The sequence below is a fragment of the Marinobacterium sp. MBR-111 genome (genome assembly GCF_040547585.1).
Lineage (GTDB): Bacteria > Pseudomonadota > Gammaproteobacteria > Pseudomonadales > Balneatricaceae > Marinobacterium > Marinobacterium iners.
Genome location: NZ_JBEPQA010000004.1, coordinates 173,015 through 214,423 on the forward strand (window position 1 = coordinate 173,015; position 41,409 = coordinate 214,423).

At 54.9% G+C, this 41,409-nt stretch carries 37 protein-coding genes (1 of these 37 running past the window's edge); 23 read left to right on the forward strand and 14 right to left on the reverse strand.

Going from position 1 to position 41,409, the window contains the following annotated elements:
- Both ABIE61_RS04525 and ABIE61_RS04530 read left to right on the forward strand, forming a co-directional pair.
- Positions 1-1,103: the 3' portion of a DUF3422 family protein gene (locus ABIE61_RS04525; protein WP_354407133.1), read on the forward strand. It extends 202 nt beyond the left edge of the window; 1,103 of the gene's 1,305 nt are visible here — the last part of the coding sequence; the start codon falls outside the window, past its left edge; it ends in the stop codon at positions 1,101-1,103.
- 15 nt (positions 1,104-1,118) lie between these two features.
- Complete coding sequence (locus ABIE61_RS04530) at positions 1,119-1,439, forward strand: BolA family protein (RefSeq protein WP_091825041.1); 321 nt, start codon at positions 1,119-1,121, stop codon at positions 1,437-1,439.
- Between the two features lie 40 nt (positions 1,440-1,479).
- On the opposite strand, the gene aroA is transcribed toward ABIE61_RS04530, so the two are convergent.
- Positions 1,480-2,760: a 3-phosphoshikimate 1-carboxyvinyltransferase gene (aroA, locus tag ABIE61_RS04535; RefSeq protein WP_354407136.1), complete on the reverse strand. Its 1,281-nt coding sequence runs from the start codon at positions 2,758-2,760 to the stop codon at positions 1,480-1,482.
- Positions 2,761-2,845: 85 nt separating this feature from the next.
- On the reverse strand, positions 2,846-3,355 hold the full coding sequence (locus ABIE61_RS04540) for a methylated-DNA--[protein]-cysteine S-methyltransferase (protein WP_354407139.1): 510 nt from the start codon (positions 3,353-3,355) through the stop codon (positions 2,846-2,848).
- Positions 3,356-3,456: 101 nt separating this feature from the next.
- Between ABIE61_RS04540 and ABIE61_RS04545 the strand changes: the two genes are divergently transcribed.
- From ABIE61_RS04545 to ABIE61_RS04560, 4 genes are all read left to right on the forward strand, one after another.
- The gene (locus tag ABIE61_RS04545; RefSeq protein WP_091825049.1) at positions 3,457-3,702 is read left to right on the forward strand and encodes an HP1242/YdcH family protein; all 246 of its coding nucleotides are present in this window, start codon (positions 3,457-3,459) and stop codon (positions 3,700-3,702) included.
- Positions 3,703-3,810: 108 nt separating this feature from the next.
- Positions 3,811-5,604, forward strand: a complete 1,794-nt coding sequence (locus ABIE61_RS04550; RefSeq protein WP_354407143.1) for an ABC transporter ATP-binding protein — start codon at positions 3,811-3,813, stop codon at positions 5,602-5,604.
- 14 nt (positions 5,605-5,618) lie between these two features.
- Positions 5,619-6,734, forward strand: a complete 1,116-nt coding sequence (locus tag ABIE61_RS04555; RefSeq protein ID WP_354407146.1) for a phospholipase D-like domain-containing protein — start codon at positions 5,619-5,621, stop codon at positions 6,732-6,734.
- An 11-nt stretch (positions 6,735-6,745) separates the two neighbouring features.
- The gene (locus ABIE61_RS04560; protein ID WP_354407149.1) at positions 6,746-7,210 is read left to right on the forward strand and encodes an outer membrane lipoprotein; all 465 of its coding nucleotides are present in this window, start codon (positions 6,746-6,748) and stop codon (positions 7,208-7,210) included.
- 60 nt (positions 7,211-7,270) lie between these two features.
- Here ABIE61_RS04560 and ABIE61_RS04565 read toward each other — a convergent pair whose 3' ends face one another.
- Positions 7,271-7,852, reverse strand: coding sequence for a YecA/YgfB family protein (locus ABIE61_RS04565; protein WP_206835153.1), 582 nt, complete (start codon positions 7,850-7,852; stop codon positions 7,271-7,273).
- A 109-nt stretch (positions 7,853-7,961) separates the two neighbouring features.
- Here ABIE61_RS04565 and recQ point away from each other — a divergent pair, with 109 nt between their 5' ends.
- From recQ to ABIE61_RS04590, 5 genes are all read left to right on the forward strand, one after another.
- Positions 7,962-10,100, forward strand: a complete 2,139-nt coding sequence (gene recQ, locus ABIE61_RS04570; RefSeq protein WP_354407151.1) for a DNA helicase RecQ — start codon at positions 7,962-7,964, stop codon at positions 10,098-10,100.
- A complete protein-coding gene (locus ABIE61_RS04575; protein WP_354407153.1) occupies positions 10,097-10,522 on the forward strand; it encodes a YqaA family protein in 426 nt (141 codons plus the stop codon). Before recQ ends, ABIE61_RS04575 begins: the two co-directional genes overlap by 4 nt.
- Positions 10,523-10,529: 7 nt before the next feature.
- Entirely contained in the window at positions 10,530-11,330 is an 801-nt protein-coding gene (locus ABIE61_RS04580; protein ID WP_091825061.1) for a hypothetical protein, read from the forward strand.
- A 279-nt stretch (positions 11,331-11,609) separates the two neighbouring features.
- Positions 11,610-12,941, forward strand: a complete 1,332-nt coding sequence (locus ABIE61_RS04585) for a KamA family radical SAM protein (protein WP_354407156.1) — start codon at positions 11,610-11,612, stop codon at positions 12,939-12,941.
- 117 nt (positions 12,942-13,058) lie between these two features.
- On the forward strand, positions 13,059-13,640 hold the full coding sequence (locus ABIE61_RS04590) for a PhnA domain-containing protein (protein WP_354407158.1): 582 nt from the start codon (positions 13,059-13,061) through the stop codon (positions 13,638-13,640).
- A 52-nt stretch (positions 13,641-13,692) separates the two neighbouring features.
- Here ABIE61_RS04590 and ABIE61_RS04595 read toward each other — a convergent pair whose 3' ends face one another.
- Positions 13,693-15,672, reverse strand: a complete 1,980-nt coding sequence (locus ABIE61_RS04595; RefSeq protein WP_354407161.1) for a methyl-accepting chemotaxis protein — start codon at positions 15,670-15,672, stop codon at positions 13,693-13,695.
- Between the two features lie 253 nt (positions 15,673-15,925).
- Between ABIE61_RS04595 and ABIE61_RS04600 the strand changes: the two genes are divergently transcribed.
- Complete coding sequence (locus ABIE61_RS04600) at positions 15,926-17,911, forward strand: methyl-accepting chemotaxis protein (RefSeq protein WP_354407163.1); 1,986 nt, start codon at positions 15,926-15,928, stop codon at positions 17,909-17,911.
- A gap of 70 nt (positions 17,912-17,981) precedes the next feature.
- On the opposite strand, the gene ABIE61_RS04605 is transcribed toward ABIE61_RS04600, so the two are convergent.
- The 3 genes from ABIE61_RS04605 to ABIE61_RS04615 all read right to left on the reverse strand — a co-directional run bounded on the left by ABIE61_RS04605 (position 17,982) and on the right by ABIE61_RS04615 (position 22,675).
- Positions 17,982-19,562: a methyl-accepting chemotaxis protein gene (locus ABIE61_RS04605; RefSeq protein WP_354407165.1), complete on the reverse strand. Its 1,581-nt coding sequence runs from the start codon at positions 19,560-19,562 to the stop codon at positions 17,982-17,984.
- A gap of 151 nt (positions 19,563-19,713) precedes the next feature.
- Entirely contained in the window at positions 19,714-21,969 is a 2,256-nt protein-coding gene (locus ABIE61_RS04610; protein ID WP_354407168.1) for an Orn/Lys/Arg family decarboxylase, read from the reverse strand.
- An 82-nt stretch (positions 21,970-22,051) separates the two neighbouring features.
- The gene (locus tag ABIE61_RS04615; RefSeq protein WP_354407170.1) at positions 22,052-22,675 is read right to left on the reverse strand and encodes a glutathione S-transferase family protein; all 624 of its coding nucleotides are present in this window, start codon (positions 22,673-22,675) and stop codon (positions 22,052-22,054) included.
- Between the two features lie 150 nt (positions 22,676-22,825).
- On the opposite strand from ABIE61_RS04615, the gene ABIE61_RS04620 reads away from it, so the two are divergent.
- Entirely contained in the window at positions 22,826-23,734 is a 909-nt protein-coding gene (locus tag ABIE61_RS04620; protein WP_091825080.1) for a bestrophin family protein, read from the forward strand.
- 107 nt (positions 23,735-23,841) lie between these two features.
- On the opposite strand, the gene ABIE61_RS04625 is transcribed toward ABIE61_RS04620, so the two are convergent.
- Together ABIE61_RS04625 and ABIE61_RS04630 are read right to left on the reverse strand one after the other, a co-directional pair.
- Positions 23,842-24,768, reverse strand: a complete 927-nt coding sequence (locus ABIE61_RS04625) for a porin (RefSeq protein ID WP_354407173.1) — start codon at positions 24,766-24,768, stop codon at positions 23,842-23,844.
- Between the two features lie 38 nt (positions 24,769-24,806).
- Positions 24,807-25,466, reverse strand: a complete 660-nt coding sequence (locus tag ABIE61_RS04630; protein WP_354407176.1) for a DUF2057 domain-containing protein — start codon at positions 25,464-25,466, stop codon at positions 24,807-24,809.
- Between the two features lie 184 nt (positions 25,467-25,650).
- Between ABIE61_RS04630 and ABIE61_RS04635 the strand changes: the two genes are divergently transcribed.
- The 3 genes from ABIE61_RS04635 (at position 25,651) to ABIE61_RS04645 (ending at position 29,056) form a co-directional block, all read left to right on the forward strand.
- Positions 25,651-27,819, forward strand: coding sequence for an esterase-like activity of phytase family protein (locus tag ABIE61_RS04635; protein ID WP_354407178.1), 2,169 nt, complete (start codon positions 25,651-25,653; stop codon positions 27,817-27,819).
- 189 nt (positions 27,820-28,008) lie between these two features.
- Complete coding sequence (locus tag ABIE61_RS04640) at positions 28,009-28,302, forward strand: hypothetical protein (protein ID WP_354407180.1); 294 nt, start codon at positions 28,009-28,011, stop codon at positions 28,300-28,302.
- Between the two features lie 91 nt (positions 28,303-28,393).
- Positions 28,394-29,056 (forward strand): class I SAM-dependent methyltransferase, encoded by a 663-nt coding sequence (locus ABIE61_RS04645; RefSeq protein ID WP_354407183.1) that lies wholly within the window; start codon positions 28,394-28,396, stop codon positions 29,054-29,056.
- Here the strand turns inward: ABIE61_RS04645 and ABIE61_RS04650 are convergent.
- From ABIE61_RS04650 to ABIE61_RS04670, 5 genes are read right to left on the reverse strand one after another with little or no spacing between them, the layout of a single operon-like run.
- The gene (locus ABIE61_RS04650; RefSeq protein ID WP_354407185.1) at positions 29,046-30,257 is read right to left on the reverse strand and encodes a CaiB/BaiF CoA transferase family protein; all 1,212 of its coding nucleotides are present in this window, start codon (positions 30,255-30,257) and stop codon (positions 29,046-29,048) included. The two genes, ABIE61_RS04645 and ABIE61_RS04650, sit on opposite strands and share 11 nt — an antisense overlap.
- Positions 30,258-30,300: 43 nt before the next feature.
- Positions 30,301-31,488: an acyl-CoA dehydrogenase gene (locus ABIE61_RS04655; protein WP_354407188.1), complete on the reverse strand. Its 1,188-nt coding sequence runs from the start codon at positions 31,486-31,488 to the stop codon at positions 30,301-30,303.
- 19 nt (positions 31,489-31,507) lie between these two features.
- A complete protein-coding gene (locus ABIE61_RS04660; RefSeq protein ID WP_354407190.1) occupies positions 31,508-31,921 on the reverse strand; it encodes a DUF1850 domain-containing protein in 414 nt (137 codons plus the stop codon).
- A 1-nt stretch (position 31,922) separates the two neighbouring features.
- Positions 31,923-33,983 carry a TRAP transporter permease gene (locus ABIE61_RS04665; RefSeq protein ID WP_354407192.1) on the reverse strand — a complete coding sequence of 687 codons (2,061 nt, stop codon included), beginning with the start codon at positions 33,981-33,983 and terminating at the stop codon, positions 31,923-31,925.
- A 45-nt stretch (positions 33,984-34,028) separates the two neighbouring features.
- Positions 34,029-34,985 carry a TAXI family TRAP transporter solute-binding subunit gene (locus tag ABIE61_RS04670; protein ID WP_354407194.1) on the reverse strand — a complete coding sequence of 319 codons (957 nt, stop codon included), beginning with the start codon at positions 34,983-34,985 and terminating at the stop codon, positions 34,029-34,031.
- A gap of 169 nt (positions 34,986-35,154) precedes the next feature.
- Between ABIE61_RS04670 and ABIE61_RS04675 the strand changes: the two genes are divergently transcribed.
- From ABIE61_RS04675 to ABIE61_RS04705, 7 genes are all read left to right on the forward strand, one after another.
- Positions 35,155-35,910 carry a FadR/GntR family transcriptional regulator gene (locus tag ABIE61_RS04675; protein ID WP_354407196.1) on the forward strand — a complete coding sequence of 252 codons (756 nt, stop codon included), beginning with the start codon at positions 35,155-35,157 and terminating at the stop codon, positions 35,908-35,910.
- A gap of 135 nt (positions 35,911-36,045) precedes the next feature.
- A complete protein-coding gene (locus tag ABIE61_RS04680; RefSeq protein ID WP_354407199.1) occupies positions 36,046-36,807 on the forward strand; it encodes an SDR family NAD(P)-dependent oxidoreductase in 762 nt (253 codons plus the stop codon).
- Positions 36,808-36,821: 14 nt separating this feature from the next.
- Positions 36,822-37,973, forward strand: coding sequence for an acyl-CoA dehydrogenase family protein (locus ABIE61_RS04685; protein ID WP_354407201.1), 1,152 nt, complete (start codon positions 36,822-36,824; stop codon positions 37,971-37,973).
- A 57-nt stretch (positions 37,974-38,030) separates the two neighbouring features.
- Positions 38,031-39,212 carry a thiolase family protein gene (locus ABIE61_RS04690; RefSeq protein WP_354407203.1) on the forward strand — a complete coding sequence of 394 codons (1,182 nt, stop codon included), beginning with the start codon at positions 38,031-38,033 and terminating at the stop codon, positions 39,210-39,212.
- 454 nt (positions 39,213-39,666) lie between these two features.
- Entirely contained in the window at positions 39,667-40,134 is a 468-nt protein-coding gene (locus ABIE61_RS04695) for a J domain-containing protein (protein WP_354407206.1), read from the forward strand.
- 70 nt (positions 40,135-40,204) lie between these two features.
- Positions 40,205-40,723 carry a hypothetical protein gene (locus ABIE61_RS04700; protein WP_354407207.1) on the forward strand — a complete coding sequence of 173 codons (519 nt, stop codon included), beginning with the start codon at positions 40,205-40,207 and terminating at the stop codon, positions 40,721-40,723.
- 99 nt (positions 40,724-40,822) lie between these two features.
- Complete coding sequence (locus ABIE61_RS04705) at positions 40,823-41,239, forward strand: hypothetical protein (RefSeq protein WP_354407210.1); 417 nt, start codon at positions 40,823-40,825, stop codon at positions 41,237-41,239.
- The last annotated feature ends 170 nt before the right edge of the window (positions 41,240-41,409 follow it).

Sequence of the window (41,409 nt, forward strand, 5' to 3'; positions counted from 1 at the left end):
ATGATTGCGGTACCTTTCGCATGCGCCTGGAGCAACACACCGAGTTTACGACCTTCACCTTCGTTAATCTGGATATTCCCGAGGGCAGTGGTCCCTTTGACGTAACCGGTCTGACTCCCTTGCCCGAGGGCTGGATTGAGGCTCTGCCGGGGCAGGTTGTGGCGGCGTTTCATGTCAGCATTGAAGACGCCCGGCAGGGGCCGGAGCCGAGCCTGCCGCAGGTGAAGCAGGCATTCGAGGAAATGCGTTTGGTCGGCAGCAGTCCGCAGGATGGTGATGCGCGGGTCTGGGCCAGTTTTCAGCTGCATTCGGATGGCTTTGGTCGCCTTATGGTGATTAACAAGCAGATGAGTGACAGTCAGTTGGGGCGTTTGACCCAGCGGCTGATGGAGATCGAAACTTACCGCTTGATGGCATTGCTGGCTCTGCCGCTGGCACGTACGGTATCACCCGAGCTGGTCAAAATGGATGCTCGGCTCGCCGAACTGACTCAGCAACTGGCCGGGGAAGGTGAAGTCAATGAGCGAGAGTTGCTGGCCGACCTGATCGAAATGGCTGCCAGTATCGAGTCATGGCGTGCACGTTCAACCTTTCGCTTCGGCGCCACCAAGGCATACCATGAACTGGTGTTGACGCGCCTGGATGCGTTGCGTGAGGATGAGGTGTCAGGTCATCTCACGATTACCGAGTTTCTTACCCGTCGTCTGACGCCGGCTGTGCGGACGTGTCAGGCGAGCAGTGAACGATTGGAGGATCTGTCGCGGCGGGTGGATCGTGTGTCTGATATGATGCGCACGCGAGTGGAACTGGGTATTCAGCAGCAGAACCAGCAGCTGCTCAGCTCCATGGACCGTCGCTCTCGCATTCAGTTGATGATGCAGCATACGGTAGAGGGGCTGTCCGTGGTGGCGATCAGCTACTACCTGATCGGGCTGCTGAAGTATCTGTTTGAAGCGCTGTACGATGCAGGTGTACCGCTGGACAAGTCACTGGCAATCGGCATTTCGGTGCCGGTGGTTGCCTTCAGTGTCTGGCTGGCCACGCGCCGTATCCACCATCATTTTATCAAGCTGGCACGCAAGGATCGTCTGCGTGATCAGTGAGTCCTGGAGTTGTAGATGAGCGTTGCGGAACGTATTGAAGAGCTGGTCAATGCCGGCATGCAGGTTGAACGGTTTGCGCTGGAAAACGAAAGCCACATGCATTCCGGCCCGGCAACCGAAAGTCATTTCAAGCTGGTACTGGTCAGCCCTGACTTTGCCGGCAAGCGGTTGGTGCAGCGCCATCAGCTGGTATATGGGCTGGTGGCCGAGTTGATGCAGAACCCGATCCATGCACTGGCGTTGCACCTGCATACACCCGAAGAGTGGCAGCAGCGCAATGGTGAGGTACCGGAGTCACCCAACTGCATGGGTGGTTCCAAGGCGGATAAGGGCTAAACCGCTCGGGCACGCTGAAGCCGTGCCCAAGCTGTATGCATCAGGCCGTGATGCGGCGGAACAGCTCGAAGTATTCCGGGAAGGTTTTGCGGGTGCAGCCTGGGTCATTGATGGTGATCGGCGCATCGCCAAAGGCAGCCAGCGAGAAACACATCGCCATGCGGTGGTCATCATAGGTATCGATGGCGGCGCTCTGAATCTGTGCCGGTGGCGTGATTTCGATAAAGTCTTCACCTTCGACCACTTCCGCCCCGACCTTACGCAGCTCAGTTGCCATGGCGCTGAGACGGTCGGTTTCCTTGACGCGCCAGTTGTAGACATTGCGAATGGCTGTTGGGCCCTTGGCAAACAACGCTGTGGTGGCAATGGTCATGGCGGCATCGGGAATGGCGTTCAGGTCCAGATCAACGCCGTTGAGCTCGCCCCGCGTCACTTCAATCCAGGTCGGGCCATAGCTGACCTGCGCCCCCATCTTGCCCAGTACTTCGGCAAAGGCCTTGTCACCCTGAACGCTGTCGGCGCCAACGCCGTAAACTCGCACGGTGCCACCGGCGATTGCGGCAGCGGCCAGAAAGTAGGAGGCTGAAGAGGCATCACCTTCCACCATCACTTCACCCGGTGAGCGATACTGTTGACCGGCGCGTACCACGAAACGCTGGTAGTCGTGGTTTTCCACCTCTACGCCAAACAGCGCCATGGTATGCAGGGTAATGTCGATATAGGGCTTGGAGACAAGCTCGCCCTCTACTCGAATGCTTAGGTCTCCCTCGGCAAGGGGCGCCGCCATCAACAGAGCGGTCAGGAACTGACTGGAGATGTTGCCGCGAATACTGACTTCGCCACCCTTCAGGCCTTTGGCGTTGATCCGCAGGGGGGGGTAACCCGGCTCGCCCAGATATTCGATATCAGCACCCAGCGGTAGCAGGGCATCCACCAGGTCGGCAATTGGCCGCTCATACATGCGTGGCTCACCGCTCAGGGTAAAGCTGCCTTCGCTGGCGCAAAGTGCTGCACAGAGAGGACGCATGGCGGTACCGGCGTTACCCAGAAACAGCTCCAATGCCTGTTCTGCCTTGAATGCCTGCCCCAAGCCGTCCAGCTCACAGCTGCGGCGGTCATCCGCCAATTGATAGCTTACGCCCAGTGCCTTGAGTGCGTTCAACATATGGCGCACGTCATCACTGTCGAGCAGGTTAGTGATACGAGTACTGCCCTCGGCCAGTGCGGCCAGCAGCAGAATGCGGTTGGAGAGGCTCTTCGAGCCCGGAATCTGAACGTCACCGTTGGCTTGGGCCAGCGGCTGCAGGGTCAGGGTATCCATCTGAGGCAGCTTCACTTTAAACACTGGGAGTGGGGTGCATAAACTACCCTGTATCCCGGTCAAGGTCGAGTCCTCGGAGGGCCGATTACGCCGGTTTACGGATGACGCGAGCGCGCTCAAGCAATTCGGCGGGTTGTATTACGAGCTGCTCCAGCTCAAGCAGGCGGATCTTGTGTGTGAGGCCACCGCCATACCCGGTCAACTCGCCGCCGCTGCCAATCACTCGATGGCAGGGAATGATGATGGATAGCGGGTTGCGGTTGTTGGCCAGCCCCACGGCACGTGATGCACCGGGCTTGCCCAGTGCCGCAGCGATCTCGCCATAGCTGCGGGTTTGTCCCCAGGGAATATTGAGCAGTTGGTTCCATACCTGTTCCTGAAAGGCGGTGCCTACGGGGGCCAGCGGCAAATCAAACTGCTTTAGCCGGCCGGCAAAGTAGGCTTCAAGCTGGCTGGCGGCTGCCTGCAGGACAGGGTGCTCAGGGTTTTGAGAGGTGCTGCGCTGACCAAAATCGACTCTGCACAGGCCTTTGGCATCGGCCTGCAGCGTCAGGGGCCCGACCGGGGTGTCAGCAAGGACAAGTGTGTGGATCATGTGGGCCCCCGCGAATAGCTATTGACGCCTGTCATGGAAAACCTATTATGCCTGAAGGATAGTGAAACTGTACCGTGACAACAACCTCAGGAAATATGTTGATGACTATTGAACACCATGATCTCGTCCATGAACTGCCCGAATACCGTGATCAGATTCACACTCTGAAGATGGAAAATGCGCATTTTGCCAAGCTGTTCGACGAATATCATGTGATCACCAAAGAAGTGGAACAGATGGAAGCAGAAACCCTTCCGGCTTCGACTCGCACGGAAGAAGAGTACAAGCTGAAGCGTCTGCAGTTGAAAGATCAGCTGTACGCAATGTTGAAAGACGCCGGCAACTGATAACGCCGGACCAGTCGCTGAAAACACCCGCTGATCGCGGGTGTTTTTCTTTGCGCGGGCGGCGTACATTTGTAGTGCAACTACAGGTCTGTCGATAGGGAGTTTCGGGTGTCTGCCACTTCACCATCCAGTTATGACTGGCGCTACATCTTCAATATTGCATTGCGCCACCGCCGTGAGTTGATGCTGGCCAATCTGATTGCCATCCTGGCGGCCACCTTGAGTGTGCCCTTGCCTCTGTTAATGCCACTTCTGGTTGATGAGGTGCTGCTGGAGCAGCCCGGAGTTGTGGTTGCCACCGTCAACAACCTGCTTTCTGAATCCTGGCAGGGACCACCCCTGTACATTGGGTCGGTTCTGGTCTTGACGGTCCTGCTGCGACTGCTCTCTCTGGGGCTTAACGTGCTGCAGGCACGCCAGTTTACGATCATCTCCAAGGATGTGATCTATCACATACGCGCCGGTTTGCTCGAACGGTTGCAGCGGATCTCCATGGCCGAGTACGAAACGCTGGGCAGCGGCAGCGTGGCATCCCACTTTGTCACGGACCTGGATACGGTTGATCGCTTTGTCGGCAGTTCGGTTAGCCGCTTTCTGGTAGCTGTGCTATCGATTATCGGTACCGCCGTGATTTTACTTTGGATGCATTGGCAGCTGGCACTGTTTATTCTGTTTCTTAACCCCTTTGTCATCTGGCTGACGATGGCTGTAGGCAAACGGGTAAAGCATCTCAAGGCGCGGGAAAATTCAGCCTATGAGCTGTTTCAGGGGGCTCTGACCGAGACTCTGGATGCGATCCAGCAGATCCGTGCAGCCAATCGTGAGCAGCATTATTTGCAGCAGCTGATTGAGCGCGCCAGACAGGTGCGCAATCACTCCTCCAGTTTTGAATGGCGTTCTGATGCTGCTAACCGCTTCAGTTTCATGTTGTTCATGGTCGGGGTGGATCTGTTCCGTGCCGTTTCCATGCTGATGGTAGTGTTTTCTGACCTGTCTGTGGGGCAGATGATGGCCGTGTTCGGTTATCTCTGGTTCATGATGGGGCCGGTGCAGGAAATTCTGGGCATGCAGTACGCCTGGTTTGGTGCGCGGGCAGCGCTGGAGCGGGTCAATCGATTGCTGGCTCTGAATCTGGAGCCGCGATATCCACAGCTAGAGAACCCCTTTGAGTCCCGCAAAACGGTTTCCATCAGTCTGCGTGATGTTCATTTCAGTTATTATCCGGGGCAGGAGGTGCTGCGCGGCATCAGCCTGGATATTCCGGCGGGGCAGAAGGTGGCGCTGGTCGGTGCCAGTGGTGGCGGCAAATCCACGCTGGTACAGGTGTTGCTTGGGTTGTATCCACCACAACAGGGTGATGTCTGTTTTGATGGGGTTTCGGTGCAACGGATCGGGTTGGAGCGGGTGCGTGAGCATGTCTCCACGGTACTGCAGCAGCCGGCTCTGTTTAACGGTTCTGTACGTGATAACCTGACGCTGGGGCGTGACATTTCAGATGATGCTCTATGGCAGGCGCTGGATGTTGCCCAGTTGAAAGACTTTGTCATCGGGCTGGAACAGGGGCTGCATACCATGGTGGGGCGTCAGGGAGTTCGGCTTTCCGGCGGCCAGCGCCAGCGTCTGGCGATTGCGCGTATGGTGCTGACCGATCCGGCGGTGGTCATTCTCGATGAGGCGACCTCGGCTCTGGATACCCAGACCGAGTTTGCCCTGCATCGGGCCATGTCCGAGTTTCTCAGTGGCCGTACCACCGTGATTGTGGCGCATCGCCTCAGTGCGGTACGTCAGGCGGATAAGGTCTATGTCTTTGAAGATGGAAAGGTTATCGAACAGGGCAGTCATGATGAACTGCTTGACCAACAAGGGCTGTATGCGAAGCTTTATGGTCAGCGCCAGCTCTGAAATGAGGAAGGTCGATGCGGCAGCGCTTTGAGTGGCGTGGTGGCAATCGGGTCTCGCTGATGGTGGATGGGGAGTGCTTTTTCCCACAGATGCTGGAGGCTATTGAACAGGCCCACTCCAGCCTGAGGCTGGAGTTCTATATGGTCAGCTCAGGCAAAATTCTGGATCGATTCATTCAGGCGCTCACTGATGCGGTGTTGCGGGGTGTTGATGTTCGCTTGTTGATCGATGGTTTTGGCGGTCGACATCTGGCCCGGGCTGACCGTGAGCGGCTCCGGGCAGGGGGCGTTCAACTGGTCCTGTACAATCCGTTGCAACTGTCTAAATGGACTCGCAACTTTGCTCGTGATCACCGCAAGCTGTTATTGGTGGATGAGCATAAGGCATTCATCGGTGGGGCCGGTCTGGCCGATGAATACTGGCTGTCTCAACGTACGGGCTGCCCCTGGCATGAGATCATGTGCGAGGTTCAGGGGCCAGTGGTCGAGGATCTGGCGTGCCTTTACAACCGTCTTTGGTTGCGCTGCAGTGGCCAGGCGCTGTCACCGCCCTCTGCTCAGCCTGAAGTGGGTGGCGCGCGTATGCGTGTAACCACCGTGCAGGGGCTGTACCAGCAGGATATTAAAGTTGCCTTTCTCAATCAGGTAAACGGTGCTCGACACCGTGTCTGGCTTGAAACCGCCTACTTTCTGCCCTCTCTGTCGATTCGCACGGCACTGCGTCGTGCGGCGCGACGAGGGGTGGATGTACGCATGATCGTGGCGGGGCCTTACACAGATCAATTCTGGGTCTATCATGCCTCAAAACGTTACTATCGGCGCCTGCTCAACGCGGGTGTGCGAATTTACGAATATCAACCGCGCTTCCTGCATGCGAAGGTGGGTTTGGTCGATGACTGGGTATCGTTGGGGTCCTGTAATCTCGACCATTGGAACCTGCGCTGGAATTTAGAGGCTAATATAGAGGTAGAGCACCCTGAGCTGACGGCTCAGGTGGAACAGCTGATCAATGTCGACATGGAGCAATGTCATGAAGTGACAGCTGAAGAGTGGTCACGCCGCCCATGGTATCGCAAGGCGAAAGAACTTGTCTGGGCACTGTTGAGTCAACTGGTATTGAAGATCAGATAACGGAGAGTGTCATGAATAAAACCATTATTCTAACGACCGTGCTCACTGCCAGTCTTTTGAGCGGGTGCGCCCAGCAGGGGCTGTATGGCACAAGCTACAGTCGTGATCAGGTGCGTCAGGCTCAAACAGTTCAATATGGCACTATCGAGTCAGTTACGCCGGTGGTGATCGAAGGACGTGACGATGGCGTTGTGGGTGCCGGTACCGGTGCTGTTGTCGGCGGTATTGCCGGCAATCAGATCGGTGGCGGCAGTGGGCGGACTTTGGCCACGGTGGTCGGGGCTGTTGCCGGTGGTCTGGTGGGGCAAAGAATCGAAAAGTCTGCCACGACCCGGCAAGGACAGGAGTTGACCATCCGCCTGGACTCTGGCCGTGTGGTCTCTGTCGTACAGGAAGTGGATAACGGACAGTTTTTCCGTCCGGGTGATCGTATCAGAGTGCTGGGGCAGGGCAGTTCACTGCGTGTGACCTACTGAAGCACAGGTAAATATGGCCGGGCGCTGCGCCCGGCCTGCCCGCGGATCAGTGAACCGAAATCATTTTTCCGGGGCGTGGAAATGCAGGTAGAGGTCGATCAGAACTTCAGGGATCTGCACGCACATCTCTTCACGCAGCGCACGGTCCTGGCTGATGTCACGGATCTCTTCGTCTTCAAACAGGTCTGAGGCCACCATAATCGGCAACAGCAGGCCTGCTACGGTTTCTTCATCCGCACCGAACCACTGTTCTTCCTTCAGGAATACGCCCTCCATAAAGGATTGGGCCCAGATGGTCAGCTCGGTCATCTCTTCATCTTCTTCAGGCTCAAGACTCAGCTCACAGGGCAGCAGAATCTCCTGATCGTTGTACAGGTCGTTGCCGATGGTCTGGTACAGCTTGCGCAGCAGTGCCAGAATTTCGGTTTTTTCTTCAGCATTGGCCCATTCGGGTTCACCGTCGAACAGCTGTTCCAGCCACTCGGATTCGGCAACGGGTTCGGGGCTGATGTTCAGGGCGCAGAGAAAGCCGTGGGCGCCGATCAGGTCCAGGGCTTCGTCGGACACGGCATCAGAGAACAGAAATTCCTCCAGACGGTCCAGTTCCTCTTCGGTAATCAGGGCAGGCATGTTCGCATTCATGGTTCACAGCATCCGCAAGTTCAGGTCAACGGATGATTCTACCCTGAAGCGTGCTCCGGGGGTATGGCTGTGGATGACTTCATGCCAGTGATCGCGGATAATGCCGGCCATGATAGAGCGCGCCCGACAAATACTGGCCGATGTATTCGGCTTCGAGTCCTTTCGCCACCCGCAGGAAGCTGTGGTTGAAACCCTGATAAATGGCCGCGATGCACTGGTGGTAATGCCCACGGGGGGCGGCAAGTCACTCTGCTATCAACTGCCGGCACTGGTACGCGAAGGCTGTGGGGTCGTGATTTCGCCCCTGATAGCCCTGATGCATGATCAGGTCAGCGCCCTGTCACAACTGGGCATACGTGCCGGCTGTCTCAACTCCGCCATGACCCTTGATGAGCTGCAGCAGACTGAAGCGGCTTTGCGTAACGGTCAACTCGATTTGCTCTATGTTGCCCCCGAGCGCTTGCAGCAGCCGCGCACTCGTCAGCTGCTGAGTCAGTGTCGTGTGGCACTTTTTGCCATCGATGAAGCCCACTGCGTATCTCAGTGGGGACATGACTTCCGTCCCGAGTACATGCAACTGAACGAATTGCGTGAACTGTTTCCAGGGGTGCCGCGCATTGCGCTGACGGCAACCGCTGATGCGCGTACTCGCCAGGAAATCATCGACCGGCTGGCATTGACCGACGCCGCTGCCTTTGTCTGCGGCTTTGACCGCCCTAACATTCGTTACCGTATCGGCCAAAAGGACCGGGCACGTGAGCAGTTACTGCGTTTTATCCGCGATGAGCATCCTCAGGATGTGGGTGTGGTGTACTGCCTGTCGCGCAAGCGGGTAGAGGAAACCGCTGCCTGGCTGTGCGAACGTGGTTTCAATGCGTTGCCTTATCACGCCGGGCTGGACGCAAAACTGCGCCAGCATCACCAGCACCGCTTTCTGACTGAAGAGTCGATCATCATGGTGGCCACCATCGCCTTTGGCATGGGAATCGACAAGCCCAATGTGCGGTTTGTGGCGCATCTGGATCTGCCACGTTCAATTGAAGCCTACTACCAGGAAACCGGACGCGCCGGCCGGGATGGTCTGCCGGCGAATGCCTGGATGGTGTATGGGCTGCAGGATGTGATTTTTCTGCGCCAGATGCTGGAAGGTTCGCAGGCGGAAGCGGCCCAGAAGCAGGTCGAACGGCAGAAGCTGGAAGCGATGCTGGGGCTGTGTGAAATCACTACCTGTCGGCGTCAGGCTCTGTTGAGTTACTTTGGTGAACATGCGCACCAGCCTTGCGGCAACTGCGATACCTGTCTGGAGCCGGTACCGGTCTGGGATGGTACTGAAGCGGCACGTAAGGCCCTGTCGGCTGTGTACCGCAGCAGTCAGCAATATGGGGTCAACTATGTCATCGATATCCTGCGTGGCCAATCCAGTGACAAAACTCGCCAGCGCGGGCATGAGCAGTTGTCAGTATGGGGCATCGGCAAGGACCTGGATCAACAGCAGTGGCGTTCGGTATTTAGGCAGCTGGTGGCACGGGGTTACCTGAATGTGGACCCACAAGGGTTTGGTGTACTGCATCTGAGTGACCGTTGCCGGCCGTTACTGAAAGGTGAGGAAACGCTGGAGCTGCGCCGCGATTTGAAAGTGTCCAGTGCTGCCGGCAAGCGCACGGGTGGCAGCCGTTCCTCGGCCACGCAGCAGAAACTTGATCCGGCCGAGCACCGTCTCTGGGAAGCGTTGCGCGCTCTGCGGCGTCAATTGGCACAGGAGCAGGATGTACCTCCTTATGTCATTTTCCATGATGCAACCCTGATGGAGATGGTGCTGTATCGACCGCTTACCGGCGAGCAGATGCGCCGTCTGAGCGGAGTGGGAGAGCGTAAGCTGGACCTGTATGGTCAGCCCTTTCTGGAGTTGATTGCCGAATTTCAGGATGAGCCCTCCAATAGTCAACAGGCACAGGCGGAAGAGTCACTGCTGCTGTATCGCTCCGGCATGACTGTTGAGCAGGTGGCGCGGCAGCAGAAGCTGTCGGCCAATGTCATCTATGGTCACTTGGCCCATGCGATCCGCGAGCGCAAGATCAGCGTAGACGAGGTGGTTGAGCTGCCAGCCGGTGAGCGCGCTGAAATCGAGAAAACCATGCGTTTTTGTCAGCAACAGTTTGGTGATTCACTCAAGGCGGTACATGAGGCGCTGGCAGGGCAGTATGAGTACGGTCTTTTACGCTGCATTAGGCAAGGGCTGAGTATGTGAGCGATCTGCTGCTGAATCCGCTGGGGCTGTTTCTCAGTGCGCTGGTCTCATCCACTCTACTGCCCGGTGGTTCTGAAGCCCTGTTGGCCTGGCTGGTTGCTTCCGGCGAGCATTCATTGTGGTTACTGCTACTTATGGCAACCGTTGGCAATGTGCTGGGCAGCCTGATTACCTGGGGCATGGGGTACTGGGTAGCGCATCGTTTTCCTCTGCGTGCATTGGACAAGCCCGAGCATCAGCGTGCCAGACACTGGATCGAGCGCTATGGAGCGCTGGTGTTGCTGCTGGCCTGGCTGCCAGTGGTGGGTGACCCGCTTTGCTTCGTGGCCGGCTGGCTTAGGGTCAATCTGTTTGCCAGTCTTGTCGCCATTACACTGGGCAAGCTGCTGCGCTATGCTGTCATCATCGGAATTTTCAGTTGAGATTCGGATGAGCAAAACGTCACTGCTATATGGTATCCAGCTGTTTCTGCTGTTGATTCTCCTGCTGCTGTTGGCCAACGTCTGGTTCAGCCGCAGCAACGAAGTCTGGTGGCATCAACCGGTGCGCCTTGCCATCTATCCGGTCAATGCGGATGGCGAAGCCTTGACCCAGGCCTGGATCGATCAGCTGCGCGTTGAGCAGTTTCAGGATATCGAGCTGTTTTTCAATCGTGAAGCTTCTCGATACCGTTTGCCGCTGGAGCAACCGGTACGGGTGCAACTGGCGCCACAGGTTGAATCCATCCCCCCTCAGGTTCCTGAGCACCCCAGCATTCTGGATGCGATCTGGTGGTCGCTCAAAATGCAGGTTTGGGTCGTATTCAATGACACTCTGTCGGATGATGAGGTCGATGCCCGCGTCTTCATGAACTTTCACCTGCCGCATAACGAGGTTGGTATGCGCCATTCGTTGGGGCTTCAGCGTGGGCTGATAGGACTGGTAAACGGTTATGCGGGGGTTGACTACCAGGGGCGCAACAACCTGATTGCAACGCACGAATTCCTGCATACGCTGGGCGCCAGTGACAAGTACAATGCCGAAACGACCGAACCACTCTGGCCGGATGGCTATGCCGACCCGACCAAGGTGCCGTTGTTTCCACAAACCCGAGCCGAAATCATGGGCGGCAGGGTGCAGGTATCGCCGGGCTGGGCGTTGCTGCCACCCAGTCTGGAGCATGTGGTGGTGGGAGCGGCGACCGCGATTGAGATTAATTGGCTTGCGGCTCCGGCCGAGCCACGTTCTTGACCCCTGCAGTCCCCTGTAGGACAATCCGTCTTCTGCATTCAGGATTTGGAGGATAATTAGCGGGTTTATCGCGGTTTTTGGCGTTTTTTTACGCCCTTTTTGCTGCTTTTCGTGTGTGCAATCTTTCTTGTGCAAATGCCCGTTACAACGGACCTTTGTCCTCTTGGTGGCTGATGTCATGGCCGCTGCTTCTGGATGCTCCCATTCATCTGTTTTACACACAGTTGCTTCAGGCTTTGAAGCTGACTGTTGAATCCTATCAAGCTTGCAAGGGAGCCCATGAATTCACAAACGCCTATCAACCTAATCCAGGCCACCGAGGCCGATATAGCCCCCGCTTTTAAAGTCTACACGGCCCGTCATCTGGCGCAGATTCCGCAGTTGCAACGACTTCCATCCCAACTCAGGCATGAGATGGAAGTGGTTGCATCCGTTCTGCCGTTTCGAGTCAATAACTATGTGATCGATCAACTTATCAACTGGGATGATGCGATCAACGACCCCATGTTTCAGCTAACCTTCCCTCAGCGCGGCATGCTAAAGCCCGAGCATTATGCGGCGGTGGAGGCGGCGCTGGAAGCAGGTGACAAGACCGAGATCAAGCGCGTGGTCGATGAGGTACGTCAGGCGTTGAATCCGCATCCGGCGGGTCAGCTGGAACAGAACATTCCACGAGTGAACGGCGAGCCGGTCAACGGCATCCAGCATAAGTATGGCCAGACCGTATTGTTCTTCCCCAGCTCCGGTCAGGTCTGTCACAGCTACTGCACTTTCTGTTTCCGCTGGGCGCAGTTTGTCGGTGACCAGTCACTGAAAATCGCGGCCAAGGAATCAGGGCAGCTGTGTGATTACCTGCGGGAACACCCTGAAGTGACCGATGTGCTGATCACGGGGGGCGACCCTATGGTGATGAAAACCAAAAACCTGCGCGCCTATCTGGAACCGCTGTTGGAGCCGGAATTTGACCATATCCGCACTGTTCGTATCGGCTCCAAGGCACTGACCTTCTGGCCGTACCGTTTTGTCACGGATGAGGACAGCGATGATTTGATGGCACTGTTCCGTGACATCATTGCCGCAGGAAAGCATCTGGCCTTTATGGCGCATTACAACCACTGGCGCGAGATGGAAACCGATATTCACCGTCAGGCGGTGGCACGCATCCGTGAAACCGGTGCACATATCCGCAGCCAGGGCCCGCTGCTCAACCACATCAACACCGAAGCCGATGACTGGGCAAGAATGTGGCAGACACAGGTAGAGATGGGTATTCAGCCGTACTACATGTTTGTCGAGCGTGACACCGGTGCTCAGCACTACTTCGAAGTACCGTTGGCACAGGCCTGGAACACCTACCGTGATGCCATGAAGCAGGTCAGTGGTATCGCCCGTACCGCACGCGGCCCGTCCATGTCAGCGACACCGGGCAAAGTAGAGATTCAGGGCGTGACCGAAATCAACGGTGAGAAGGTGTTTGTGCTGCGCTTCATTCAGGGTCGCAATCCGGATTGGGTGCAGCGTCCGTTCTTTGCCGCCTACGATGAAAACGCCACTTGGTTGAACCATCTAAAACCGGCGTTCGGTGAAGAGAAATTCTTCTTCGAAGAGTAATCGATCTGCTGTGAACATCAATAAAAGGCTGCCAACAGGCAGCCTTTTACGTTCAAGGCCACAAAAACTGCGCGGTTTCTGGCATAATGCGCCGCTTCATTAACAGGAGGGTCGATCATGTCAATCGAACAGGCGCTGCAGGCTCGCAGCGAATCCAAGTGTGAACTTTGTGGCGCAACCGAAGATCTGGCGGTATTTCCGGTTCCTCCATCGTCGGATAACAGTGTCGATCAGTCTGTCCTCCTGTGCGAAACCTGCCGCAACCAGATCGACAACCCGGAGCAGGTGGATACCAACCACTGGCGCTGCCTCAACGACAGCATGTGGAGTCAGGTGCCGGCGGTACAGGTTCTGGCCTGGCGCATGCTCAACCGTCTGCGTGGCGAGGGTTGGCCGCAGGACCTGCTGGACATGATGTATCTGGATGACGAAACACTGAGCTGGGCTCAGGCGACAGGTGATCACTTGTCAGACGACGAAGTTGTACGTCATCTGGACAGCAATGGGGTTGTACTTGAGGCGGGTGATACCGTTACCCTGATCAAGGATCTGAACGTGAAGGGCTCAAGCCTGACGGCAAAACGTGGAACCGCGGTGCGCAACATCTCACTGGTCCCGGATAACCCCGAACACATCGAGGGGCGGGTTGAAGGTCAGCAAATCGTGATTTTGACCAAGTTTGTCAAGAAACAGAAGTAACCCGCCTGCACTGGACTCATCCGGACCACTCTGTCCGAATGAGTCCAGGGTTTCAGATCGAGAAGCGCTTCAGCAACTCTTGCTGTTCATGGGCGTAACTGAGTAGCTCACGACTGCTGCCGGACGCCTGACGCGCGCCTTCGGTTGTTTCGCTGGCGGTGGTATTCAGCCCGTTCAGCGTACGGCTGACTTCTTCGACTGCATCGGTTTGCTGGCGTGCTGCCTCTGTAATCTGTGTACTCAGGCTGCCAATGTGGGCTATGGCGGCATTGAGAGAATCCAAAGAGGTTTGAGAGGCATGGGCGTGTTCTACACAGCTTTGTGTCTGGTGGTAGCTTGATTGCATCACGCTCACGACCTGCGTAATGTTTTTCTGCATATTTTCCACCATCTCCTGAATCCGCCCTGTGGAATTCTGGGTTCGACTGGCCAGCTCGCGTACTTCATCGGCGACTACCGCAAAGCCGCGACCATGCTCACCGGCTCTGGCAGCCTCGATGGCGGCGTTCAGTGCCAGCAGGTTGGTCTGTTCAGCGATATCCCGAATGGTAGACAGAATACTGTCAATCTCCGAGCCGTAGCTGGCAAGCTGATCACTGACGCTGACTGCCTGTTGTATACCACTGGCCTGCAGTTCGATGCTTTGCAGGGTTTCACGGACATTATCTGTCAAGCTGACACTAAGGGACTCGCATTCATTGACGGCATCCAGTGTGGTATGACTGTGATTGGCCACTTCGGCCACACTGCTGGAAATTTCGGTAGCGGCGGATGCCGTTTGATGCAACTGGTCACTTTGATGAGCCATTGCCTGCGTGGTCTGCTCACTGATGGCTGAGTTCTGGCTGGCAACGGATGCAAGATGCTCAGAACCACGGGTAATAGTGGTGACGATTTCGCGCAGGCCCTTGACCACATCGTTGAGGGCTTCGCCCAGCTCACCGAACTCATCCTTGCGCTGATCATCAAAGCTGATACGAAGATCACCCTGACGCAGCCGTCCCAATTGCTGACGGATCTCGGCCAGGGGTTTACGCAGCGCGTTAATGGTCAACAGCGCTATCACGATCGCCAGTACGATGGCGGCGGAGGCGATTATCAGGATAACCGTATTGCTCAAAATAATCGCCTGTTGTCCTTTCTGACGGGTATCGGCTGCCAGTGTACGCGCTGCCTCGACCATGCTGGCAGACTCTTTGCTGGACGCTTCCATCAAGGCTGACAACTGTTCCAGCGTTTGGGTCAGTTCAATATCAGCGGCGGTAAGCTGGTTATACAGCGACAGTACGCCATCATCACCGTAAAAAGCGGTTTCAAGATTTTGCACCAGCGGCTCGACCTGGTTGGCGCGGGGTTCAGCTTCAGCGAAAAACTCATGTGCCTGGACCAGGCTGGCTCGATTATCTTTGGCATCACTGCGCAAGCGTTCGATATCCTGATTGCGCTGGTAATTGAACAGCATGAATCGGTAGCTGTTGGCTGCGCGGGTGACGGAGCGGATGCGCAATATGCCTTCATCGCTGGTTGCTGTGGAAAGGTAGTTGCGTGCCCAGCTGGCAAGGGCATCATTCTGAGTCATGAACTTGACTGAGATGTCACTGACTGCCGCCTGCAGTCGCCGCTGTTCCTGGTGCAGTGCGAACAGTTTTTCCGACAGGCCTTTAAGCTCTACTGCATTATTGCGAATCCGCTTTACAATGGGGGCCAGTTCGGTGTGGTTATCAAGCCGAAGCTGGAGTTGATCCAGCTGCTTACTGAAACGGTCGAAGCTGGTGTTGAACATCTCTCGATAGCTTTCAAATCGCTCCGGCTGGCGCTGAGCCAAGGCACCGTAAAGATCCGTGGTTGAGTTACCCAAAGCAAGTGTCTGGGCGTAGCTGTCATCAACCAGTGGCAACACGTCTTCCGTGACGGCACTCAAGCCGGCACTGACTGTTCGGCTACCGTAAAGTCCGCCAGCACCGACCAGCATGATGAAGACGACCAAGAGGCCGAAACCGATGGCAATACGTTGTGTTATATAGATTTTCATGCCGTGACCCAGATTCTTGTTATTGGTGGGTTTTTACTTAGGGTATTTGCTTATTTGGAAGCTGTAAACCTGTAAATTGTCTGTCACCAAATACAGTCATTGTGCAGCAGGTCAATAACCCTGTCTGAATACGTTTACACTGACTGTCAGGCACGATTTAATGACTGCTGGAGACAAAAACCGTTAAAGTCCGCGGTTCGTCAGGGTTAGCCCAACGATTCACCGATGCTGCCAGCCCCAGAGGAAGGTAAAGATGTTCAAATATTCTCCCGATACAAAATCGATGCGCTACCGCGCCGGCAAACTGCTGGAGCAGTTACTCGAACTGGTTGGTATGCGCTCGCTCGATGCCCAGTTCATGTTTTCCTATGTGATCATCTTTGTGCTGACTGCAGTGATCGGCGCAGCCGTTTACTTATCTGACAATACAGATGCCTCCGCGATCAATGTGGCGGGTGCCCAACGCATGCTGAGCCAGAAAATGGCCAAGGAAGTGCTGCTGCTGTCTCAGGATGTCGGGGACCGCAGCGGAGTGACACAGACCATGAATGCGTTTGAGAGCGCACACCAGGCATTGCTGAATGGCTCTGCCGAGCGAGGCATCAAGGCTGCGGAGGATGCAGAGATCCGATCTCGGCTGGAGCAGGTGGGTACACTCTGGAACAGTTATCGTGCAACGCTGAACCAGTATCTGCAGCAACCGGATACCGCCTTGTTGCCAAAGCTGGAGCAGCAGTCGCTGACACTGCTCAAGGAAATGAACAACACCGTTGGGTTGATGGAATCCAAAGCACTGGGACAGCAGAAACTGCTGCAGCAAATCGCGCTTTGGGTAACCGCTCTAGTGCTGCTGCTGATCGTGATGGGCCGTTCTTTTGGCCTGACGGTCATGTTCCGTCAGATCAAGAACCTGCGTGACCATCTGAGGGTACTGGCGCAGGGCAATTTCTCGATTCCGATTGAAATCGATAACCCGAAAAACGAGGTAGGTCAAAACTATACTGCCTACAACGAAATCATCCTCGAAATTGGCGAACTGCTGCATCAGGTAACTCAGACTGCAGGGCGTATCAGTACAGGGGTGGGTCAGGTGAATTCGGCGTTGTCGGACACCGACCGTGGTGTGACCAATCAACAGTCGCAAATTGATCAGGTAGCGGCAGCCGTGACTGAAATGGCATCCACGGTGCAGGAGGTGGCTCAAAGTGCATCCAGCGCCGCGTCCTCGGCTGAGGCGGCCAATGATTCTGCCAAGGGTGGCCAGCAGCTGGTGGCACAGGTGAGCGATCAGATCGGTGGTGTGGCGGATCAGGTGCGTCACTCCGGTGAGGTCATTCGTGAGCTGGCGAAAGACTCAGAAGAGGTTAGCCAGATTCTGGATGTGATTACCGGTATTGCCGAGCAGACCAACCTGCTGGCACTGAACGCCGCCATTGAGGCTGCTCGCGCCGGTGAGCAGGGGCGTGGTTTTGCCGTAGTGGCAGATGAAGTTCGGACGCTGGCTCAGCGCACCCAGGAATCAACTGAAAATATTGCACGTATCGTTGAGCGGTTGCAGAAACAGTCGACCTCAGCGGTACACTCGATTGAAACCAGTCAGCGTATGGCTGAAGAGAGTGTGGCGCAGGCTGAAGAGGCGCGCAGTGTCATTTTGAGAATTGTGGATGCGGTGGGCGTCATCACCGACATGAACACCCAGATCGCCACCGCTGCCGAAGAGCAGAGTCAGGTGGCACATGATATGGATCGTCATATCACCGGTATTGCCGATCAGTCGCGCAGAACCTCCGCGTATTCAAAGCAGTCGGTTGAGGTGACCAGCCAGATCAGTGGTTATGTGGAAAGTTTGTTGAAGGAAGTCAGTCGGTTTGAAACCAATGTACAGGGTATCGACCTGGGGGCTGCCAAGGCGGCCCACCTGTCCTGGAAAACACGGCTGCGCAGCTTTCTGGATGGCAAGTCAAGCCTGACAGAGAAAGAGGCCGTATCGCATATGGATTGTGCTTTCGGTAAGTGGTACTACTCGGAAGGTAAAGAGAAATATGGCAGCCTGCGTGAGTTCACCAGCATTGAATCACCGCACGAGAAGCTGCATGCACTGGTGAAGGAAGCGATTCGGTATCGTCAGGCTAAAGAGTTTGATCGTGCCGAAAACTGTTACGATCAGGTTGCGGCCATCTCTGCTGAAATCGTACAAAAGCTGACGGCGCTGGAAGACAAGGTGCAGCAGCGTAAGTAATAGATAAACTCGGCTGAGGTGAAACGCCCCGCATTGCGGGGCGTTTACGTTCTGGAAAAGGGTTGCTCGCTCAGGCTTTCACAACCCAGAAATTGGTGGATAGTTGCTTCAGATTACGTGACAGTCCTGCCATCTCTTCCGCCGACAGCTGTGTCTGTTCGCCATCACTGAGATTGTTTTGTGCCACATCACGGATCAGTCCCACGTTGCGCTCTATCTCGCCGCTGACACTGAGCTGCTGCTCTACGGCAGAGGCAATCTGTGTGTTCATGTCCGTAATCTGATTTACCGCTACAGTAATCTCCTGCAGTGCGTCTGCAGCCTGCAGTGCTCTTTCAACGGTGTGGCGGGCCTTGTTCTGACTCTGACGCATGGCATCGGTGGCGTTGCGAGAGCCCTGCTGTAGACTTTCCAGCAGCGTTTGGATCTCACCGACCGATTCCTGACTGCGTTGTGCCAGGTTGCGAACCTCTTCGGCCACCACGGCAAAGCCACGTCCATGTTCACCGGCGCGGGCGGCTTCGATGGCGGCGTTCAGTGCCAGCAGGTTGGTTTTTTCGGAGATGCCGGTGATGACTTCCAGAATGCCATGGATGTTATCGCTGCTGGTCGCCAACTGGTCAATGACGCCAGTGGCATTTTCAATTTCGTCAGTCAGAGACAGGATCGCTTCGCGTGCATCGGCCATGACGGCCTGACCATTACTGGCGCAGGTATTGGATCCCTCTGCGCTGACCGCTGTCATCTGGGCGTGACGGGCCACTTCCTCGATGCTGGCGACCATCTCTGTGATGGCCGACGCAATCTGCTCCGTTTCTGACTGCTGGTGGTTCAGTCCCTGGCTGCTGCGCTCAACGGCAGATGCCAGACGCTCGGCATTTTGACCCAGCTGCTCTGCACAGTCGTTGATGCGTCCGGCAATGGCGCGAGCTTCCGAACGCAGGCGAAACAGAGCGAACTGAAGCTGGCCGGCCTCGTCATCGCGGCCCGTGTAGATGCGTCGTGCCAGCGCATCGTTCGAAACACTTGTGCGGGTCTGCTCAATTACCTGGTGGATGGGCTGTATGATCAGCATCGACAACAGGCTTGCCAACATGGCCGCAACCACAATCGCCGCAGTGCCATCGGTGCCGGCAACCCCCGAGTAGTGCAGGCCCAGTGCCGCCAGTGTCGCCAGTACGCCGGCTCCCAGCAGGCGCCAGGGCAGCCGTATGCGGCTGGCCAGGCTGGGCTTGAATCCTTTGCCGGCCGACAGGCGAGCATATAGTTGACTGGCTCTGGCAATCTGTTCTGGCTCGGGACGGGTACGTACCGACTGGTATTCGACGACCTTGCCATCCTCGGTGATCGGCGTGACATACGCACTGACCCAGTAGTGATCACCGTTTTTGCAGCGGTTTTTCACAATTCCCATCCAGGAGTTGCCGGTCTGTACCGTATCCCACAGGGACTGGAAAGCAGCCGGGGGCATGTCAGGGTGGCGTACGATGTTGTGGTTTTTGCCCAACAGCTCATCCTGGCTGAAACCACATATCGTGATGAAGTCCTGATTGACGTAGGTTACCTGACCCTTAAGGTCGGTGGTGGAGAGAATATTGGTATTGTCGGGGAACTCGACCTCACGGTCTGTAATGGGCAGATTCTTTTTCATGGCACCTGTTATCCTTGTTATCGCCGTTTGGTCCCTCAAGGACCATCCAGCTCACTATAGACTACCTACAAATTGTGTGCCAAATATTTCATGTATAAAAAAAGCGGCTTCTGAAAGCCGCTTCTATAAGGTGTTGTTTATCGTGTGTTGATCAGTCCTTGACCACATCCACGAAGTAGGCATCCTTGCCGTTGACCTGTTCACGTACCAAGCCGTGAACATCGGTCTCGAAGCCCGGGAAGCGTGAGTTGAAGTCGCGGGCAAACTGCAGGTAGCGCACGATAGTCTTGTTGAAACGCTCACCCGGTACCAGCAGAGGAATACCCGGTGGGTAGGGGGTCACCAGCATGGCAGTGACGCGGCCTTCGAGGGCGTCGATGGAAACCCGCTCTACCTCACGGTGCGCCATTTTGGCCCAGGCATCGGCCGGGGTCATGGCCGGTTCGATGTTGGACAGGTACATTTCGGTGGTGATGCGAGCCACATCATATTGCTTGTAGACGTTATGAATCTCAGTACAGAGATCACGCAGGCCAACGCGCTCATAGGTGGGGTGACGCTTGGCAAATTCGGGCATCACACGCCACATGGGCAGGTTCTGGTCGTAGTCATCCTTGAACTGCTGAAGCTCGGTCACCATTGAGTTCCAGCGGCCCTTGGTGATGCCGATGGTGAACATGATGAAAAAGGAGTAGAGGCCGCTTTTCTCGATAATAATGCCGTGCTCGGCCAGGTATTTGCTGACGATGGCGGCTGGAATGCCGACTTCGTCGAACTCACCTTCCAAATTGAGCCCCGGTGTGATGATGGTGGACTTGATCGGGTCCAGCATGTTGAAGCCTGAGTCGATCTTGCCAAAGCCGTGCCAATCATCGTTGTCATGGATGATCCAGTTGTCACGGTCTCCCAAGCCTTCCTCGGCCTGCACATCCGGCCCCCAGACCTTGAACCACCAGTCGTCTTCGCCAAACTCTTCGTCAACCTTGTGCATGGCACGGCGGAAATCGATCGCTTCCAGCAGTGATTCTTCCACCAGAGCCTTGCCGCCTGGTGGCTCCATCATGGCGGCTGCCACGTCACAGGACGCAATGATCGCGTACTGCGGGCTGGTAGAGGAGTGCATCAGGTAGGATTCGTTGAAACGGTGGGTATCCAGCTTTCGGCTGGTGCCGTCCTGTACCAGAATCTGGGAGGCCTGCGACAATCCTGCCAGCAGTTTGTGAGTGGATTGGGTCGCAAACACCAGCGTTTCATCCGAGCGTGGACGATCCGGCCCGATGGCATGCATGTTGTGATAGAACTCATGGAACGATGCGTGCGGCAGCCAGGCCTCATCGAAGTGCAGGGTGTCGATGGTATTGCCCAGCATCTCCTTGATCGTTTCCACGTTGTAAACGATGCCGTCGTAGGTGCTCTGGGTAATGGTCAAGATACGTGGCTTTTTGTTCTTCGCCTCGCGGGCAAAGGGGTTGGCCTCGATCTTCTTGCGGATGGTTTCAGGGTCGAATTCACTTTTGGGAATCGGACCAATGATGCCGTAGTTGTTGCGGGTCGGCATCAAGAACACTGGGATCGCACCGGTCATGATGATCGAGTGCAGAATCGACTTGTGGCAATTCCGGTCGACTACGACGATGTCACCCGGCGCTACGGTAGAGTGCCACACGACCTTGTTGGACGTGGACGTGCCGTTGGTGACAAAGAACAGATGATCGGCATTGAAGATGCGTGCGGCATTGGACTCACTGGCTGATACCGGGCCGGTGTGGTCCAGCAGTTGGCCCAGCTCTTCTACTGCGTTGCACACGTCGGCGCGCAGCATGTTTTCACCGAAGAACTGGTGAAACATCTGGCCTACAGGGCTTTTCAGAAAGGCAACACCGCCTGAATGGCCGGGGCAGTGCCAGGAGTAGGAGCTGTCACTGGCGTAGTCCATCAGCGCCTTGAAGAAAGGCGGGGCCAGGCTTTCCAGATACTTGGTCGCTTCGCGAATGATGTGGCGGGCCACGAACTCGGGTGTGTCCTCGAACATATGGATGAAACCATGCAGCTCGCGCAGGATATCGTTGGAGATATGGCGTGAGGTGCGGGTTTCACCGTAGAGGAACACCGGAATATCAGCGTTGCGCTTGCGCACCTCACCGATGAAGTCACGAATTGATTTCAATGCCTTATCCACATCTTCATCGGAGCCGGAACCGAACTCTTCGTCATCGATGGACAGGATAAAGCAGGAGGCCCGACTGGCCTGCTGTGCGAATGATGTCAGGTCACCGTAGCTGGTAAATCCGACCACTTCCATGCCTTCGCGACTGATCGCTTCAGCCAGATCCCGGATACCGGAACCTGAGATGTTTTCGGAGCGGAAATCTTCGTCGATGATGACGACGGGGAAACGAAACTTCATGCACACATCCTGCAGGTTGAGGGCGGTTCCTAAGAGTTCAGGTCAGCAATTGTAGCAGTGGCAGGGTCAGAGTAAAGCTACATCAACGGTCCTGCTGACCGGCAATTGATGGACGCCTGGCCATCTGGCTGAGCCACTTTTGCAGGTTTGGCAAACTATCATTGACCTGTAGTTCCAACCGAGGCAGGAAGCGGCACAGGACCCACAACGTGATATCGGCGATACTGAAATGCTCTCCTGCAACCCATGAGTGGGTACTCAACTGCTGATCCACAACAGGCAGAAAGGCGTTTACCCTTTTTTGTGATTCCTCTCCCCAGCTTTTGACACAGGTTTCCCGGTCACTGAAGAACCCTGTCAGGTTGCGAAATGCTTGAAAAGCGGGCACTAAACCCTGTAATTCTACTATCCGCTGCCACATTTCAACGCGGGCCTGCTCCAGTGGCGTATCGCCAAACAGAGCCTTGTCGTTGGGTGTAATGGCGTCAAAGTAGCGACAGATTGCAAGGCTTTCGCAGATACAGGTGCCATCATCGAGCTCCAGCACCGGAATCAGCCCATTGGGCGCTTTCTGTAAAAACGTCTTGGTACGGTTTTCGGCGCCTTTGGTATCAACCTGTTGGCGTTCCACTTCGACTCCCAGTTCTTTGAGAAAAATGGCAACACGCAGAGCGCTCGGGGTGGCAGAGTTTTCAAGCAGTTTCATGTTGGGCCTCTGTATTGTTGTTATTCGGCAATAATTAAAACTGTTCACGACACGAGTTCTGGTCAACACTATCGCCGACATACAGTTTATGCCAGATGCATTTTATTCAGGCGAGTCAAAATACAACTCGCTGTCGGGAGTTAATCTGAAATGATCGTTCGCAAGCGCCCGGGCGCCATCGGCCTGATGCTGGCCTGGAAAGGCTCGGTTGTACCTCATGTGTTGCCTCATATCATTCTGGTCGGGCTGTTCGCTCTTGCCGTTACCTGGGGCATGAGGCGGCATTATCTTGATGGGGTTGTCGAGTACAGCCTGTTGCCGTTTACTCTGATCGGTATAGCCCTGTCGATACTGCTGAGCGTGCGCAATACCGCAACCTATGACCGTTGGTGGGAAGCCAGAAAGCAGTGGGGGCACATGGTGTATGAAGTGCGCAGCCTGGCGCGTGCCAGTGGTATCTATTTGGCAGACGGGGAGCGTCGACACCTGCTGTCATGTGTACTGGCGCACAGTCACCTGTTGCGGGGGCAACTGCGTGGCGAAGATGTACGTGATGATCTGCCACCGGATCTGCCGGCTGAAATGATCAATATGGCGCTTTCGAAACGCAATCCGGCGGAGTTCATGCTTCAGCAGGCGGGGTTACAGGTTGCTCAGTCGCTGCAGTCGGGACAGATCGATACCATCGCGGCGGCGGCCCTGGACCGTCACCTGCATGAATTGGCAGGGATTCAGGCTGCATCTGAGCGGATTGCGCATACACCCTTGCCTTTTGCCTACACACTGTTGGCACATCGGACAGCCTATATTTACTGTTACCTTCTTCCGTTTGGGTTGGTCGGTGCCGCTGGCTGGTTTACCCCGGTGTTTTGCGCCATCGTGGCCTACACGTTTTTTGGGCTGGACCGACTATCCGAGCAACTGGAATTTCCTTTCGGGCGTGAAAGTAATGACCTGCCATTGGATGCAATATGCCGCATTCATGAAATCAGTATCGCAGAAGCGTTGGGAGAAACCGCACCTGAACTTCTGCAGCCTGTTGAGTTTCTGCTGCAGTAACCCCGGAACCAGGTCAACCAACGAAAAAGCCGGCTCAAGAGAGCCGGCAGTGAGCCGTGACCGTTCAGGCCCGAAGGGGGTAAGGCGTGAACGGCTACGCTAGTCCATTAGAATTTGACGCGCATACCTGCCAGGTAGCCCATGTCGGCGCCATCTTCGTCAGAGTCAGCGATTTCCGCAAACAGGCTGACGTTTTTCTGAGTCGGGAACTTGTAGGTTACGTTGGCGTACCATTCAGTGATGTCGTCTCCGGCATCAAAGTCTTCGTTAACCATACCGATAGCCATGCTGGTAGTGCTGGCGACCGGGAACGACACGGCAATGTTGTAAAGGTCAGCGATGTCATCAGTGCTGCTGTAGTCAGCTGCGAAAGTAGCAAAGCCGGCGTCATAAGAGGCACTGACACCCCAGGTGTCATAAGAATCGGCACCGATCGCTTCCTTTGCGTTCTGATAGGCCGCTGCCAGTGTCAGATCACCAAGATTGGTGGATGCGAAAAGATCGAAATACTCACCGTTTTCGCTGTCTTCACCTTCGGCATCCATCTCGTAGGACGCAACCAGGTAAACATTCTCCAGCTCGATGTCCATACGGATAGTGTCATCACCGTCGGTAGACATGCCATCGAAGCGGTCTTCGCTTACGGTCTTCAGTTCGTAGGCTTCCTCGATACCGAACTCGTCAGATGCAAAGTTCTGTTTACCGAAGGAAACAGATGTGTTTCCGAAGGCCAGGCCCAGGTAAGCCTCTTCAAGCTTGCTGCCATCCTGTTTGTCTTCAGCAGCATCCTTGAAGCCGAAATCAACGCGACCAAAGGCTTTCATATCGTTGCCGAGGTCGTAGCTGACGTAGTTTTTTAGCTCCAGATCATCGAACTCGATATCAGCGTGTTCGTCTTCGCCAATTTCCTTGCGCAGCTGAACCTGCAGGTCACCGTTCAGCTTATAGGTAAAGCCATTGCCTTCGTAAACAGTAACAGCGCTGGCGGAGCTGGCAGCAGCGGAAACTGCAACAGCCAGAAGAAGCTTTTTCATGTGCGAGACTCCAAATAAAAGAATAGTAAGGGTGAGGTTTACTGGCTGGATTTAATCCAGCTCTTGAATTTATTCCGTGTTTCCGTACTGGCCTGCTCATACCAGAACTGCAGCATTTGCCCGACCATTTTCTGGTCAGCATGAATGCCACTTGAAACCGACTGAACAGGTGTTCCTTTATTAAAATTGTGTGCTTCGGTATTTAAAGAGGCCATGGCTGCTTCAGCGGAAGAACTATTAAAGGCCTTGAGCTCTTTTTCATAGTCACGTGCCAGCTGGAAACCTTCTTTCTCCAACTTGCCAAAATCAAAAGGAATGGATTTCCCATCAGTATTTTGCAAACGCCAGTTGCCCGATTCATTAAATGCTTTAAGACCATATCGATTGGATATTTCAGGCGCGTGAACACTCACAGTGGTGTCGTTGGCAGTAAAGCTGATAACAAAAGTGTCACTCTTTTCAAGGATGTAGTCGTCAGCTGACTGCGTTATTTCGGCAGTGTACTCGGCAACGATCTGAGACCTGCCATTCTCTGCGGTAATATCAGGGGAATCAGAAAATAGTGTGCCTTGATCAATGGCCTTACCATTGACTGCCAGAATATTTACACCTGATCCGGCAGCAATTTTGATATCCGCCAACACAACGGAAGGCATGATTGAGCAGGATATCAGCAGTGGTAAGAGTATTTTTTTCATGTATGTACCTGTAACTCGGTATCTGAAAGTTGAGGTGCATATTATTTTTCAAATGTTACGCTGCTGTTTCGGTTGTATTAAGGTTTTTTATTGGCTTTGTAATCTTTTTTAAATGTTATATTGGTATACGGTTAAAAAGATTTTGAGTGTATTGAATCAAACCCCTTCAAAGGAAACCGTTCAAATGCTGTCGTTAACCTCTCGTCTTTCTTTGCTTGCATTGGCTGTCGCCGCTTCTTCCGGCGCGCATGCAGAACAGTTCAATCGGGTAGCCAGTTTTCCGGTCAGTCAGAACTTGCCGGCCGACAACTGGACTCAGGAAACTTCGCCTGAAATCATCACCGCAACGGCCGACGGGCAGACGCTGGTCTACTCAGACAGCCCCCGTGGCGGCCTTGGGTTTGTCGATATTCGTGAAGCGGAGCAGCCAAAGCCCGCAGGCTTCCTGGCACTGGAGGGGGAGCCTACCTCTGTCAGTGCATTGGGTAATCTGGTTGTGACCGCTGTGAACACGTCTGAAAACTATGTAAAACCTTCCGGTTTTGTGGCGCTGGTTTCACCGGATCAGATGAAGGTGATCAATCAGTGCGAACTGGGTGGACAGCCTGATTCAGTGGCGGTTTCAGCCGATAAGTCGCTGGTTGCCATCGCAATCGAGAACGAGCGCGATGAGGACCTGAATGATGGACAGATACCGCAGTTGCCGGCAGGCGACCTGGTCATCCTGTCGGTCAAGGACGGACAGCTGGACTGCAACAGCATGAAGCGTGTTGACATGACAGGGCTGGCCGACATCGCGCCTTCAGATCCTGAGCCGGAATTTGTCGACTTCAATGCTCAGGGTGAGATTGTGGTGACACTGCAGGAAAACAATCACTTGGTGATCGTTGACGGCGCCAGCGGCAAGGTGATCAATCACTTTTCAGCGGGCAGCGTTGATCTTGAGGGCATCGACACCGAAAAGGATGGTGCGCTGACCTTTACAGACAGTTTGAAAAGCGTGCTGCGAGAGCCTGATGCGGTCAAGTGGCTGGACAATGAGCGTTTCGTGATTGCCAATGAAGGCGACTATCAGGGTGGCGCGCGCGGGTTCAGTATTTTCCACAAGAGTGGAGAATTGCTGTTCGAGTCGGGAGCGGCCTTTGAGCATGAGGTGGTACGTGCCGGCCACTACCCGGACAAGCGTTCAGGCAAAAAGGGCAGTGAACCTGAAGGGCTTGAAGTTGCCCGTTTTGGTGATGACACCTATATCTTCGTATTGTCTGAGCGCGGATCGGTGATGGGAGTCTACCGAGATACAGGTGCAGAACCTGAGTTTGTGCAGTTGTTGCCGTCCGGTATGGCACCGGAGTCAGCCATCGCGATCCCTTCACGTGGCCTGCTGGCCAGTGCCAACGAAAAGGATCTGGTTGAAGAGGGTGGTGCGCGTGCACATGTCATGCTGTTCAAGTGGTCAGATGCACCTGCCGCTTATCCTCAGCTGATTTCAGTAAACGACACAGCGGGAAATCCGATTGGCTGGGGAGCCCTTTCAGGGTTGGCTGCAGATGACAAAGAGCCTGGTATTGTCTATGCCGTTAATGACAGTTTTTACAAAAAGCAGCCTCGTATATTCCGTATAGATGCAACTGAGCATCCCGCCCGTATTACCGCTGCGATCGATATCACCCGCGAAGGTAAGGCTGCCGGCAAGCTGGATCTCGAAGGGATTGCGTCAGACGGCAAAGGAGGCTTCTGGCTGGCCTCTGAAGGCAATGTCGACAAGGAAGTTCCGCATGCGATCCATCATGTGAATGCGGCGGGCGAAATCACCCGTACCATTGAGCTGCCTTCACAGTTGCTCAAACATCAAAGCCGTTTCGGTGCGGAAGGGATCGCCCTGGCAGGCGATACGCTCTGGGTTGCAATGCAGCGGCCGTGGGGGGATGACCCTGATCATCATGCGAAACTGCTGGCCTATGACCTGAAAACCGGTCAATGGGGTGCCGTACATTACCCACTGGAGCAGGTAAGCGAAGGTTGGGTAGGGCTGTCAGAGCTGGAACTTCATAAAGACAGTCTTTACGTGATTGAGCGTGACAACCAGATCGGTGAAAAAGCATCCATCAAGCGGCTCTATCGCATTGAACTGTCAGCTCTCAAGCCGCGTCCACTGGGTGAGGCGCTGCCGGTTGTATCCAAAACGCTCGTACGTGACCTGATACCCGATCTGAAGAGTCTTAACGGCTATATCACCGATAAGGTTGAAGGCTTTGCAATCGATGTCAGTGGCAAAGCTTATGTGGTGACGGACAACGACGGTGTGGATGACAGTTCAGGTGAAACGCTCTGGTTGAAGCTTGGTACTCTCTGAGCCGGATGAAGCCATGTGTTCAAGGGCTGCCTTCGGGTGGCCCTTTTTGTTGTTACCGCGCAACATACAAGCGTTTTGCTGCAAATGTCGGCACTTTTGAGACACTAGAGCACTGTTTGGGTTAGCGCTACAATCGTTCCCGCAATGGATTCTGATCAATTAGTGATCAACTTATCGGGAGGGTTCACCATGAGCACCGACAGCAAGAGTTCAGTTAAAGACATTAACCGTCACATCCGCAGATATAACCTGATTACATTGCCTGCCACGCTGGTCATCGGGTTTGGCATCTACCTTCTGTTTACCGGCAATGGTGGCCAGTTTCACCCCTTGCTGGCGGAGCAATCGTTTGTGATCAAGATGATGCTGGCGGCAGGGGTCATTGAATTGCTGGCCATGAATCGGTTGGCAAAACTGAACAAGCTTAAGCATGTTATTCTCAGCAACCACAAGCTGGATCGTCGCCACAAAGCCTTTCACTGACAGTCCTGTCAGCAAACAGGGGGCTCGAATATGGTGCGCACGTCAGTCATATGACATTATCCGCCTGTTTTAACTTGAGCGGAGCTGGCGCGTGCTGCAGACAGAAAACCCCACTGGGTGTTGCCCTTTGTGCGGCAGTGATGACCTTTACCCGCTGTCGTGTAAAGAACGACTTTATTACCGTTGTCGAACCTGTGAGCTGGTGCATTTGGAACCTGCGCAAAGGTTGTCTGAGCAGGCTGAAAAGGCTGTTTATGACGATCATGAAAATACGGTTGATGATCCCGGGTATCGCCGTTTTCTGTCACGCGCATTTGATCAGGTCAGGCAGCAACAGCCACCACCCGCCAAGGGGCTCGATTTTGGCTGTGGCCCGGGGCCTGCTCTGGTTGAGATGGCACGTGAAGCCGGCTATGAGATGTCACTGTATGACAAGTATTACCATCCTGACTTGGCGTCTCTGCAGCAATCGTACGATTTTATTACCTGTACCGAAGTGGTCGAGCACCTGGCCGACCCCCTGACCGTTCTGGATCAGCTCTGGTCATTGCTGACTCCGAACGGGCTGCTGGTGCTGCAGACCAAGCGGGTGCTGGATGACGAGCGCTTTCGCAGCTGGCACTACCGCAATGACCCTACCCATATCACCTTTTTTGCCGAGGAAAGTTTTAACTGGCTGGGCGAGCGCTGGGGCAGTGTGCCCGAGTATCCGCATAATGATGTGGTTTGCTTCGTCAAACTGCCTAGCGAATGACACCTTCAATCTTAAGCTGATCGAGCCTGGAGTCTTGATTCGGCAGCAATCGTTGCAGAACTTCTAATGTGTGCTCACCCAATGCCGGGGGGGCTGTTTCGGCATTCAGAGCATGTCCATTGAAACGGATAGGGTTACTAACCAATGGCACTGTCCCTGCTACCGGGTGTTGGCGCTCAATGCGCATGCCTCTGTGACATATTTGAGGATCTGCGAACACCTGAGCCAGGTTGTTGATAGGGCCGCAGGGTACGCCAACTTTTTCCAGCTCATCCAGCCAGAAGGCAGAAGGGTGTTTTGCGATGCAGGCACTCAGTTGTGGAATGAGCTGCTCGCGGTTTTCAACACGGCTATTATTGGTAGCGTAGTCAGAATCATCAGCCAGCTCGGGTATACCGGCAACCTCACAGAAACGCTGGAATTGCGTGTCATTGCCCACGGCCAGAATGATGTGTCCATCGGCGCTGGGAAACACCTGGTAAGGCACAATATTGGGGTGTGCATTTCCCATCCGCTCCGGGGAAATTCCGGTCGTAAGGTAGTTCATTGCCTGGTTGGCAAGAACGCCGACCTGTACATCCAGTAACGATAAATCAATCCAGGCTCCGTCGCCGGTTCTATCACGCTGCAGCAGCGCGGACAGTATGGCTGTAGCCGCGTACATGCCTGTAAACAGATCGGTAATGGCTACGCCGACCTTGACCGGTTCGCTGCCGGGGACGCTTTCGGGTTGTCCGGTCAAACTCATCAAACCACCCATGCCTTGAAGCAGGAAGTCATAGCCTGCTCGCTCTGCATAGGGGCCATCCTGGCCAAACCCTGTAATAGAGCAGTAAATCAGGTCGGGTCTGACGGCTTTAAGACTCCCGTAATCAAGGCCGTAGCGGGCAAGTCCTCCTACTTTGAAGTTTTCAAGAACCACGTCTACCTGAGAGGCCAGTTCCCGGATCAGTTGTTGGCCCTCGGGGTGAGCAATGTCGATGGCAACCGATTCCTTGCCACGATTGGCGCTTAAAAAGTAGGCCGCTTCCCGGGTATCTTTCAAATAGGGTGGACCCCAACTGCGGGTATCGTCGCCACGCTTAGGGTGTTCCACCTTGATCACTTCAGCACCCAGGTCAGCCAAGTGTTGGCTGCACCAGGGGCCTGCCAGAATACGGGACAAGTCCAGCACTCTGATTCCTGCCAGGGGTTTATCCATAATACACCTCCAAAGCAGGCGGCTCGGAAGCCGCCGCCAGGCGTTAGAAGAATGCTTGAATACCTGTTTGGGCTCGACCCAGAATCAGTGCATGCACATCGTGGGTGCCCTCGTAGGTGTTGACGGTTTCCAGGTTGACCATATGGCGCATAACGCCGAACTCGTCGGAAATCCCGTTGCCTCCGTGCATGTCGCGAGACATGCGTGCCACATCAAGTGCTTTGCCGCAGTTGTTGCGTTTGATCAGCGAGACCATCTCTGGTGCCCAATTGCCACTATCCATTAAACGACCGATCTGCAATGCGCCCTGCAGGCCCAGTGAAATTTCGGTCTGCATGTTGGCCAGTTTCAACTGGACCAACTGGTTAGCGGCCAGCGGTCGGTTGAACTGCTTGCGGTCAAGTGTGTACTGGCGTGCTGCGTGCCAGCAGTACTCGGCGGCGCCCATGGCTCCCCAGGCGATACCGAAGCGGGCCTTGTTGAGGCAGCCAAAGGGGCCTGCCAGACCACTGGCATTGGGAAGAAGGTTTTCTTCGGGTACGAAGGCTTCATCCAGCACAATTTCACCGGTAATACTGGCACGCAGGCTTAGCTTGCCTTCAATTTTGGGTGTCGAGAATCCTTCGGTGCCGCGCTCGACGATAAAGCCTTTGATCTTGCCGTCATGGGCTTCTGATTTGGCCCACACAACGGCTAGGTCTGCGATGGGACTGTTGGTAATCCACATTTTCTGGCCGGTCAGTCGGTAGCCGCCATCTACTTTTTTGGCGCGCGTGATCATGGAGCCCGGGTCAGAGCCGTGGTCTGGCTCGGTCAGACCGAAACAACCGACCCATTCGCCACTGGCGAGCTTGGGCAGGTATTTGCGTTTCTGCTCTTCGGAACCGTAGGTTTCTATGGGATACATAACCAGCGATGACTGAACGCTCATGGCTGAACGATAACCAGAGTCGACACGCTCAACTTCACGGGCGATGAGTCCATAAGCGACATGGCCGATACCGGCGCCGCCGTACTCTTCGGCGACGGTTGGTCCGAGAAGGCCCATTTCGCCCATCTCCTTCATGATCTCCCGATCAAAACGTTCCTCGCGGTAAGCGCTGAGAACACGAGGCTGCAGCGACTGCTGACAGTAGGCATGGGCCGCATCACGGATCTGGCGCTCTTCTTCAGTCAATTGCTGCTCCAGCAGCAAGGGATCATCCCAATTGAAGCTTGCAAAGTTGGACATCTGTGTACTCCCGATTTATTTAGTGCTCGTTTTCTACTGGTGTTTGTGTTCCGGCGAACAGCCGCACCGGAGTTGTTGAGTCTTTATTACCCGTTAACCAGCTGCGCAGGGGCTGGCAGTCGCTCTGCAGGCAAAGTTGCATAGGGCTTGTGAATGCTGAGTCCGGCAGAATCAGCTCAGGTATGCTCAAGGAGGCAGCGGGGCGGCTGATCCACCAGCCATCGATCAGGCGGGCATCAGGGGCGGGCTCCATGCCCGCACCACTTTGCTGCACCGCTGATTCCACCAGCAAAAATTGCTGGTCACTGAGGCGGTATTGTTCATACCAGCCGCTATGTTCTACGGAGTGCTGCCACCGCAGGGTGAAGCTATCGGTCTCAATACATCGAGCCTCTATTGCTGCGGCTAGTAACCCGATACACAGCAGGCTCATATCAAACGGGCTCCGTAGAAAGGCTGTTTCCACGTCGAACCTGGTACCAGTGCCAGATCAGGAAGGCTGCCCCGAGTGCAAGTCCGATTTCGTCCGTAATCGGCATGGCTACAACCATGCAACCTGCTGCAGCACTGGCCCAGAGTCTTTCAGGCCAGTTTAGAGGCGCATACAGATAACCGATGGCAGCCGAGCCCCAAAGTGCGATTGCAAAGACAGCCTTGAACGTTACCCAGGCGCTCATCCAAAGACTGTCACCCTGGAGCATAAGCGCCGGGGCGTATACCGCCATGAATGGCAACAGGAAACCGGCAATGGCGATGCGCAGGCAGATCATCGAAATTCGCATGGCTGGGGCATTGGCGATGGGTGCAGCGGCAAAGGCGGCGAGTGCAACCGGAGGCGTAAGGTTGGCCATGATTCCGAAATAGAACACGAACATATGGGCTACGATCACCGGTACACCGAGCTGAACCAGCACCGGCCCGGCAATAGAGCTGGTAATGATGTAATTGGGAATCGACGGAATACCCATGCCCAACACAATGCAGGTCAGCATTGTTAGCACCAGGCTCAGAAACAGGCTTGATTGACCAATGTCGACGATAGCCGAGCCGATCGTAATGGGCAGGCCTGTCAGGGTCAGGATCGCGATGATTACACCAACTACGGCACAGGCAATACCAACGCCGGTTGCACTGACAGCACCTTGGGCAAGGCTGTCGAGACAGAGTTTAAGAGTGTCGCGCCCTCCCTTGAGGATAAGTTGCGGCAGGATAAGTATCCCTATCAGGGCGAAGATGGCACCGGCGCCGTACTTGAAGAATGCCGAGCATGCCAAACCGACCATAATCCAGAAGGCTACCTTCATATAGGTTTGGCGCAACGGACCGGATAAGGCACTGCCGAGGATCAGCACAACCGTAAGCAGCAGGCCAATAGTACCGGCAAACAGAGGGGTATAGCCGCCAAATAGCAACCAGACCAGCGTCATCAATGGCAGGAGCAGATACCAGCGCTCTTTCAGTGCCAGCAAAGGCCGGGGGCATTCCGCTTTGGGTAAGCCCTTCAGGTTACAGCGGCCGGCCTCCAGGTGGACCATCCAGAGTACGGTCGCAAAGTAGAGCACAGCAGGAATGGCGGCAGCCTTGACCACATCTACATAGGGGGCGCCAATGGTTTCCGCCATGATGAAAGCAACGGCACCCATCACAGGGGGCATGATCTGTCCCCCCATGGAAGCGGTTGCCTCAACAGCACCGGCAAACGCGGGACGATAGCCAAAGCGCTTCATGAGTGGAATGGTGAACAACCCGGTCGTTACCACATTGGCGATACCTGAGCCGGAAATGGTGCCCATGATGCCGGAAGAAACCACAGCGACTTTGGCCGGGCCGCCTTTGGTGTGGCCGACAGTGCCTAACGACAAATCATTAAACAGGCCAACCATGCCGGCCTGTTGCAGGAAACTGCCGAAAAGAATAAACAGGAACAGATAGGTCGATGACACGAAGGTGGGAATGCCGAAAATTCCTTCGGTGCCAAGGAAAAGTTGCTGCAATACCTGATCAGGCGCATAACCTCGATGCCCCAATGGTTCGGGCAGGTACTGGCCGAACAATCCCCAGAGCAGGAACAGACCGCAGACCACTGCCAGACCAATACCCATACAACGTCGAGCACCCTCGAACACCAGTGCAACCATCAGTGTGCCCACGATCAGGTCCTGGGTTTCCGGCAAGAAGCGCAACATGATGTCCGCTTCAAAAATCCAGTGATAGAAACCGAGCGCAAACCCGGTCAAACCGAGAGCCCAGTCATACCATGGAACCTTGTTCTGACCTGACCCGTTTGCTCGGTAGAGCGTCAGAGCAAGCAATATCAGGAAACCCACGTGAACAGATCGCACCACCAGACTCGACAGCGGTGTGAATACAGCGGTGTACAGCTGGAACAGGGAGAAGGCAATGGCGATACAGTAAAGCGGTCGAATGAGCATGGCTGCGCGTGTCTCGACCTCCGGCGCCGTATCCGGCACCGGATGAGTGCTTGCATCCGTCATATTGATATCCGCAGGTCATGGGGCCCCGAAAGGCCCCTGGCATTATTACTTAATCAAACCAACTTCACGGTAATACCGCTCGGCACCGGGGTGCAGAGGAATGGGCATGCCGTTCAGTGCATTTTCCAGCTTGATCTGGCGCCCCGCTGCATGAGCGGCTTCAAGGCGGTCGCGGTTATCAAACAGCTCGCGAGTCATCTTGTAGGCAGTGTCATCTGCAACGTTTGTGGAAGTAACCAGAAAGTTAACCACTGCCACGGTGGAAACATCGGCGTCCTGGCCATCGTAGGTTCCGGCAGGAATAGTGGTAGAAATATAGGCCGGGTTGTTGAGCGCTTTCGCAACATCAGCGCCAACCGGAACGATCGTGATATCCAGCGCAGTGCTCAGGTCACGGATAGATGCCACCCCAAGCCCTGCCGACTGCAGTGTTGCATCGATCTGACGGTTCTTGATCAACTCCACTGATTGGCCGAAGGGGAGGTATTCCACCCGACTGAAGTCGTCGTAGCTCAGGCCGGCTGCACCAAATACTCGGCGAGCATTCAGTTCTGTACCAGAGCGGGGCGCGCCAACCGAAACTCGCTTGCCTTTCAAATCCGCCAGGGATTTAATCCCGGAGGCTTTGCTCGCCACGATTTGAATGTAGTTGGGGTATATGGCAGCCAAGCCACGCAGCTTATCCAGCTTATTGGGAAAACCTGCTTCCTTGTCGCCATTCCAGGCGGAGTTCACAGAATCCCCCAGCGCAAACCCCAGTTCGCCTCGGCCAATTTGGATCAAGTTTAGGTTTTCCACGCTGGCTTTGGTGGACTGTACGGACGCCTTTGCCCCCTCTATTTCATCGTTGTATATCTTGGATAGTGCAACGCCCATTGGGTAGTACACGCCAGACGTACCACCGGTAAGCACATTGATGTAGTCGGATGCCTGTGCAGACATGGAAAGAGCTGCCGTCAGAGTTGCGGCGCCCAGAGTTCGTATCAATCCTTTGGTTTGCATAGTCGTTGTCTCTGTTGGTTTGTTTTTATATCAGATCCAGCATGCAGCTCGGCTGTCAGGCCAAGTCTTAACTATACTATTTATACTAATAAATATAATTAAACAACCAGGATCGAAAAATTATCAAGTTTGTGGCAGGATGGGCATCCCTCCAAAGGCATTCGAAAACATGCAAAAACAAGACTTTGAATCCCCTCAACGCATCAAGCGCGCTGATCAGATAGTTGAATCCGTAAAGCGGTGGGTTGTTGTTAACGGCAAGCAGCCTGGTGACCGTTTGCCCAATGAGCGCGAGTTGATGGAGCAGTTTGAATGCTCCAAAGGAACGGTGCGCGAGGCTCTCAAGTCACTGGAAGTGCAAGGGTTGGTCAGAATCAAGACAGGACCCAACGGCGGCGCGGTGCTGGAGCGAGTGCCCTATGAAAAAGCCAGTCAGTTGTTGCGTAACTTTTTGCACTTCGACCAACCGACAGGGCCTGAAATTTATGCCTTGCGAACTCTGGTAGAGCCAGAGATAGCAGCTTTGGCGACACCACGGCTGCAGGATGAGGATTTTGCTCGGCTGGAGTCACTGGTTGCCTGTTGCGAGACACCTGCAAGTAATTTTGATGAGCGAATGCAACAGCGTATTGCTGAACTGGAGTTTCACGTTGTGCTGGCAGGGTGTTGTGACAATGCCATGCTTGCGTTCATTGGCCGTTTCCTGAACGACATGATTCGTGATCTGGTTATCTTCAAAAAAGCACAGCTACCGGAGCAGCAGGAGTTTTCCTGCGCCAACCTGAACTATCATAAGCAGCTGATGGATGCTTTCCGTGAACGCGATGCTGATCGCGCACGTGAGCTGATGAGAGAGCACATGCAGTCTGCTGAACATTTCAACCGCGAACTGGAAGGGCAGCTGCAAAAGCACTTCCTCGCCTGAGCTGTCGATTTTTGCCAAATTTGCTGCCGAATATTGTCATGGCGGCCGTCACGGTCCTGATTCACACTAAGGTTATTCCCTTATAAGGCGCTGTCGCATGTTGGCAGCCACACGAATAACCAAGGTGAGAGTGTTATGGATTTCAAAAACGTACCCGCAGTTGTTACCGGTGGTGCATCCGGTCTGGGTGAAGGTTCGGCCCGTGCACTGGCGGCCGCTGGCGCCAAGGTTGCGATTTTCGACCTGAATGAAGAGCGCGGTCGCCAGATCGCTGAAGAACTGGGTGGCATCTTTGTCCGCTGTGACGTGTCCTCGGCCGAAAGCGCGGAAGCGGCGTTTGCGGCAGCACGTGAAGCGCATGGTCCCTGCGGTATTGCCGTCAACTGTGCCGGTATCGCCCCAGCCGGCAAGATCGTCGGCAAGGAAGGCCCGATGCCGCTGGAAGACTTCAACAAGGTCATACAGGTCAACCTGGTGGGCAGTTTCAATATCATGCGCCTGGCTGCCGCCGAAATGGCCACCCGTGAAGCGAACGACGATGGTGAACGTGGCGTGATCATCTCCACCGCGTCCATCGCCGCCTACGAAGGCCAGATCGGGCAGGTCGCCTACAGTGCATCCAAGGGCGGCGTGGTGGCCATGACGCTGCAGGCGGCCCGTGAGCTGGCGCGCAGCGGTATTCGTGTTAACACCATCGCCCCCGGCATTTTCATGACGCCGATGATGGCCGGTTTCCCGCAGGAAGTGCAGGACAGCCTGGCCGCGACCCTGCCGTTCCCGCAACGTTTGGGTCGTCCTGAAGAATACGGCATGCTGGTAGAGCAGATCGTGAAAAATCCGCTGCTCAACGGCGAAACCATTCGTCTCGACTGCGCGCTGCGCATGGCACCGAAGTAAGCGAGGATCGAGTGATGAATGCAGCCGTAATCGATACCGAAGAGCTGGACCTTTTCCGTGAAATGGTGCTGCGCGCACTGGAACGTGAAGTCGCGCCGCATTATGAACAGTGGGAACGCGAGGGCATTACGCCGCGGGCGCTCTGGAATACGTTGGGCGAAGCGGGTTTGCTGTGCGTGGACGCGCCCGAAGACCACGGCGGTTGTGGTGTGCCCTTTGAGTATTCGGTCATGCTGGTCACCGAAATGGCCCGACTGGGCTACGGTGCCCTGGCCACCAATGTAATGGTGCACTCCGATATCGTCGCCCCTTATATCGCCCACATCGGCAATGACGAGCAGAAAAACCGCTGGCTGCCGGGCATGGTGTCCGGTGAGGTGGTCGGCGCCATCGCCATGACCGAGCCGGGTGCCGGCAGCGACCTGGCGGCGCTGCGCACCACGGCGGTCCTGGACGGTGACGAGTATGTGATCAACGGCTCAAAAACCTTCATCACCAACGGTCAGCACGCCGATATGGTGATCGTCGCTGCCAAGACCGATCCGGCGGCCGGCGCCAAGGGTGTCAGCCTGTTTCTGGTGGACACCACGCTGCCGGGCTACGGCAAGGGCCGCAATCTGGAGAAGATCGGTCAGCACAGCGGCGATACCTCGGAGCTGTTCTTCGAAAACCTTCGCGTGCCCAAATCGGCCCTGCTGGGCGAAGAGGGCAAGGGCTTCATGTATCTGATGCAGGAACTGCCCCGTGAACGTCTGGTGATCGGAGCCATCGGTGTTGGCGCCGCCCGCGGTGCGCTGGATATGACCATCCAGTATGCCGATGAGCGCACCCTGTTTGGCCAGAAGCTGAAAGAGCTGCAGAACACACGCTTTCGCATCGCAGAGATGGAGACCGACTACCGCGTCAACAAGGCGTTCATTGATCAGTGCATCAGCGCGTACTCCCGCGGCGAGCTGGATGCGGCCACCGCGTCCATGGCCAAGTACACCGCCACCGAGATGCAGTGCCGCGTGGCCGATGGCTGTCTGCAGCTGTTTGGCGGCTATGGCTACACCACCGAATACCCGATCTCACGCGCCTTCATCGACGCCCGTGTGCAGCGCATCTACGGAGGCACATCCGAGGTGATGAAGGAAGTCATCGCGCGCTCGGTGCTTGGACGGTAACGCAACGGTCAGCCGAGTAACGGATCGGAATATTAGCGACATAACAGGAGTAACAAGATGTCAGACAACAGCATTGTGATTCTGGGCGCGGCCCGTACCCCCATGGGCGGCATGATGGGCGCTTTGAGCGACGTGCGTTCACCGGACCTGGGTGCGGTGGCCATCGAAGCGGCCATCGAACGTGCCGGCCTGCAGCCGAGCGATATTGATGAAGTGATCATGGGCTGTGTTCTGCCCGGTGCGCTGGGCCAGGCCCCGGCCCGTCAGGCGTCTCGCAAGGCCGGCATCCCGGATGCAGCCGGTGCCACCACCATCAACAAGATGTGTGGCTCCGGCATGAAAGCGGTGATGCAGGCCCACGACCAGATCAAGGCGGGCAGCGCCAGTATCATGATCGCCGGCGGCATGGAAAACATGAGCCAGGCCCCCTACATGTTGCCCAAAGCCCGTGCCGGCATGCGCATGGGCCACGGTCAGGTGCTGGACTCCATGTTCTTCGACGGGCTGGAAGACGCCTACGAAGGCGGCCTGATGGGCGTTTTCGCCCAGCGCTCTGCTGATGAATACAACATCACCCGCGAAGCGATGGATGAGTTTGCCATCGGGTCACTCACCAAGGCACTGGCCGCCATCGAGAACGGCTGGTTCAAGGACGAGATCGCACCGGTCACCATCAAGGGCCGTGCGGGTGACACCGTTGTCGACACCGACGAGCAGCCGGGCAACGCCCGTCCGGACAAAATTCCGCAGCTGAAGCCGGCGTTCAAGAAGGACGGCACTGTGACCGCGGCCAACTCCAGCTCCATCAGCGACGGCGGTTCCGCCCTGGTGCTGGCCACTCAGGCCGAAGCCGACAAGCGCGGCCTTAAACCAGTAGCGCGTATCCTGGCGCACTCCACCCATGCCCAGCTGCCGGCCGAATTCACCATCGCCCCGATCGGCGCCATCCAGAAGGTGCTCGACAAGGCGGGCTGGACTAAGGACGAGGTAGATCTGTACGAGATCAACGAAGCCTTCGCCGTGGTCTCCCTGCTGGCGATTAACGAACTGGGTCTGGATGCCGACAAGGTCAACGTCTACGGCGGCGCCTGCGCCCTGGGGCACCCGATCGGCTCCTCCGGCTCACGCATTCTTGTCACGCTGCTCAACGCCCTTAAGCAGCGCGGCCTGAAGAAAGGGGTTGCATCCCTCTGTATCGGTGGTGGCGAAGCGACAGCCGTCGCAGTCGAGCTGCTCTGATCAGTATTTGCCTGGATTACATCTCTGCCCTTGGCTCTTGAATGAGAGTAGGCCACCTTCGGGTGGCCTTTTTTTGCGTGGTGTTCAGGTATCACCGTATTAGTCTTTTTGGGTGTTGCTTTGGAGCTACATATTGGTAAAGTCTAAAAATTCACCAGCAGGAAGTCGGTGGCCGCAATGACAGGGAAAAGGGGATGGGTTGATGGCAGGGATGATTACAGCAGCTCTCTCACTATCGATCGCTTTCTTGAGCCGTGTTTGCTCCCTTGCCTGTTGTGCGTGCAACCCGATCCGCGTGATGGTATGCATGGGAATACCTTTTTGTCTTTGGGCCTGCTATGAAAATCAAGGTGTTAGCTGGTTGGCTGAGGATTAAAAGGTATACCCGATAATAATTATTATGGGGTAGAAGACCTCATAATTGGGCTGTTAGGCATTAAAAGGAAATCTCAGAATGCAGCTATATTATTTCACTATCTTGCAGCGAGATGATGAGTATCTGGCAGTTATTGAAAATCAGAATACGTATTGGGAACTAGGCCATTATTATGATCAAGGCTTTACTTTAGTTATGAGTGTGCAGGCTTTTAACGCCAAAAGTGCCATTGAAATAGCAAAGCAGAACACCAAATCTGAAATAGCTAGGCTTCAGTTTGAATTAAACGACTTAAGACAGAAATACCAGGAATTACAAAATGAAAGGCGCTGGGGGAGATTTGGTAGAAGCTCAATTGGAATAAATAGCCAGCCCAATGATATAGACCCATTAGAGGTGTTAGGATTTAAAGAAATGCCATCGCGGGAAGAATTGCGAAAACGCTACAAGTCGTTGTCTCAAAAAGTTCATGCAGATAAAGGTGGTAATGATTTTTTAATGAGAATGGTTAAAGAAGCTTACGATAATCTTTCCAAAAATGCCTAACAAGCGCATGTTGTCGGACTGGTTTTCCGCTGCGCTCCAAACCAGCCGCAAATGTGGGCGTTATGCGTGAATGGAGGCAGAAGTTTTGACTGAGTCGGCTGAAATATCAAATGAGGTTGCAGAGGAAATCCTCATATTGGTAAATGTCATATATCAAAATAATGACCGCGCGGCTCAATTGTTACGATTACACGCACTAACAGAATGGTATATTGAACGTATATTACAGGTGTTGTTGAAAAAGCCTGATATTATTATTAATGATTCTAGATTCACTTATTCTCATAAACTGAAGCTCGCATATTCGATGAATGGCATCGATGAAAAGGAAGAAAATGCTCTTCGCCGTTTATCTAAGCTGAGGAACGAATGTGCTCATAGCATGGCTCCTCAGATCACAGATAAGCAAATCATAGATGCTAGTCAGCCTATTGCTGAGGAGTTCAAGCTGGCCATGGCAGATCGAAAAAAAGATGGCATAGCACAAGATGTATTCCAAGCATATATCTGGGCAATATTTTCACAGCTAAGTCAGAAAGCTGCATTGTTGGAAATGATTCATGAGGGGATATACGGCGAAAGCGCATAACAAAAGTGTGATGTTCGCCGCTGTCGCGGCTGGGACCTCCACTACGCTGGCGCTTCGTTACGGCCCCATACACTGGCGTTATGCAATAAGGAGAAAACGGTGCTAAAGCCCGTAATACAGGAAGAAACTACAGGCTGCGGAATTGCATCGGTGGCCAATGTGCTGGGTAAAACCTACTCGGAAATGAAGGCCGTAGCGAATGCTATGGGTATCTATGCCGAAGATAAATCGCTTTGGTCCGATACCCAGTATGTCAGGAAGATGTTGTCCAGTGCCGGAGTTGAGACGTCTCCTGATGAAATTCCTTTTGAATCATGGAGCAGTTTGCCTGATCTGGCACTACTGTCCATCAAGCACCATCAGGAAAATGGCAAAAATTTCTGGCATTGGGTTGTTTTCAAACGTCTGAAAGACCAAGAGTTTGTCTTGGATTCGGCAAGCTACCTGCCTTCCAATATTCGGACGGATTTTGATGAGATGCAGCCCAAATGGTTCATTGAGATCATGAATGCATAACAAACCACAGCAGTCGCTCCCGTTGGTTGCTGGGACCACCACAACGCTGCGCTTTTGTGTTGGCCCCTGTGAGGGGCGTTAGTGCGTCAAGCGAAGCTTGATGCATCTTGCAGGGTGAAAGTCCCTGTCAGGTAAGGGCTAACCACCCACCTGTATCGAGTGTTGCGCGT

Coding starts and splice junctions, on each gene's coding strand:
- ABIE61_RS04530 (WP_091825041.1), top strand. CDS start 1,119: ATGAGCGTTGCGGAACGTATTGAAGAGCTGGTCAATGCCGGCATGCAG.
- aroA (WP_354407136.1), bottom strand. CDS start 2,760: ATGGATACCCTGACCCTGCAGCCGCTGGCCCAAGCCAACGGTGACGTT.
- ABIE61_RS04540 (WP_354407139.1), bottom strand. CDS start 3,355: ATGATCCACACACTTGTCCTTGCTGACACCCCGGTCGGGCCCCTGACG.
- ABIE61_RS04545 (WP_091825049.1), top strand. CDS start 3,457: ATGACTATTGAACACCATGATCTCGTCCATGAACTGCCCGAATACCGT.
- ABIE61_RS04555 (WP_354407146.1), top strand. CDS start 5,619: ATGCGGCAGCGCTTTGAGTGGCGTGGTGGCAATCGGGTCTCGCTGATG.
- ABIE61_RS04560 (WP_354407149.1), top strand. CDS start 6,746: ATGAATAAAACCATTATTCTAACGACCGTGCTCACTGCCAGTCTTTTG.
- ABIE61_RS04565 (WP_206835153.1), bottom strand. CDS start 7,852: ATGAATGCGAACATGCCTGCCCTGATTACCGAAGAGGAACTGGACCGT.
- recQ (WP_354407151.1), top strand. CDS start 7,962: ATGATAGAGCGCGCCCGACAAATACTGGCCGATGTATTCGGCTTCGAG.
- ABIE61_RS04580 (WP_091825061.1), top strand. CDS start 10,530: ATGAGCAAAACGTCACTGCTATATGGTATCCAGCTGTTTCTGCTGTTG.
- ABIE61_RS04585 (WP_354407156.1), top strand. CDS start 11,610: ATGAATTCACAAACGCCTATCAACCTAATCCAGGCCACCGAGGCCGAT.
- ABIE61_RS04590 (WP_354407158.1), top strand. CDS start 13,059: ATGTCAATCGAACAGGCGCTGCAGGCTCGCAGCGAATCCAAGTGTGAA.
- ABIE61_RS04595 (WP_354407161.1), bottom strand. CDS start 15,672: ATGAAAATCTATATAACACAACGTATTGCCATCGGTTTCGGCCTCTTG.
- ABIE61_RS04600 (WP_354407163.1), top strand. CDS start 15,926: ATGTTCAAATATTCTCCCGATACAAAATCGATGCGCTACCGCGCCGGC.
- ABIE61_RS04605 (WP_354407165.1), bottom strand. CDS start 19,562: ATGAAAAAGAATCTGCCCATTACAGACCGTGAGGTCGAGTTCCCCGAC.
- ABIE61_RS04610 (WP_354407168.1), bottom strand. CDS start 21,969: ATGAAGTTTCGTTTCCCCGTCGTCATCATCGACGAAGATTTCCGCTCC.
- ABIE61_RS04615 (WP_354407170.1), bottom strand. CDS start 22,675: ATGAAACTGCTTGAAAACTCTGCCACCCCGAGCGCTCTGCGTGTTGCC.
- ABIE61_RS04620 (WP_091825080.1), top strand. CDS start 22,826: ATGATCGTTCGCAAGCGCCCGGGCGCCATCGGCCTGATGCTGGCCTGG.
- ABIE61_RS04625 (WP_354407173.1), bottom strand. CDS start 24,768: ATGAAAAAGCTTCTTCTGGCTGTTGCAGTTTCCGCTGCTGCCAGCTCC.
- ABIE61_RS04630 (WP_354407176.1), bottom strand. CDS start 25,466: ATGAAAAAAATACTCTTACCACTGCTGATATCCTGCTCAATCATGCCT.
- ABIE61_RS04635 (WP_354407178.1), top strand. CDS start 25,651: ATGCTGTCGTTAACCTCTCGTCTTTCTTTGCTTGCATTGGCTGTCGCC.
- ABIE61_RS04640 (WP_354407180.1), top strand. CDS start 28,009: ATGAGCACCGACAGCAAGAGTTCAGTTAAAGACATTAACCGTCACATC.
- ABIE61_RS04650 (WP_354407185.1), bottom strand. CDS start 30,257: ATGGATAAACCCCTGGCAGGAATCAGAGTGCTGGACTTGTCCCGTATT.
- ABIE61_RS04655 (WP_354407188.1), bottom strand. CDS start 31,488: ATGTCCAACTTTGCAAGCTTCAATTGGGATGATCCCTTGCTGCTGGAG.
- ABIE61_RS04660 (WP_354407190.1), bottom strand. CDS start 31,921: ATGAGCCTGCTGTGTATCGGGTTACTAGCCGCAGCAATAGAGGCTCGA.
- ABIE61_RS04665 (WP_354407192.1), bottom strand. CDS start 33,983: ATGACGGATGCAAGCACTCATCCGGTGCCGGATACGGCGCCGGAGGTC.
- ABIE61_RS04670 (WP_354407194.1), bottom strand. CDS start 34,985: ATGCAAACCAAAGGATTGATACGAACTCTGGGCGCCGCAACTCTGACG.
- ABIE61_RS04675 (WP_354407196.1), top strand. CDS start 35,155: ATGCAAAAACAAGACTTTGAATCCCCTCAACGCATCAAGCGCGCTGAT.
- ABIE61_RS04680 (WP_354407199.1), top strand. CDS start 36,046: ATGGATTTCAAAAACGTACCCGCAGTTGTTACCGGTGGTGCATCCGGT.
- ABIE61_RS04685 (WP_354407201.1), top strand. CDS start 36,822: ATGAATGCAGCCGTAATCGATACCGAAGAGCTGGACCTTTTCCGTGAA.
- ABIE61_RS04690 (WP_354407203.1), top strand. CDS start 38,031: ATGTCAGACAACAGCATTGTGATTCTGGGCGCGGCCCGTACCCCCATG.
- ABIE61_RS04695 (WP_354407206.1), top strand. CDS start 39,667: ATGCAGCTATATTATTTCACTATCTTGCAGCGAGATGATGAGTATCTG.
- ABIE61_RS04700 (WP_354407207.1), top strand. CDS start 40,205: ATGGAGGCAGAAGTTTTGACTGAGTCGGCTGAAATATCAAATGAGGTT.